Origin of the sequence: Brucella tritici (assembly GCF_008932295.1) — a bacterium.
In the GTDB taxonomy this organism is placed as follows: domain Bacteria; phylum Pseudomonadota; class Alphaproteobacteria; order Rhizobiales; family Rhizobiaceae; genus Brucella; species Brucella tritici.
Window position 1 is genome coordinate 1 of sequence record NZ_WBWA01000007.1, and the last position, 55,756, is coordinate 55,756.

Consider the following 55,756-nt stretch of genomic DNA (forward strand, 5'->3'; position numbering starts at 1 on the left):
TCTACTCAAATCAAACATCGCTGTCAAACTCTTTCAACCAACTCAAGGGACGAACCTGTCTGCCGCTAGCAGCGTCGCCGCCCTCGTTGTGGCGCCATATAGACCCCACAAACCAAAACTGTCAACGCAGTTTCGTAAAAAAGAAGGAATTTTCTTTCCACAGCCAATATGGTCCTTTTTAACCAAATTTCAACTGGGAAAAACTGGCGATTCGAACGGTTGCGACGATTCCATGACAGTTACCGTGACAATTGGATGAACGAGCATGAAGCCTATGCCTTATATTCTGGCCGTCGATGGCGGCGGCACCGGATGCCGGGCGCTGCTTGCCGACCGCAATGGTGGCCCCGCAGGCCGGGGCACGGGCGGCCCCGCCAATATCGGCGCGGACCCGGCAACGGCTCTGGATAATATCATGCGCGCGGCGACGCAGGCTGCGCAAGACGCAGGACTGGATGTCTCTATATTGAATGAGACCTGCGCCGTGCTGGGGCTCGCTGGCGCGAACTCGCTTGTCGACAAGGATCGCGTTGAACAGAGCCTGCCCTTCGGCAAGGTGAAGATCGTTTCCGACGCTGTTACCGCCCTGCAAGGTGCTCTCGGCCCGGATGACGGTGCTATCGTCATTCTGGGCACCGGATCGGTCTTCGTTAAAAGAGAACAGGACGCATTCGAAATTGTCGGCGGGCGCGGCTTCATGCTGAGCGATCATGCGGGCGGCGCGCGGCTTGGCCGGGAACTTCTTGAAGAGACGCTGCTTGCTCTGGACGGCATGGCCGACCGTACGGAACTTGCCGATGCCGTGCTGGCACGGTTCGGCGGTGACATGCGCCAGATCATCACCTTCTCGCGCACGGCGACGGCCGCAGACTACGCCACCTTCGCTCCCATCGTCTTCGACTATGCGCATAAGGGCGATGCGCTCGGCCTTTCGATCCTGCGCCGCGCCTGCTCTTATATTGCCCGTGGTCTGGACCGGCTCGGCATTGAAACGCTTGGCCGGTTCAGTCTGACGGGAGGCCTTGCACCATCCTATGCAGCGCTGCCATTTCTGCCGCATCGGGAACTCTTTCGGCCCGCGCTTGGCGACGCGTTGCAAGGAGCATTGTCGCTTGCATTGTTGGTGAATGGACAGAAATAGCCGCTGGAGTGTCGTACGTCCTTACGGATGCTCCACACTATAGAAGTCACGCATCCTGCATGCTGAAAAGCGATTCCGATTTTCGGGCCGATGCAATAGCGGCAAAAAGACTTGTCGCAGCCGAGTTTACCCCCTAACTTCTTATATACAGGCACTTACGGATATTCGGCCTGATCTTGCGAAACGGTGCCGGTTCACACTGGCGGCGTGTGTGGTGTATTCTTTTCATGCATTTCCGGACGGAAACCGGTTTCCGTTCCCAGAGGAAATGCCCCACAGGGGTGGCATGCTGACTAAAAAAGGCAAATATGGCCTGAAAGCCATGGTGCATCTGGCGGGCGTTACAGATGGACAACTGGTTTCGGCCAGCGAAATCGCCGAAAAGCACCATATACCGCGCAAGTTTCTCGACAATATTTTCACCGAGCTTCGCAATGCCGGATTCGTCCTGAGCCGCAAGGGCAAGGGCGGCGGCTTCTGCCTTGCCCGTCCGGCCAACGAAATCGCCATCGGCAACATCATCCGCGCACTCGACGGCGCACTTGCCCCCATCGCCTGCGCCAGCAAGACAGACTATCGCCCGTGTGACGATTGCGATGAGGACGAATGCGAGGTGCGCCATATGATGCTGGATGTGCGCGAAGCCATCGCCAGCGTTCTGGATCACCGGACGCTCGCCGACAGCAAGGCCATGGATATAGCCTCACTGTCTGAATAGGCCTCAGGCGGCTGCCGACCAGTTCGGGAACGGATCATTCAGCCCCGACCAGCGCTCCGGCACGAAGTCTTCTTCCTCAAGGAGACATTGATCCAGTTCATCGACGAGCGCATCTTCCTGCATCGGATCGACACCGATGAACACAATCTCCTGACGCCGATCACCCCATATTTTATGGAAGTACGGTTCCATGGCGCGCTGCCATTCGGGTTCTGCCGGCCAGTATTGCCTGGGCACGGATGACCACCAGCGCCCTCTTTTTCCGGTGCGCACCAACGCGCCCGCCTGACTGATTTCACCGACAAAATCCGGGCGGGTGGCAAGCCAGAAGAAGCCCTTTGCCCGCACGACGCCCGGCCAGCCCTTATCGATGAAGGACTGGAACCGTTCGGGATCAAAAGGACGCCGCGCGCGATAGACAAAGGAGCGAACGCCATATTCCTCGGTCTCGGGCGTATGCGAGGCAAAGCCATGCAGCTCCTTGTACCAGAGCGGATGCTCATGCGCCTTGTTGAAGTCGAAGAGCTTCGTGTCCAGTATGGCGTCAAGCGTCACTTCGCCGAAATCGACCTCCTCGATGCGGGCATCGGGATTGAGCGAGCGGATGACTTTGTGCGCCAGATCACGCTCCTCTTTTGAAGCGATCGATATCTTGTTCAGCACGACGACATCGGCGAACTCGATCTGTTCAACCAGAAGATCGACAAGCGTGCGCTCGTCATCTTCGCCAAGGGATTCGCCGCGATCGCGCAGAAAATCGCTCGACGCATAGTCCTTCAGCAGATTGGCGGCATCCACAACCGTCACCATCGTATCGAGCCTGGCGACATCTGAAAGACTGTTGCCCTTCTCGTCGCGAAACTCGAACGTGGCGGCAACCGGCAACGGCTCGGCTATGCCGGTCGATTCGATCAGCAGATAATCGAATCGCCCCTGCGCTGCCAGTTGTGAAACCTCTTTCAGGAGATCATCGCGCAATGTGCAGCAGATGCAGCCATTGGTCATTTCAACCAGCTGTTCATCCGTGCGGGAGAGATTGGCGCCGCCCTCACGAACGAGGGCGGCATCTATATTCACTTCACTCATATCATTGACGATCACCGCGACCCGGCGGTTCTCGCGATTATTGAGCACGTGATTGAGCAGTGTCGTCTTCCCGGCCCCGAGAAAACCGGACAAGACCGTAACGGGCAGTCTCTTTCTCATGACTCCGTTCCTCATCAAACTGGGTAGGATCAATCGTGATGGTGGTGATCGAGGTTGAAGGTCAGCGTGGTAAAATAGCTGAGCTTGTCCGCTTCCTTTGAATCAGACAGCGGCCTGGAATAGCCCGCCCCAACGACATTGAGGCCTGCATTGCGGATATTGATTCTGGCGATGCCTTCCGCGTCGGTTTTCACCGGTGCCGCATGGCTGTCATTGACATAATCTGCCGTAACCTCGACGCCTTCGACCGGCTTTCCGTCAAACAGAACCTGCACGGGAAGCTCATTGCCTGCCTGCAATATTGTCGGGTCCATCAACGGAACGATTTCGAAGGGCAAGCCTTGGGCCTCTGGCTTTTTGCGCAGATGATCCAGAATGGCGACAGCAAATTTCTGACTCTGGCTGGACTGTTTTGCGCCCGGCACTTCCGATTTCGGCTTGTTGACCCACTTGCCGTCCGGGCCCTCGGCCCAGAAGCCATTATCGAACGTGCCGCTGACCACGACTGCGTCCTGGGGCACGCCCAGCAGAGCATGATCTTCCTGTCGCCTGATTTCCACGGCGACATCCTTGCCTGTTACATCCTTGGCCGTAGCCGTCTTGAGCTTCTGCGGATCATAGGCCTCGTCGCTTGCGCCGTGACCGTAAACAACAGCCTGTGTTCCGTGTCGCTCGGCAATCCAGATGCCATGCGCACCCGCAACTGCGGGAGCAAGAAAAGTTAAAACGGCACCGGCCTGAAGCGCTTTCACAAAGCTACGCATTCTCTTCTCCTTAATGTTATATCATTACAATTCTGGCGGTGAAAATAGGCGGCCGGAGCCGCCCTTGAGTGTGTGGAAATGAAAGTTTCGATCTGCGTCAATCAGATCGTTTCGAACTCAGCAGTGCCGGACTGCCCGTAAGTTAAAGCAGGGTACAGCCCGGCACATTTGCAGCCGCCTTCTGAATGCGCGGACATTCAGCAAATCGGCAGCAAATCGGCAGCAAAGGGAAGCGGCTGCGGCTGTTATTTCGAAAGACAGCCCTTCAAAGAATCCGCCAGATTGCGGATGAGCTGCGGATAGAGATCCGGACCATCCTTCAATTCTGCCCCCAAAGGATCGAGAACACCGGTCTTGGCATCCGTGCCGTCGATAACGGTTTTCACCAGCTTCGGCTCGAACTGCGGTTCGGAGAACACGCAGGTTGCGCCAAGCGATTTGATCTTCTCGTGAATTTCCTTGATGCGCGCAGCGCCCGGCGCCTTTTCCGGGCTGACCGTGATCGACCCAGCCGCCTTCACACTGAAACGATTTTCGAAATACTGGTAGGCATCATGGAAGACGATAAACGGCTTGTCCTTTACCGGCTCCAGTTCGCTGGCGACGTCCTTGGTCAGCGCATCGAGCTTCTCACCATAATCCTTGGCGTTCTTTTCATATTGCGCTGCATGTTCGGGGTCGCTTTCGCTCAGCGTCCTGGCGATATCCGCCGCCAGAACCTTGCCATTTTGCGGGTCGAGCCAGAAATGCAGATCATATTCACCGTGACCATGGTGATGCTCATGCCCACCTTCCGAAGCTTCGGCGGCATGATCGTGCCCCTTGTCGGCATTGTCGGCATCCTTCTTGTCATTGTGAGCATGGTCATGACCTTCGGCGCCGTGGTCGTGACCTTCATGGCCATGGTCATGCGCTTCGAACGGGCCGCCTTCACGGAACTTCAGCTTGGTCAGGCCATCTGCCTCGCCAAGCGCGACAACCTTTGCGCCATCGCCAAGCGTATCGATGGGCTTGTCGAGGAAGGTTTCCATCGACGGGCCGGCCCAGAAAATCACCTTGGCGTGCTCGATTGCTTCGGCATCGGACGGTTTCAGGCTATAGACATGCTCCGAACCCGCCCCCTGAACGATCAGTTTCGGCTCGCCCACGCCCTGCATGACGGCGGAAACGATGGAATGGAGCGGCTTGATCGATACCACGACGCCGTCGCGTTCTGCGGCAAGTGAGACATTTGCCGTACCAGCCAGAAATGCTGAGGCGAGGAGGAGGGAGCGGAGATGTTTCATAGTCTCTCTCTTGTACGATTGGGGAAGGGCACCATATTCAAGTGATATGTTATTTTATTACGTCAGTTGCGTTATGCTATAACGTCTGCCATAAGGTGAGGCAACCCCCATTTTGGAAAAATCACAGCGGCGGATGATCCGTGTGTGGGACAAGAACATACAGGCAGTGAAAGCCCCGAACAGATGAGCAGGAAGACCGCCCTCCCCGCCGAAAAGGCGCGGGAAACATTGATCGAACTGAAAGATGCCGGCGTCTATCGCGACGGGCGCTGGCTTGTGCGCAATGTCGGCCTTGGTGTCGAGCGCGGGGAAATCGTCACCCTGATCGGTCCGAATGGCGCAGGCAAGAGCACTGCCGCCAAGATGGCGCTGCGCATCCTGAAGCCCGACGAAGGAAGCGTGATCCACGCGCCGGGCCTGCGCATCGGCTATGTGCCGCAAAAGATCAATATCGACCGTACGCTGCCACTTTCGGTCGAGCGCCTGATGACTCTGACGGGGTCTCTCTCACGCCAGGATATTGAGACGGCGCTGGAAGTGGTGGGTATCCCGCATCTTGCAAAGGCGGAGATCGCCAACCTTTCGGGTGGCGAGTTCCAGCGGGCGCTGATGGCGCGGGCACTTGCCCGCAAGCCGGACCTCATGGTGCTGGATGAACCGGTGCAAGGCGTCGATTTCTCCGGCGAAGCGGCGTTGTACGAACTGATTGCGAAACTGCGCGACGATACAGGCTGCGGCGTGCTTTTGATCTCGCATGACCTGCATCTGGTCATGGCGGCGACCGACCGCGTGATCTGCCTCAACGGGCATGTTTGCTGCAGCGGGACGCCGCGCGACGTAACGGCAAGCCCTGAATATATGCGGCTGTTCGGCAGCCGGGCTGTCGGGCCGCTTGCCGTTTATGAGCATCACCACGATCACACGCATCTGCCCGACGGGCGCGTGCTTCATGCCGACGGTTCGGTGACGGAACACTGCCATGCCGATGATGGCCATCATCATGAGCATGGGCATGCACACGGACATGACCACGAACATCATCATCACGAAGGGAGCGCGCCGCGTGCTTGACGATTTCTTCACCCGCGCCATCATCGCCGGTGTCGGACTGGCGCTCACCACCGGTCCGCTCGGCTGCTTCATCGTCTGGCGGCGCATGGCCTATTTCGGCGACACCATGGCCCATTCCGCCCTGCTCGGCGTGGCGCTGGCGCTTGTTTTCGACATCAATCTGATGATTGGCGTCTTCGCGGTTGCGGTGGCCATTTCAGCCATTCTGCTGCTTTTGCAGCGTCGGCATACATTGTCGGCGGATTCGCTCCTCGGCATCCTGTCCCATGCCACGCTGTCGCTTGGCCTCGTCCTCGTCGCCTTCATGACATGGGTGCGTGTTGACCTGCTGTCGTTCCTGTTCGGCGATATTCTTGCCGTCTCGCGAATGGATATCGCCTTCATCTATGGCGGCGGAATATTTGTGCTGGCGATTCTGGCCTGGCTGTGGCGACCTTTTCTTGCCGCCACCGTCAGCGAGGATATTGCGCGCGCCGAAGGCATGAACCCGGCCCTGTCACGCATTGTTTTCATGCTGCTTCTGGCCATCGTCATCGCCATTGCGATGAAGATTGTCGGAATTCTATTGATAACCTCGCTGCTCATCATTCCGGCAGCGACGGCACGCCGCTTTTCCTCCACGCCCGAGCAGATGGCCATTCTGGCCTCATTGATCGGGGCCGCGGGGGTTATCGGCGGGCTTTATGGTTCCATTCATTTCGACACGCCATCCGGCCCTTCCATCGTGGTCGCGGCTCTTGCCATTTTCATTTTGAGCCTGCTACCCCTACATAAGAGGGAACAGGCATCACCGAAACGGATCGCTGGACAATGAGCACGCATCACCATCATCACGCCCCGCAGGACCTGACCCGCAATCAGACACTGGTTTTCGACGTCTTGTCCAAGGCAGAAGGGCCGCTCAGCGCCTATACGATCCTCGACCAGTTGCGAGACGACGGTTTCCGCGCGCCGCTGCAGGTCTATCGCGCACTGGAAAAGCTGCTCGATTACGGGATGATCCATCGCCTCGAAAGCCTCAATGCCTTCGTTGCCTGCGCGCATCCGCAATGCCATCAGCAGGGTCTGGTGGCTTTCGCGATTTGCGAGAAATGCGGTCAGGTGACGGAATTCTCCGACGCGGCCATCGAGAATCTCGTCAGCGCATGGAGCCTTCAGAACGGTTTCAAGTCGCGCAAGACGACACTGGAGCTGCGCGGCCTCTGCGAAGCCTGTGGAGACCATTGAAGCATTTCCAGCAAAAGTGTGAAACGGTTTTGCTGGAAATGCGGAAAAAGATCATACTCAAACTGATACGAACCTGTTCAAGGTAACCATGTCCGAAGGTTCCCGGTTTAAAAAGTAACGCATCCGCAATCGAAACCTGCTAGATTAGTCTAGGGAAACTGCGCATCGTGCGTTCTGAAAATCGCTTCCGATTTTCAGGCTGATGCCGTGGGGAATAGCAGGTAAGATTTCGATATGGCACGGGTTAAGCCATCGCATGAACGTCGCAGGGAAGAGAGACAGCGTACAAGGCTGCGCTCCGGAAAGATTGTGGGCCTCGACGGACGGTTTATCATCGAATGCCAGTTCAGCGATATAGCACCACATGGCGCCAAGCTGAGAACTGTCGAAGTTCCCACGCTGCCCGAACGCTTCTGGTTGTTTGACGATTATTATGGGCGCGCGCTTCTGGCCCGGACTGCCTGGCGCAATGGCCGTGAACTGGGTGTGGAGCTTGTATCTGACCCGGCAGTCGCACCGCTGGACGAAGAGCGCCTCGCCCAGCTTGCAGGAAAATATTATTCGCTGTGACTGACAGGCTCTGCGTTTGCCTGCTTCTCCGGCTCATGTTTGGCCGGTGCCGTCGGTGTCGGCGTGCCACGCATGTTCATGGCACGGATTTCTTCCGCTGAAATATAGTTGAACTGCTCGACCAGAAGATCCTTGATGACCGGCTCGGGGAACCGTGCATTGAGATCGGTGATGATCGAGGCGCGAACATCCTCAAAACTCACCTTCTCGACCTCTTTCGTATCCGAATAGCTGCCATAGAACTTGCGGAAGATTTCATCGCTGATGAAGAATTCGAGCGGCACGGTCAGCTTCTTGCGAATGTTCGAATCGACCGTGTAAACGAGCTGCGTCACCACATAACCGGCGACGCCACCATTCGAGATGATCGGCACGCTCATCACATCCGTCTTGACGTAATCCACGCCCCCAAAATTTTCGGCAAATCCGCCGGTTGCGGCCTGCGCCCCATCCGAAGATGAGGCATTCTGGCGAACCGCCATGAAAAGCGAGCCGAAAGCAACGGCGCAGATCCACAGACCGATGGCAATGATGCGGATCATCTTGCGTGACCGAGCCTCACGCTCTGCATGCTGTAGGTGCCGTCAGCTTCCTGCGTTTCCAGCGCACCGCGAATGAGGTCGGCCAGTTCACCGACAGCACGCAGATGCAGTTGCAGCGCTTCGCAATTCTTCTCGAGCTTCTGCTTCAAACTGTCGAGCAGCGGCTGAAGCCGCTTCATCGTCGCCGGTTCGGCAGCGCTGGCGGCTTTCTTGATCGCCTTGTTGAAATCGTAAAGCCCACGGCTCTTGCGGGAGTTGATTTCCGCCAGATCCGGATTGCCGCCTTCCAGCAGAAGACGCGTTTCCGTATCGATGACATCTTCCAGACGTTGGATTGCCCGCACGACCGGCTTCAATGTGGGGTTCTCGGCCGGTTCCTCTGCCAGCGCCTGACCCGGTTCGCTCGTCATAGCGACGATTTGCGAATCCTCTGGCGGCAGGCTGTTTTCAGAGCTTGTCTCGGTCATTTAGGGGTCCTCAATTATGAAGCATGGCGGACGCTTGTCATAGCGGGCCAATCAGCCGCGCGCGCTGTCCGTATCGCTGTTGTTGTCTAGAGCGGTCCCGGCAGAATAGAGCCCTGGGAACCGCTCTATCTCTTTATTTTTACGCATGTCTTTTTCCCAAAACCGGTTCCCACTTTTGGGAGACATGCTCAAGCTGCTTTTGAATGAGCTTGCGTTCGAAGCCATGCACGATGTCCTTCGATACGCCATTCTGGCTCACACTTTCTCCCAGATTATTGATCACGTCTCCTAACGCTATCGTCGTCGGCGCGTCTGCCCGCCCGTTGCGCGCCGCCTGTTCCTCAAGCAACTTGGCAATGCCGACACCGCCGCCATCCGCCATCTTGTTTGCCATGGCTTCCGCCATCATGGACTTCCAGTATTCACCGGCAATCCCCTTCCCGAAGGTCGCCGTCGTGTCACTGGTGAACATCGACTGCACGAAGGATTGCAGCATGAAGGCCTCAAACTTGCGGTAGGCCGGATTGGCCACATTTTGCGCATCCGGCCGCACGCTGACCCCAGCCGCAAGGCTGTCGGAAAAACTGGCGAAGTTATCCCGCGTCAGCCCATTCCCGGCGGCGGATGCCGCCATTGTGGCTGCCCCGGAGGATGCCACCATGGTCCCGGATACGGACGGCGCTTTCAACCGTTCCGCTGCCATACGATAGGCTTGCGGATCGGCGGCACGCGCCACGTCCATCACCAGATCTGACGGCGGGTTGATCGCCATGCATCTCTTCCTTCTTTTAGAGCGTCGATCTGCTTGCATCAGATCGGCGCTCTAAGGGCTAATTCTGCCGCGCATCTTATCCAAAAACCGCTTCGCACTTTTCGGGATGCGTTCTGATCGTCCTTGCGCGCATCTTATCCAAAAACCGCTTCGCACTTTTCGGGATGCGCTCTGATCGTCCTTGCGCGCATCTTATCCAAAAACCGCTTCGCACTTTTCGGGATGCGCTTTGTTACTTGCACCATAATGGGTCAAACTTGACTGAAACTTGTGCGTGCGTTCAGCCTCGATTTTGCGTTCAATCAGGGCTTTGCGGCCTATTTGTCGTTTTCCGGCTAATAAATTCCTCGATCAGGCTGGAAAGTTCGCGCCGTTCGCGATCATTTTCAGCATCCGTCAGGCGATCTTCCAGCAACTCGACACGTCTTTGTTCCTGCAAAAGTGCTTTGCGTTGTGATTCGAGACGCTGCTCAAGCTGCTGCGATTCGGCGGCGTTATTCCCGAGGCGCTTGATGAGAAGCGACGGATCGATATTAAGCGCATCGCCATCATAGCGGCGATCCTGCATGGCGATCAGCGCCTCTCGCTCTTCATCCAGCGCGCCCTTGCGCGCATTGGCTGCAGCAAGAGCCTGTTCCAGCCGGGCGCTTCCGAGCTTTTGCAGTTCGATGAGCTTCTTGAGATTGCGCGGATTCGTCATAGCTGACCTCAAAACAGCTCGCGAAGCTGCGTCGCAGTTTCGTTGGTGAAGAAACGCAGGAGTTCCGGCAGGATGAAGTAGACCACCAGCAGCCCTCCCCCCAGCACGAATGGCATCGATACGAAGTAAACGGGTATGGTCGGCGTCAGCTTGTTCACCAGACCGATGGCGAAGTTGACGAGAATCGCAAAAACGATGAACGGCGCTGCGATACGCAGCGTTGCCAGAAACGCCGCCGAAAGCGCATCGGTGAAGTCGATCATCGCCGCATCGGGGCGAAACTGCCCGTCAACCGGAATGGCCACATAGGAATTGAGCAGCGCCCGGAAGATTTCCAGATGCATATCGGTAATGAAGAACAGGAACAGAGCGCTGAAAGTGACAATGGTTGCAAGTGTCGCCTGCGGTTCGCTTTCGGTAATGGCATCGGCAGGAGAACCGGAATAGCCGACTGAAACCGCCATGGTGCTGGCCATGAATTGCAGCGCCCAGAAATAGATATGCGCCAGAATGCCGATCACCGCGCCGACGAACATTTCGCTCGCCATCAGGCGGAACAGGGTCCACGGCTGCCCGGCATCGACAACGGTAACGATACGCTGCAACACCAGCGGCAGGACCGCGAATGAACAGGCCAGTGCGATGTAGAGCCGGACCTGCAACGGAATACGCGCGCTTGAAAGCCCCGGCATCAGCATCAGGCACGCGCCGATGCGGCAGAACGCCAGAACGGCGGCCAGGATGATTTCGTTGAGCGGCAGTTGCGCGATCGGCACTCAGGCCCCTTTCATCGTATGAAGCAATAACTACTCCCCTCGCCCTTCGAGACGCCAAGCCTCGACAAGCTCGGCATGGCTCCTCAGGATGAGGGGTGTGGACGCTAGAACTCTTTCCTCATCCTGAGGAAGTGCCCTGAGCGCGGGCAGGGCGTCTCCAACCCTCGCTCCCCTCATCCTGAGGAGGTGTCCTGAGCGGAGCGAAGGGAACCGTCTCGAAGGATCAGAGGATCGACGAACGCTGATCTCCTATGAAATCGCCCCGAGCGATTTCACCTCCACGCCACGCGCGATTTCAACATGGGACAGCACCGGCAGGGTGGCGAACAGCCGCTCGATAATCATGCGAATATACGGTCGCGCTTCCGGTGACGAAACCAGCACGAAACGCTCGCCATTGTCGAAATGCTTGCGAATGACGGTGGAGGCCTCCGTGCCGAACTGTTCCAGCAAGCGTGGGTCGATATCGAACTCGACGATTTCACCCTTGGCGTCACGCTTGAGGCTCTGGTGGAAAACCAGGTCCCAGCGATTGCCGAGGCGCAGAACATTCAGCACGCCATTGTCGGAAAGATCGCCGCAAATCTGCTGCGCCATGCGCATGCGGACATGCTCCACAATCATTTCCGGGCGGCGAACGAGCGGCGCGATTTCCGCAATAGCTTCGAGAATCAGATGCAGGTTGCGGATGGAAATGCGCTCGGCGAGCAGCAGCTTCAGCACCGCCTGCAGGCCCGAATAGGAAATATGCGACGGGCAGATATCTTCCAGCAGCTTGCGATATTCGGAGCCGAGACGGTCCAGCAGAATGCGCATATCCTTGTAGGAAAGAAGCTGGGCCAGATTGTTGCGAACGATTTCGCTCAAATGCGTCAGCAGGACCGAGAGATTATCCACGGTCATATAGCCGTCGCGGCGCAGATCGGACGCGAAGGTTTCCGGTACGGAATAGGCGCGCATGCCGAAGGCCGGTTCGCGCACTTCCTCACCCGGAATGGATGGAATCGGGCGGTCACCCAGCACGACGAGCGTTTCACCGACGCGCAGCTCGTGGCTGGCGACCGCCGTGCCGTGTATCTTGATGCGATAGCTTTTCGGCGGGAGCGCGATGTCATCCGTGACCTTGATTTCGGGGATGACGAATCCGTATTCCTGCGCAAACTTGCGGCGCATCTTGTTGACGCGGTGCGCCAGCTCCTGCTGCGATGCGATCAGGCGGGCGGAAAGCTGCTTGCCGAGGCAAAGCTCGATCTGGTTGGTTTCGAGTGACGCCTTGACGGAATTGCGCTCCTGCTCTTCCGCTTCGCGCTGCTTCTTGCCGGCCTCATTGGCTTCCGCCTCGCGCTGGCGCGCTTGCCGACGGGGCACGGCGATGCCGATGAAAGCCATTGCGCCACCCAGCATGAAGAACGGGAAGGCTGGCAGGCCCGGCATGATGCCGAGGACGAAAAGCAGCATAGCCGCGACCAGAAGCGCCTTCGGGTAGGCGCCAAGCTGGCCGAAAATCGCCTGATCGGCGGAGCCGCGCGTGCCGCCTTTCGACACCAGAAGACCGGCGGCAAGCGACACGATCAGAGCGGGAATCTGCGTGACCAGACCGTCACCGACCGACAGCTTGGTGAAGACGTCGGCGGCGTGCGCGATATCCATGTCGTGGCGCGTAGCGCCGATGATGATGCCGCCGAAAATATTGACAGCGGTGATGATGAGACCAGCAATGGCATCACCACGCACGAATTTGGAAGCACCGTCCATGGAGCCGAAGAAGGAGCTTTCCTCTTCCAGCTCGCGACGGCGGCGCTGCGCTTCCTTTTCATCGATCAGGCCCGACGAAAGATCGGCATCGATGGCCATCTGCTTGCCGGGAATGGCGTCGAGGGTGAAGCGCGCGCCCACTTCCGCGATACGCGTCGCGCCCTTGGTGATGACGAGGAAGTTGACGATGATGAGAATGCAGAAAACGACCAGACCGATGACGAAGTCGCCGCCCATCACGAATTGCGAGAAGCCATGGATCACATGCCCGGCGGCGAGATAGCCTTCATTGCCATGGGTGAGAATCACGCGCGTCGTCGCAATATTGAGCGACAATCGCATCATGGTGGCGATCAGCAGCACCGTCGGAAAGGCGGAAAAGTCGAGCGGGCGCTGAATCCAGAGCGCAACCATCAGGATCAGAACCGAGAAGGCGATCGAAAATGCCAGGCCGATATCCAGCACGACAGCCGGAACAGGCAGGAAGAGCACCGTAAGGATAATGATGATGCCAACCGCCAGACCCATATCGCTGCCGGTCAGAAGTCCGCTTTTCATCAAGGGTTTAGCCGCTGCCTGCTGCACATCCGTCTCCTGTTACGAAGCGGACCTTAGCTTGCGAAGCTTGCGCGAGGCTGCGCGCTAAAACCCCTTCTCGATGCGGGAATAGGCCAGCAGCGTGAAGGAATTGATCTGCGCACCGACGAATGGCGCGGTCAGGGCCAGTACGACGAAAATGACGATGATCTTCGGCACGAAGGTCAGCGTCATTTCCTGAATCTGCGTCAGCGCCTGGAAAAGTGCGATGCCAATGCCTGCAAGCATGGCGGCAAGCACCGCCGGGCCGCTTGCCATAAGCACGGTCCAGATCGCAGAATTGACGATATCTAGCGCGTCGGCTTCGTTCACCGCGTCGGTTCCTAGCTGATCTTGACGCCTGCGCCGATCATCAGCGTCTTGCCGTCTTCCAGTTCGGCCAGCATGCCGTTCGACTGGATGGTAACGGACTTCACGACCCCCGATATGCTGCCATCGGCATTGGTCAGCGTGCGGCCGATCCAGCCTTCGGCCTGTGTCAGAGACGTGTTGGCGATCAGCGTTTCAAGCTTGCTGTTCATCTGAACGGACTGCTCGACATTGGAGAAGGTCGCAAGCTGCGAAACATATTGTGTCGCATCCATCGGCTGCGTCGGGTCCTGATTCTGCATCTGGGTCACCAGAAGCTTCAGGAAGGAATTATAATCGACGCTTGCCTTGTTGGCCGCAGAATTGCTGTTGTTCGTCGTGTTGTTATTCGTCGTATTCGTGCCAACCGGCGATGTCGTGGTCATGGGTTTGCCTCCGCAGATTTCCGGGTTGCAGCCGCGGGCAAAGCCGGGCTTTCATGGCCCATCAGTTCGGCCTCGCGTGGATATTGCGCGCGAATTGTCTTGAGCGCCTCGAAGACACGCCCGTTATGAACCAGCTCGTCGACCAGCTTCAGCGCGTTCAGGATTTCCGCATCCTTGAACGTCGAGAACATGCCCTTCAGCATCTGCGCGAAAGTGGTGTGGGCCTGCTCTCGCATGGCCGGTTCGATCAGCATCACCTGCGCCGCGAAATAAAGCTGGCGCAGTGGCGTCGTCGTGTCCTCCGGCTGGAGAACATGATTTTCCAGAAGAAAGGTCGCATCGTTCAGAAGTTCGAGCGAAACCTTGCGATCGGCTCTCAGTACTGCACCATTGATAAAGATTCTTTCACCCGCGCGCAGCGAAAGGCGAATGGCCGGCTTTCCGTTTGGGGTCATTTCAAAGCCCATCCCGGATCGACTGTGTGATCTCGATCAGCGTGGCGTAATCGTTGCTTTCGCCCTGGCGGATGCGTTCGATTTCCTTCAGCACGAAAATACCGACGGAAATGATCGCGGCCTTCAGTTCCTTCGGCAGCACATTTTCCTCGGAGCCCAGATCGTCGATGATCGTGGTCCAGAGCTTTGTCGTGAAATAGGTCGCGTCAATCGCCTCGCGCGAGCCGCTGCCATTTTCCTTCGCCGCCTCGAGCATTGCGATGGAACGGTCGAACAATGCCCGTTCCCGTTCCTTGGCGCTCGCCATATCGTCATTCATGACATCTTCGTAGCGCATCTGATACATGGTTTCTCCGTCTATCAGTTCGGACGGGCTCGCATCATGCTGCGTCCGTCCTCATTTCATCTCAACTATCTGAGATAGTTGAGCAGGCTCATATTCTGCAGCTGGACCGTCAGCGAATAGGACGTTTCGATCTGCGTCTTCAACGCGTTGACACGCGTCGCCGCTTCATAAGGATCGACTTCCTCGAGATTGAGCACGGACTGGTTCAAGATCTTTTGCTGCGCCGCGATGCGTGTCGTCGCCGCCCCGGTGCGCGACTGGGCGAGACCGAGCGTCGTCTGCTCCGAGGTCGTTTCGGTGATCGCCGTCGTCGTCGTCTGCATGGCCTGATGCGTCAGGGCTTCGAAAGCCGAGTTGTTGAGGCCGATGGTTGCGAATTCGGCCACCATGACCGCCGACATGATCGTCTTGCGGAAACCGTCCGCATTGGCGGAAATCGATGTATCGGCAGTTTCGGTCGGCGAGATGCGGCTCTTGATGACCGTGTCCGATGCATCCGACCAGTTTGCGGCCCAGTTGGCATCGTTGAACTCGTCGGCGAAATCGCCCTCCAGAAAGGCTTTCATCTCGTCGCCGGTGATGTTCGCCACCTGCGGATCGTCGATGGCAAAGCCGAAATGCGTCTGAAACGCCTGGCGCACAGCCGTCTGTGCTGCGCTGCCTTCGGTATAGTCGGCAACCGGCTTCACATCGGTGTTTACACCGGCAAAGATATATTCGCCATTATAGCTGGTGTTGAGCAGGCCGGTGACGGAGTTGAGAATAGACTTTGCCGACTTTGCAATCGTGGCAGCACTTTCGGCGGTATTGTTGGCGCCCGTCAGGTCGCCCAGAAAGTTCTGCGTGTTCTCGATGATCGTACCGGCAGCGGTCTGCGTCGCATTCATGCGCTGCTGCACCAGCTTGTTCATGTCTGTGAGCACGCTCAGGCGATCATATTCCTTGCGCAACGATACGGTCTGGCCGGACTTGGAGCCGAGCGACAGGCCGACATCGAACACGGTTCCCGTGGTCGCTTCCTGCTGCGCCTTCAACATTTCGGCCTTGTTCTTCGCCACAAGGGCTCGCAGGGCTGACGTTGCGCCATAGGTGGAAATCGATTGCGCTTTCATTGGCCTCACACCGCGTTGAGAAGATCATCGAGCATAGCGCTGATCGTGGTCAGCACCCGGCTCGATGCCTGATAGGAATGTTCAAGATCGAGAAGCAGCGCCATTTCGGTATCCATATCGACACCGTTGGCGTTGGAGAGGGCTGCATCTGCCTGGCTGGCAATCGTCGCATTATAGGAGAATTCGCTGTTGGCCTTCTGGCGCTTGCCTTCAAGCCAACTGATCGACGATGAGCTATAGTCCGTCAGGCTGGAATTTGTCGCCAGACCCGCCACCGAATTGAAAGTCATCGGTTCGGAAAACGCTTCATTAAGCGCGCGCAGGCGATCGCTGAAACCAGCCGCACCTTCGGTATTGTATTTGTAGTCAGGCCCGTTGGCTCCGCCATCACGCAGAAGAAGCGAACTGCCGCCTTCAGACGTAACGAAGGCCGAAGATACCTTGATGGTGCCTGCAATGCCTGCCGAGATGCCCGCGCCTGGAACATCCGGCGACCCGGCCCAACTGAACAGACCCGTCTTGTCTGCGCCAACGCCGGTCTGGTCGCTTTCGGCAAACATCGTCACCAGATTGCGCGCAATTTCGTCAAGCTGCATCTGGTATTGCGGGGCGATCTGGTCGCGCAACTGCAGCAAGCCGCTCAGGCGACCCGTTCCATAAGGCTGGTCGAATGTCTCGTGGTTGAGCGGAACGCCATCCACCAGCACCGCCTTGCCTGCAATGCCCGGCGCCAGCACGGTCGATTGCTCGAAGCTCACCTTGCGCGCCGTCGTCTCGAACAGCGTCACTCCGTTTTCAGCAAAAATGACCATGTCATTGTCGCCGCGCATCATGGTGGTGATGCCGATCTCGCCGGAAAGCTGCTTCAGGATCGAGTCGCGCTGATCCATATAGTCGGAGACATCGCGATTGGCCCGCGTGCCACCGACGATCTCCTGATTGACCTTTTCGAACTTGGCGAGAAGATCATTGATGTTGGCGACGGAATCCGCGATTTCGCGGTCCGCATCATTGCGCAGGGACTGGACCTGCTTGGTTCCGGCATTGAGCGCATTGGCAAGCGATTGCGCCGTGGATACGACACTGTCGCCGAGCGCGCTGTTGGAAGGCGATGCGGCATAAGTCTGAAGCGCATCGCGCAGATCGCCGATCAGGGCCGACGGCGAGCCGGAATAATTATCCGCCGAATAAAGCGACGAAAGGCGGTCAAGCCCGCCTGCGAGAATGGAAGAGGAAGAGGCCGTACTGTTCGACTGGATGAACTTGTTGAACAAGGCTTCATCCGCCGACCGGCTGATGCCCACGTAAAGGGAACCATAAGGCCCCGATACGAGAGAAGCCGTGCGCCGGGAATAATCCGGATCGTTGGCGCCCGCAATATTGCGAGAGACAACGGAGGTCTGCTTGGACGTTGCCGCAAGCGAACTTTTGGCCGTCAGAAGAGCAGAACTAAGCGACATCTTACCCCATCCTACAAGTGCAGTCCCGAAGGGCGCGAAACGGTTTCGCGTCCGGAAATGCGGCTAAAACAAACACCTGGAAAGCCCCTGATAATTCCGCTGATATCGGAACTGCCCCGTGTGCGGACCGTGTCTGTTGCCTGAACGGTCCGTATTCTCAATGCGCCAGAGCATTTCCTGTTTTGACTGAAACATCGGAAATACTCTATCTATTTGTTTTTACGCATGTCTTTACCCCGAAACCGATTCCCACTTTCGGGAGACATGCGCTAGTGGTCTGATTCCGGGAAAGGCTTTTCACCCTCTCCCGGAACAGTCCAACTTATCTCTTCAGATTGACCAGCACGTCCATCAGTTCGGAACCGGTCTGGAAGACTTTTGAATTGGCCGTATAACTGCGCTGCGCCTCGATCATGTCGGTCAGTTCCTGCGCAATATCGGCGTTGGATTCCTCCAATGTGCCCGACATGACCTTGCCCATGCCGTCGCTTTGCGGGAAACCAAGGCGGACATCGCCCGATTCCGCGCTTGGCAGAAACACGTTGCCGCTCACGACCGTCATGCGATCCGGGCTCGCGACATTGGCGAGCGGAATGCGCGCCAGAACTTTCTGCGTGCCGTTTTCGTAGATGGCGACGACCGATCCGTCATTGGCCACATCCACGCCCTTGACCGAAGATGGCGCCTGACCGTTAATCTGAGCCTGCGAGATCGTATAGTCACCGGCGCGCTGCGTCGATGCACCCAGATTGAGGTTGAGGTTCTGACCGCCATAAGGTCCAAGATCGACCGCAATGCCACCGGCAGACGTCATGTCGCCCGTTGTCGGATCGAATGTGAGCGTCGTCGGGCCACCGACCACTGCATCGTCGGCAGCATTCTTGACCGTGACGCTCCATTCATCCGCGCCGGTCTTGGTGAAATAGACGTCCAGCGTGATCTTCTCGCCCTTGTCATTATAGGAGATCAGCGACGTCTTGTGATTGAATTCGCCCGCCGCCGGGATCTGATCGGTAGACGGCAAATTGACCGTGAAATTGCCGGACGTGCTGGCCTCCGGCGGAAGTGCTGCGCTGTTGACATTGATGATGTTCAATCCGGCCATTGTCAGCGCGCCAGCCGGATCGTTCGGGCCTGCGCCCAGCAGATAATAGCCGGCTGAATTGACCAGGTTGCCGTTCTTGTCGGGAACGAAGGAACCGGCGCGGGTCAGGAAGGTCGAGCCATCCGCTCCCTGCACCACAAAATAGCCGTTGCCGTCGATGGCAAGGTCGGTCGTGGAGGAGGTGGAACGGATGCCGCCCTGATCGGAAATGCCGTAGCGCACATTGGTCAGAACGCTGCCGGAATTATATTGTCCGCCAGTGCTGGGCAGAACGAGCGACGAAAACTGGGTTTCCGCGCGCTTGTAACCGACGGTGCTTGCATTCGCGATGTTGTCAGCGACCGCCGACAGGCGGTTTGCCTGCGCGTTCATTCCCTAAACACCGGTCCGCATCATACCGTAGAGGCTCATTGGCAGCTCCTGATTAGTTGTAGCAACCAGCTCTAAGTCTGAAACTTTCAAGCTGGAATTCGTAAAACCGAGCGGTGGAATCGGCGCGGCGACCCACTCATCCGCGATAAAGCTAAAGGACCACGCTTGCGTGAAACTGTAGCCTCGGGATTTTCTACGCTTTTACTGGGGGACCGACGCGATTCCGGAAATTCGTAAAAAGGCTCGAAATCGCGATACTGGGGAATGCGGAAGATGCAGCTATATCACTCGATATTGATGCAGTAGCCGAGGAAGCGCTTGGAATCGATCGGATCGAAACCCATCTGCTCACGCAGCTTCTTGCGCAACTTGCTGATATGGCTTTCAACGACGTTCTCTTCGACTTCACTGTCGAAAATGCCGTAGATCGCGCTGAAAATCTGCGCCTTGTTGAGGCGGCGACCGCGATTGGCGATCAAATATTCCAGAATGCGGCGCTCGCGGCGCGGCAGCGGAAAATCGATACCGTTGATCTGCGGGTCGCGGCCATCGGAGAAAACACGGATCGGGCCAAGCTCGGTGCCGCTGTCGTTGGAAGCGGCGGACGCGCCTGCGCGGCGGCGGATCGCATTGATGCGCGCAAGGATTTCACGCACATGCACCGGCTTGCGGACAACATCGTCAACTCCGGATTGAAACAGCTCAAGCGTATGTTCCAGTGACGGGCGGTCGTTGACGGCGATCACAGGCGCCTTGCAGCGTTCACGAATCCGGGCCGGAAGCCGATGCTGATCCGCACATTCGCCAATCAGGAAGGCCTCGACAGCCATGATATCCTGCTGCGGAACGCTCTCCACCCATTCATCGAAATCGGTAGGGGTAAAACCCGTTGTCGTGATGCCCTCGCGACCGAACCAGGAAGAGTACCCTTCAGTCACTAAATCTCTGTCGTCTACGACAACAATCATCGGCCCGCCTTCCGAATCAATATGTTAGCCCAAGCAAGATAGAAATAACTGGCGGAAGGAATCAGCAACAATGGCAATATATTGCCCGCAATATATTGGGAGGTAAATTAGCACATTATAATTTATGAGGAATCGCGCTGATTGCAAAGCGCCTACTTCTTTAGACGTAAGAACCTTAACCGGATGTTAACGGCTCACAAACTTTTACGATTCTTTACAAGGGCTTAAAAATCCACCCGCTAATTTAGTGCATATTAGGCACACCAATCAGAGGTTGAGTGCTATTCAGTCGGGTGCACCTGACGATCTGTTACAACCTGTAAAATTTTAATGGATTGCTGTTCAGCCGAAGCAGAAGCTTCGCGCCTGCGTCGTCCAGTTTCCGAAGCCGGAGGCGACCATATTCGTCATCACGCGACAGACGTAACGCTTCTGGGCGGGGTCGTTATTCGGGCCTGCGTGATAGCGCGCGACAGCCATCGTCCAGTTGCCCTCGCGCTGCCGAAGCTGCTTTAGAAAACGAGCCGCATAATCGACATTCAGGCTTGGCATCAGCATCGCGGCGACCGACGGAAATTCCTTGCCGTGATAGTGGTAATTGATCTGCATACAACCGAGGTCGATCAGTTTCGCACCTTCGGCCCGCACCTCGTCGAAACGTCTCACCGCTGCCATCTGCGACGGCATGAATTCGGCACGGCCTTCAATGTTCATCGCATAGGGTTGCAAGGAATTCTTGCGGCCGGTTTCCGTGAGGCCGACAGCATAGAGGATGCCGAGCGGAACATCGTAGCGGGCAGATGCCCGGTGCATTTCACGTTCGCAGATGTTTTCGGCGCGGGCCGGGTTGCTATCAGACAACCAGGCCGCGGTTGCGACCATCATTGCGAGAAGTGCCGTTCCCGCTGTCCTGAGCGGCTTGCATGTCCGAACGCTCGTGTCCTGCCTGACCGGATTCGCCATTCTGCCTGCCCTCACCGCCCATAAAACCAGCCTGCGCCTGGGCGCCGTTTCGCCCGTCGAAGCCTTGCTGCATGTTGAAAGCCTGCTGCTGGCCCGGTTGCTGGCCCGCATTCTGCGATGCCTGCGCCTGCTGCACGGCACCCGCCGCGTTGCGGTCGGCGACGGTCACCGAAATTTTCGCATCGTCTGCAATACCTGCCGCCTTCAGGGCTTTCTCGATCATCGAGCGGTCGGCAGCGAGCGCTTCCGCCCCATGGGTCTTTTCAGCGACGAGATGCACCTCGACACCTTCCGACCCCACGCGAATGCGGGCCGTCACGGCGCCAAGTTCCACCGGATCAAGCCTGATCTGCAAGGTCTTGACCGTGCCGAAGCTGCGCTCGGAAACCACCTGAATGTCTGCAATCCGGGCCGCCGCCTGCGATGGCGTGGTGGCTGCCTTGATGTCCGCAGGCGCATTGCCCTTTGTGGTTGGCTGCTGCTGGATATCGGTTCTGTCAGGCATCTGACCCGACTGCTGCTGCGCCTGTCCCTTATCTGCTTTCAGAAGGCTGGCGAGATCGTCCCCGGAACTTTCGGCCTGACTATCGCCGATAGCCTTCGGTGCATCCTGATGGATTGCCTGATCCGGTTTGGCGCTGGCCGATGGGGTTGCCGCCGTCTTCGAAGACACCGGTTCAAGCGCGCGTTTCTTCTGATCAGCCTGTAGATCGGCTTGTAGCTCGCCCCCCTGCCCTTCGACCTGTTTCGGGTCGATGTCTTTGATTAAGGCAGAAAGCGGATCCGAGGCATTTGTGTCGTTTTTCGCAGTATTCGGCGTGGAAAAGCCGCGATTTGCCCCTTTCAAATCAGGCGAAGAAGCGTCCAAAGAAAGGAGATTTTGTGGCAGGGCAAACAGGGCGACCGGCTTTGAACCTTCCTCATCCTTCGCATCTGCCTCATCCGAACCCGCATTGGCTTCGCTGTCATCCTTCTTCTCGACCTTGCCCTGCGGCCTTTCGAGAAGTGAACTGAACAATTTTGCCGGATCAGCATTATCCTGTCCCTCGCCCTCGGTTTTAGCCTGGGAAGGACCCGAATTCCGGGCGAGCGAAGCAAGGCGGCTGGTGGAGTTCAGCAAAATATCAATGCTCATTGAACGGTCTTTCCTAGCAAGGCATCGATCTCGGCAAGCTTGCGCCGCGCATCTTCCATCGTTTTCTGCAAGTCGTCTTCCGGCTGGTTCTTGACCGGCTTCATGCTGATTGCCACCGGGGTCGGCTCAGGCTTTACGGCCTCATGCGCCTGCGAATCCGCCACGGCCATCGAAGGCACATCCCGTTCGGTGAGGGCCGGTTTTGCAGGCGGCAAAGCATCTGGAGTGCGCGTAACCACCGTGCCCACCGCTTCGGCGGCCTTCAGCAATTTCCGGTCACGCTCCTGCAATTTGTCGGGCGAAATCTGCGACAGCTCACGCAGCGCGCTACCCGCCGAATCCGAAGCCACATCGCTTGCAGCCGCATAAAGATTGGCGCGGGTTGGGTCGGCTTTCAGTCTGTCGGCAAGCTTTTTCGCCTCGGATGACATGAACCGCGCCCGTTCCGTCTGACCATCGACGAGCGCGCCGCGCGCGATTTGCAGATAAAGCGAATATTGCATCACCGGATCAGCCGATCCGATCAGTTTTGCCAGTTCCGCATTGCCGATACGGTCGTTGAGCTTCACCGCAGCATCGACAAATTGCGCCATGAAATCACGCATATAGGGCGAACGCGGAAAGCGCTGGAGATAGTTTCGTGACAGGAGTCTGATCTTGTCGGCATCGCCAAGCTTGGCTGCAATCGGCATCGAACGACGGATCGCCGCTTCCTCAAACAAGGTGCCCGGCGCTTCAAGCCGCACCTGATCGAGCCGCGTCAAGGCCGTCGCCGGATCGAAGGCGGTCATCTGGCTGGCGGTTACGAGCACGATGGATGCCTTCAGCTCCGCCGGAACATCGGCTGACAGCGGAACCGAGAAAAGCTTCACCACTTCAATTGTCTGGCCGGAAGCATAGGCCAATGCGCCCTTGACCAGTTCCGGCGGCACCGCATCCGTCTTGAGGTCGGCAAGAACCTTGCGCACCGCTTCCGGATTACCGCCGTTGAAGAGATAGATGATCGCCGCATAGACATTTTCCGGATTGTTCCAGACGTCATTCGACGCTCGGCCCATATCCGCACTGACAAAGCCCAGAAGCTTGTTCAGCATCACCACCGCTTCCGGCTTTCCGGCAACAACCTGATCCTGCAACATGCGCAGCGAACGCACGAGCTTGTAGGGTTCCAGCACTGGCAGCGTACGGGTCTCGGCCAATGCCTGCATTTGCGCAATGGCTGGATAAGCCGCTCCCACCAGGGAGAAGCCTGCAACACATGCCAGCAAGGAGCGCATGGCGAGCTGCTTCCCGGATTGCCTCATGGAGCGGACTTCAGGAAAATATCGATGCGGCGGTTCTCAGCCGCATTCGGATCGTTGGTGTTCTTGGGCTGGCGGTCGGCATAGCCTTCCACACGCAGCACACGCTTTTCATCGAGCCCGCCGCGTACCAGCATATAATAAGCCATCTGCGCGCGCGCCGAAGACAGACGCCAGTTGTCATAGGTCGCGCTCTTGAATGGGCGTGCATCCGTATGTCCGCTGATGATGACTTCGCCCGGCTGGCGCGCAATCACCTGCGCTATACGCTCCAGCATCTGCACCACGCGGGCATCCGGCTTGGCCGATCCGATGGTGAACATGCCATAATCGATCTTGTCGGTGAGCTGGATCATCACGCCGCCATCGACCGGAACGACCGTCACATCGGGCATTGGCTCGGCCTTCTTCGCCTCAGCGCCTTCTTTCGCGGCTTCGCCCTCAGCCGCCTTTTTCAGGTCGGCAATCAACTGTTCCTGCGTCTCTGCGGGTTTTGCAGCCTCTTCCGGCTTCGCCTGGGCTGCTTCCGGCGTGGGTGGCGTGGCAGGCGCAGCATCGGGCGGCGTCAAATCATTGACGGCCTTGCTGGACCAGTAATCCGGGCTGAACGGATCGCGATAGGCTTCGCCGCCTTCGGCACCGGTAGCAGGGCCGGATTGCGACGTGCCACCATCGCCCTTGGCGGACTGGTTCTGCAACACACCGGTTTCGTGGGCCAGTTCCGACAGGACCGCATAGGGTTCGCGGAAAAGCTGGCGCTCTTCCTGGTCGCTTGGCAGAGAAACAGTCGTGTCGTTGATGACCTTGGTGCTGTTTTCGATCTGCTGGTCGCTTTCATAGCGAACCTTGCCGTCTTTCTTCTCGACATCCTGCACGCCCTTGGGGCTTGAATGCCGGTCCATCAGTTTGACGGGATTGAAATAGCTGGCAACCGCTGCCTTGGTTTCCTCATTCGCGGCATTGATGAGCCACATGACGAGGAAGAAGGCCATCATTGCAGTCATGAAGTCAGCATAGGCGATCTTCCACACACCACCATGATGGCTGTCATGGTCGTCATGTCCACCCCGGCGAACAATGATGATCTCACGTTTGGTTTCGGGATCGATGCTCATTGAACCGCAGCCTTCAATTCTTCAAGAAGCGGCGCGATGCGTGTTTCAAGCATCCGGTCGCCAAAGGAAAAGGAAAGTTCGTCCGCACCGGTTTCTGAAAACCGGCAACCATGCGGCAACAGGGCCGCATGATCGCGAAGCGGTGCAACCAAACGCGCTGGGCCGGAGATTTCCGGTGCTTCGCCATCAAGCGCCAGCGCCGCAATGCGCCGCGCAAATTCCGCGACCGCCTCACGCTCCATCTTTTCCGCCAGCAAAGGCATCAGGATTTCGGCAATCTGGCCGGAATAATTTCGCTCAAGCGCGGTCAGTGCTTCGGTCAGACTACCCGCCAAGAGCAAAGCCTGCTCACGCGAAAATGCAGCACGCAAGGTCTCGATCTCGGTCTCGTGTTCGCGAACAAGCCGTGCCCTCTCGGCCTCGTAAAGCGCCTGTGCTTCCCTGTGGCCGTCCTCGCGCCCTGCTTCGAATGCCAGGCGCTTTTCTTCCTCGATGGCGATAATGGCGGCGACTTCGGCCTGCTCGGTAGCGGCGGCTTTTTCAGCCGAGACGGGGCGCTTCGCTCCATCGCCGCCCGCCTGTGGCGGGGGCGTTTCTTTCAGCGGCTTCGGCGGCGCAGGCGCGGCAATGATCTCGACCGCCTCATCCTCGATATGATGGGTCGAAAAATCGGGCAGATAACGGCTGAGGGAAAGCGCGCTCATCGTCAGGCCGCCTCAAGCTCCGGCATAGCCGAAGCCTTTACGGCCGATTCCCTCAATGGTTGGGCTTCGCGGCTCGCGGCGGTTTCGTGAATCCACTGCTTGAGAATGGAGGCGACGCGCTCCTCATCCATGTCGATCATCTGTTCCAGACGCAATTTGGCAGGCATGCGCATGCGCTGGCGAAGATCGCTGAGGCTGGTCTTCATCTGGTCAGCATAGGCTTCCGGTCCACCGATAACGGCCTGCACGCCTTCACCAGCCGCCTGACCGCCGACGAAATTCGGCATCGCCACTTCGCTCGTCTCGCGGACTGCTACTTCCGTGCCGGTTGGCTTGGCATTCTGGTCACGCAGCAGCGGACGCAGGCCAAACCAGATCAGGAGACCGACGGCGGCAAGAATGGCGAGCGCATTGACATAGGAACCGCTCTGGCGAAGCACCGTATCGGTCCATGGCGTGGAGACCGGCTCCATATCGGCACCGGCAGGATCCAGGAAGTTCACCGCCGTCACATTGATGACGTCACCGCGATCGGCATTGAGACCGGCAGCGGTTGCAACGAGATCACGGATCTTGGTGATCTGCTGATCGACAAAATTAGCTGGCGGCGGCGTGGTTCCCGCGGTTTCCAGAAGCCGCGCCTGATCGATGACCACGGCAATGGACAGCCGTTTGACGGCATAGCCGTCGCTGACAGTGGAAACCGTCTTGCTGTTCATTTCGTAATTGGTCAGTTCCTCGCGGCGGTCGGTCTTTTCCGTCGAGCTTTCGCCATTGCGGTTCTGGATTTCTTCCTGCGGAATGTTCTGTTCGACGCCGGTTGCATTGTCGTTGCGATTGTTGCGGGAATCGCCGCTTTCACGGACGACACGCACGGAACGCTCGACGCGGGATTCAGGATCGTAGGTCGTCTCGTTGATCTGGCGGCGGTCCGTATCGAGTACGGCCTGAACGCTCGTCTGGAAATGGCCAATGCCGAGATAAGGCGCCAGTGCCTTGCGAATGCTGTCATCCACATTGCCCGCAACCTGTTGCTCCAGAGAAGCGGTCATGAGGGCTGCGCCATTGGCGGCTTCGCCAGCCGATGCCAGCAGGCGGCCGTTGGTGTCGAGAACAGTGACGGCAGAAGCATCGAGAGATGGAACGGCGGCGGCGACCAACTGGCGGATGGATTGGGCGGATTCGGCAGCAAAGCCGCCTTCGGCGCGGATGACGACCGAAGCCGATGGCTTCTGATCACCGCGACGGAACGAACCTTTTTCGGCCAGGACAATATGAACGCGGGCAGCTTTCACGCCACGAATGGCCTGGATGGTACGGGCAATTTCGCCTTCCAATGCGCGCACGCGGGTGATTTCCTGCATGAACGAAGTGAGGCCCAGCGAACCCATATTGTCGAACAGCTCGTAACCGGCATTGTTCGAGGTCGGCAGGCCCTTTTCGGCCAGATACATCCGGGCATTTTCAGCCTTGCCGATGGGCACGAGGATGGACGAACCATCTGCCTTTACGTCGAAGGGAATGCCTGCTTCACCGAGCGCAAGACCCATGCGGTTCACGTCGTCGCGCGAAAGGCCGACATAGAGCGTCTCATAGGATGGGCGGCTCAGATAGATGCTCGTATAGAGGATCGCGCCCATGAGAGCCGCGCCCACAAGTCCGAGCGCGATGAGTTTTCGCGCGCCGAGTTTGCCGAGCGTACCCTTGAGCTGTTCGATCAATTGCTGGAAATTCTGCTGCATCCACACCACCGCCATAATGATGGATGCAAACTAGCCCGCGAAGCTTGCGCGAAAGTGGCGGCTGATGAAGCAAGTGCTTCTGTAAGCTGGAAATGAGCGCAAAGAATTGGGGCGCGGAATAAATCCCGCGCCCCGTTTTCCGCCCAAAAACATCCGATCCGATCAGGTCGGTTCGGATGCGAACCCCTGATTTACCTGAGAACTCGCGAGCGCCGGCAACCCGGCGCCCTTGCTGCTTACTCAGATTAGCCGCGGAACAGCGACAGGATCGACTGGTTCGACGAGTTGGCGATCGACAGAGCCTGAACGCCGAGTTGCTGCTGAACCTGCAGAGCCGACAGACGTGCCGATTCCTTGTTCATGTCAGCGTCAACGAGCGTACCAACGCCCTTCTCGATGGAGTCCTGAAGACCCGACAGGAAGCTCTTCTGGCTGTCGATCTGCGACTTGGCCGCACCAAGCGCTGCTGCGCCGGTAGCGAGAGAAGCGAGAGCGGTTTCAACCTTATCCAGCAGACCGCCAGCGTCGGTGATAGCTGCATCAGTCGTGGCGCCAGTGAAGAAAGTCGCATCAACGATGTCCGTGACCATTGCAGTCGTGTCGGTATCGGCTTTTGCGACCGTGATCTTGTCGATCGTTACGGCAGCGCCCGTACGATTATACGAAGCAACAACTTCGAGATCATTTGCAGGCGACTTCAGCAGGTTCGAACCAGCATAGTTTGCATTGTCGATTGCCGAATTGATATTGGCCTGGATCGACTTGATTTCGGTTGCGATCTTGGCCTTGTCTTCAGCGCTCGCACCGATAGCTGAAACCAGCTTGGTCTTGATCGCGTCAACAGATTCACGAACCTTGTTGATTGCGGAATAAGCCGTGTCAACCTTGCCAGCGCCGAGGCCGAGAGCGTCCTGAACAGCCGAGTTGGCCTTGTTGTCGGACTTCATCGACGTAGCGATGGACCAGTACGAAGCATTGTCCGAAGCTTCGCCAATACGAAGGCCGGTCGAGATGCGGTTCTGGGTCGATTCCAGCGACTTGTTGGTCGAAGAAAGCGTCTGGAGAGCGGTCAGAGCCGACGAATTTGTAAGAATGCTAGCCATAGTTTTTTGCCCCTTGGGAAAAACAATCTGAGGGACAGGCCGGATTTTTAGATTACCGGCATGGTGGAGCGGCATCATGCCTGTTACCGCGTAACGCGCGGAAACCCACCATGAGCCGACAGTTAGAGCTCAAACATTAAATAAAGGCTAATTTATTCGGTCGAAATTTAATGGATTCGCAGATTCTCACTCGGAATTCTGGCTTGCGCGATCCGAAGCGTACCAAAATGGGTCAGGAGAAGGATCGTATGAGGCTTCCGACCAGAATATTCCAGCCGTCGATCAGCACGAAGAACAGAATCTTGAATGGCAGCGAGATCACAGTCGGCGGCAGCATCATCATGCCCATGGACATGGTGAGCGTTGCCACAACGAGATCGATCACCAGAAAGGGCAGCACGATCAGGAAGCCGATTTCAAAGCCGCGCCGCAGTTCCGAAATCATGAAGGCTGGAACCAGCACGCGGAAATCAACGACGCCGTCATCGCCGGTGCGGAACGACGGATCGGCGAGATCTTCAAAGAGCCGCAGGTCCTTGTCGCGCACCTGCCCCATCATGAATTCACGGAAAGGCTGCGATATTTCACCGAATGCAGCTTCCTGCGTGATTTCATTGCGCATCAAAGGCTGCACGCCATTGTTCCAGGCCCGGTCGAAGGCGGGCGCCATGACATAGAAGGTCATGAACAGGGCAAGCGAGATCATCACCATGCTGGCAGGCGCGGTCTGGAGACCCAGCCCTGAACGCAGCAGCGAAAAGGCGATGGCAAAGCGCGTGAAGCTCGTCACCATGATGAGCAGGCCCGGCGCAATGGAAAGCACCGTCAAAAGCCCGAACAATTGCACGATCTGCCCGCTCGCAGCACCGCTGCCCGCAGGCAGAAGATTGTCGAGCGTCAGCGTCTGTTGCGCCAGTTGCGCTTGTGCTGAAACGGTAAGAGCGAGCGTCAGGATGAGGCCGAGGCCAAGGAGTTTTTTCATTCTACGACCAGTGCCGAAATAAAGACCCGGTCGACCGCGCCTTCCGAACGCAGGCGCGCGCGTTCTTCCAAATCGGAGCGGAGATAGGCAAGCCCCGCTGCGCCCTGCAATTGCATGAGATTGACGCTGCGCAGGAAGCTCATGAAATCATCGCCGACGCTTGCCGCCACCGCAGCCGGAATTTCATGGCCCGGCTTTGCCACCAGCGAGGCTTCAAGACGTACCCATGTGTTCTGCGGAATACCGAGATTGGTGATGATCGGCTGCAAGGGCACGACAGTACCGATGGAGCGCGATTCGAAATCGCCCTGCTTCGGCTTGTCTTCCTTGCCGGAGTGTTTGGCCGATGCGAGCTGATCGGCGGAAATCATGCCGCCCATGTACCAGCCGCCACCGCCAGCGATGACGGTCAGGACCGCGACAGCCGCCAGCAGCCCCGTCAGGGAGCCTTTCGCCTTGCCGTCTTTTTCCGTTGCCGTCGTGTCACTCATGTGCGGCGTACCTTAAAAGGGAGAAACCTGATCGAGAATCTGCTGGCCGTAAGGCGGCTGCTGAATCTCGCTGAGACGTCCGCGTCCGCCATAGGAAATGCGGGCTTCGGCGATCTTGTCGTAGGAAATCGTGTTGTTGCCGGAAATATCGCGCGGGCGCACGACACCGGCGACATTGAGCACGCGCAGCTCGTTATTGACGCGCACTTCCTGCGACCCGCGAATAATCATGTTTCCGTTGGGCAGAGTATCGGTGACGATGGCCGCGACCTGCAGGCGGATATCTTCACTGCGCTCGATGGTGCCCTTGCCCTTCGATTTGCTGTCGGAATGGGTGTTGACCGAAGCATCCATGTCGCCGCCAGCGCCAGCACCCGTGCTGCTGCTCGTGGCGAACGAGCCGCCAGCGCCGTAAATGCCCTTTGACACCCGCTCGCGATCCGTCTTGTTATCCAGATTGGCGCGGTCGTTGATGGAAATGATAACCGTCAGGACATCGCCCGGCGTGGCCGCACGCGGGTCCTTGAAGAAATTGGTCGAACGCTGGTCCCAGAGCGAATAGGTCGCCTTGCTCGGGCGCGCCGGATAGCCGTTGAACTGCGGATTGTTCTGCATGCCAAGATGCGCCGCGACCGGGGACAGATCGGGCGCCCGACCGATTTCCTCCGGCTTGGTGGCACAGCCGGCCAGAAGAACGAGTGCTGCTGCAAGGGTCGCTTTGTTCATGCTGTTTTTCATTGAACCGTATTCCCGGACTGTGCCGCGGCGCGCTGATCCTTCACAGCCTGCGGCGCGGTCGTCGTGCGCTGCGAGCCGACGATGACGCGCGCCAGTTTGGCCGCCTTTTCCGGCGGCATTTCATTGAGGATGATGCTGGATACGCGCGGATTGAGCTTGAGGATCAGGGCTGCCGCCGCTTCGTCGCCGATGAGCGTCATCTGTGCTGCCGCTGCTTCCGGCTTCATTTTTGAAATGATGTCGACCAGCGAATCCTGTGCCTTGCTCACGAACTCGTCGCGGCGCTTCAGCCACATTTCATATTCCCGGCGCTTTTCCTCAAGCGCGCGCATCCGTTCCTCGACATCGGTCTTCAGATCGGTCAATTGTCTGGCCTGCAGCGCATAGCGGGCATCCGCCGCCTGATCGTCGATATTGCCGCAGAACTTGCGGATCTCATCAAGGTTGCCGAGCGGCGGCGGAGAGGCAAGCTGCTGTGCTGCCGATGCTTCGACAGGCGCAGGAGCAGGCTGCTGCGCGAAAGCCGGAGCAGAGGCAGCCAGAAGCAGCGCCACTGCCGAACCATACCGGATCATTTTATGAGCCATCATCATTGCACCACCAGTTCCGCATGAAGTGCGCCGGATGTCTTGATAGCCTGCAATATTGCGATGATGCCGGTTGGCTTCACGCCGATCTGGTTCAGGCCCTTCACCAGATTTTCAAGATTTGCGCCGGTCAGAATGCCGATCTTGGCGTTCTGCTGGTTGACGGCGATATCGGTGTTCGGTTCGACAGCCGTTACACCGTCGCTGAACGGCTCCGGCTGAACCACCATCGGCGTTTCCGTCACACGAACCGTCAGGCTGCCATGGCTGATCGCCACTTTGGAGATACGCACCTTCTCGCCGATGACGACGGTTCCTGTCCGCTCATCAACCACCACACGCGCCACTTCGTCGGTCGTGATCGGCAGACCTTCAAGTTCTGCAAGAAAGCGCGCGGCAGGCACGTTTTTCGGACGCGACAGGCGGATCGTCTTGGCATCGCGCGCAATGGCGACACCGCGACCGTAACGGCGCTTGGCAAAGACGTTGATCGTATCGGCAGCGCGCACGGCAGTGGTGAAATCGGGATCGCGCAGCTCGACGATCATTTCGGTTTCCTTGCCGAAATTGCCCGCCACTTCGCGCTCGACCAGCGCACCATTGGGGATACGACCGGAAGTCGGCACACCCTGCGTCACGCTTGCGGCTTCACCTTCCGCCGCAAAGCCGGACACGATCATGTTGCCCTGTGCAACGGCATAAATCTGGTTGTCGGCACCCATGAGCTGGGTCATGACCAGTGTGCCTCCCTGCAGCGACGTCGCATCGCCGAGCGACGACACAGTCACATCGATGCGCGAACCGGCACCGGCAAAGGCGGGCAGGTTCGCTGTCACGATGACCGCAGCGGTGTTTTTAGAGCGGGTGGAGTTGCGCGGAGCGCTGATGCCGAGATTGTCCAGCATGGCGCGCATGGACTGTTCGGTGAACGGAGAATTGCGCAGGCTGTCACCGGTGCCCTTGAGGCCGATGACAAGACCATAGCCCACAAGCTGGTTTTCACGCACGCCCTGAATGGTGGCGATATCCTTCAGGCGCGCAACCGCGCTGCCCCGACCAAGTTCGGCATAGGCCATTTTCGACGGATCGCCGCCCGAGCCAAGCCAATCGGCATCAGCATCCACTGCTGAACCGAATTCCCGCGCATTCTTCGACGACTCATCCGCAAATCCTGCAACAGGCTGGAAAACGAGCGCCAGGACGGCGAACAACGTGGCGATCTGGGCGGCGCAAGTTTTTCTCACTGCATCCCCACCTGAATACGACCATTGGCCAGCACCGTGCCGGACACGATGATGCCGCTGTCGACGTTACGAACCTTGATGAAATCGCCAGCCGCACCGGATTCGAGCGGCGTCCCCATGGCGGTTATGGTCAGCGTGCCAGCGGTAAAGACCAGCGGTGCTGGAACGCCGCGTGTAACCAGAGACGGCTCGCCCAATGCGGAAACGAGGATCGGCTTGCCAGGCAGCAGCGTCTTGCGCGCTACCTTGCCTGCCGCCTGATCCGCCGACAGAACATATTGGTTCGCCGCTGGCGCGTTGATAAAGAACTGTTTTTCCAGCAACGCCGTATCGCTCACGATCTGGCCGGGATAGACGGTAGCCGAAGGCACGACAAAAGCGATGCGGTCCGCAGCACCGGCGCCAGCCATTGCGGCAAGCAGGAAGCCACCGGCAAGAACCGGAGCATTTCCAGCAAAAGTGCGAAGCGGTTTTGCGCAGGATAATGCGCAAAAGAAAACAGCTCCTGTCTTTTGAAAGATCGCCTTCACACAGCCCATCACCATCACCGTCAGCGCAAGTTCTTCGACACGGTTGCCGCCATTTCGTCGGCAGCCTGAATAACCTTGGAATTCATTTCATAGGCACGCTGCGCCGTGATGAGATCGGTGATTTCCTTCACCGGATCGACATTCGACGCTTCGAGATAGCCCTGCTTGATCGAGCCGTAGCCCGGATCGCCCGGAACACCGACCAGCGGGCCACCGGATGCTTCCGTCTCGCGGTAGAGATTGCCGCCGAGCGGCTCCAGACCCGCTTCATTGGTGAAGTTGGCGAGGGTCAACTGGCCGAGATCGACCTGATTGACCTGATCCTGCAGCTTGGCGAAAACCTGTCCGGTATCGGTGACCGTCACTTCAACGGCGTCAGGCGGAATGGTGATCGCCGGTTCGACCGGATTGCCGTCGAGTGTCACAAGCTGGCCATCGGCATTCTTGTTGAACGCGCCAGCGCGCGCATAAAGCGTCTCGCCGGTCGGACTCTGAATCTGAAACCAGCCCTTGCCGGTCAAAGCCAGATCGAATGGATTGCCGGTCTGGTTGAAACTGCCCTGCATATGGAGATTGCGCACCGCTGCCGTCTGCACGCCAAGGCCAACCAGAGCGCCTTCCGGCACGATGGACTGGTTAGCCTGATTGGGCACGCCTGCCGTACGCTCGGACTGATAAAGAAGATCGGAAAATTCCGCACGCGCGCGCTTGAAGCCCGTTGTGTTGATATTGGCGATGTTGTTGGCAATCACTTCCAGATTGAGCTGCTGGGCGTTCATGCCGGTGGCGGCGATCGTCAGGGCTTTCATGGCTTATTTATCCTTGGCTACCGCAAATCAGATGGGCATACGGCTGATTTCGAGATAGGCCTGCACGATCTTGTCGCGGATCGCGATGGCCGTCTGAAGCGACTGTTCGGCTTCCATGACGGAACCGACCACATCGCGCACCGGCGCATCGCCCTTGATGCCCTGAATGGATGTCGCTTCAGCCGCCTGCAGCTTCTGGCCGACGGAATCCGTCATCTGCGACAGAACTTCGCCGAATGAGGCACCGGGAGCCGCCGGAACAGCCTGCGGCGCGGAAGCGGAACCCACGCCCTTTTCGGCTACGGTTTCCGAGAGGCGCGACAGGGCATTGCGCGCCGAAATGCTCATGATCGAGTCGTACATTATGTGCTCCTCAAGAGATCGATGGTCATGGAGATCAGCTCACGGGCTTGTTTCACGACCTGCAAATTGGCTTCATAGGAACGATTGGCTTCACGCATGTCCGCCATTTCGACGACCATGTTGACGTTTGGATAGCGGACATAGCCGCGCTCATCCGCTGCGGGATGGCTCGGCTCGTATTGTTCGATAAAGGCCGATGTGTCCTTGCCGACTTCGGCAATGCGAACTTCGGCTGCACCGGTGCCCTGTTCCAGCTCGGTACGGAAGGACACCGTCTTGCGGCGATAGGGATCGGCATCGGCAGTCTTGGCGGTGGACTGCGCATTGGCGATATTCTCGGAAACGATGCGCAGACGCGTCGATTGGGCCGAAAGGCCCGACGCTGCGATCTTCAATGTGCTTTGCAAGGCATCGGAAGACATAATTACCCCTTCGCGACCGAAAGCATCATGCGATGAAACGCTTTGACGATGCTTGTGTTGAGCGAATATTCGCGGGCGATTTCACCAGCCTTCATCATTTCCTGTTCGACATCGACCGTATTGCCGGAATGGGTCTGCTCGGTGATGTCATCCGGGCGCAGGCGCGCACCGGAGATCCCGTCCGCCTCGGCTTCCAGATGCAGGGGGCTGGTGGCAGCCATGGTGAGCTGCGTCTTGTCCAGCACATCCGCGAAGGGCTGCACGTCCCGCGCCCGGAAATCCGGCGTGTTCGCGTTGGCAACATTGCCCGCAACGGTGGCCTGTCTCACCGACAACCACTGCGCCTGCCTTGCAGCCAGATCGAAAAGATGAATGGAGCTCATGGAGTTTCCCGCCTTTACAGTTGGTTAACTTAAAGGCCGGAACTTGCGTCAAGCTTGCGGGGAATAGGGGAATAGGGGAATAGGGGAATAGGGGAATAGGGGAATAGGAAAAGATCAAACCATAAGCTTCAGGAGTGCAAGCGGAAAATGAGTTTGGAAAGGGCAAGCGGATCAGATAAAATCTCGACCTGATTTACTCCCTTACTCCCTTACTCCCTTACTCCCTTACTCCCTTACTCCCTTACTCCCTTACCTCCGCATCTCAATCACATCGCCCGACGATGTCGTAAGCTGCCAGGTGCCAGCACCGCGACCGATCGAAACAAGGTGACTGCCATCCGGCAGCAGCGAGCCTTTTTCGACAAACCAGTAGCCCGACGTATCCTCGATCATTGCCATGCCGCCGACGACTTCGCGCAGTGCGAAAACCGGCTTCGGAAACGCCTGCCCTTCCCCGCCGCCGTCGCCACCAGTGCCCATGCCGGTTCCCGGAAGCCCCTTGCCGTTCGACATGACGGAACCCGTCATCGTGTTGTCCACGTCAGCATTCGGCGCGACCTGTTCGGACGGGCGGAAGGACGGGAAACGGCGCACGGTTTTCTGTTCCGAGCGGTCCAGCGGATCGATGATCTTGCGTTCGGCCTTCTCGGGCGAGCCCAGATCGACGCGCTGAAGATAGGTGACGAAAGGCAGCATAGCACTTCCGGCAGCGAGCGTGATGGCCGCGATCTTCAGGTAGCGATCCACCTTGCTTTGCGGCTTCTTCATGCCTTCCTGTCGCGCAGCGGCCTCGACCTCCGCCGCCAGGTCTGCAAGGAGTTTCTCTTCCTTTGTCTTGCGAAAGCCCGTCATCATGCGTGTTGCGCCTGTCTGTCGCCGCGCAATGCCGCGGCAAGGTCGTTATAGGGATCGTCCGATAGGCCGGTTTCCGGCGATTGCTGCAAGGCGTCGTAAATGCGCGGCACGAGATCGACCGCCTGATCCAGAAGCCCGTCATGGCCTTTCTGGTACGCCCCGATGGCCCGCAGGTCGCGCGTTTCCTCGAAACGGGCAACCATGCCCCGCAATTGGCTGACCAGCTTGCGTTGTTCCGGCGTCCAGTTGTGTTTCGCAAGGCGCGAAACCGAGCCGGGAATATCGACCGCCGGAAAGCGCCCCTGTGCTGCAATCGCGCGGTCGAGCACGATGTGGCCGTCCAGCGTGCCGCGGATCGTGTCGGAAACCGGATCATTGTGATCGTCGCCATCCACCAGCACCGAATAAATGCCGGTGATGCTGCCGCCTGCTTCCGTAATACCGGGTCCGGCACGCTCCAATAGGCGCGGCAACTGGCTGAAGACGCTTGGCGGATAGCCGCGCGAAACCGGCGGCTCCTCGGCGGCAATCCCCACTTCGCGCGCGGCATGGGCAAAGCGCGTGACGGAATCGACGATCAGCAGGACATTCTGGCCGAGATCACGGAAATATTCGGCAATGGCCGTTGCGGTATTGGGTGCGAGGCGGCGCATCATCGGGCTTTCATCGCCCGTTGCAACCACGGTTATGGTCTTGTCGAGATGCCCCGCCATGGTCTCTTCCAGCATCTCGCGCACTTCGCGTCCGCGCTCGCCAGTCAAAGCCAGCACCACCGTGTCGAAATCTGCCGCGCGTGTCATCATGGCAAGAAGGGTCGATTTACCGACGCCCGATCCTGCAAAGATGCCGATACGCTGGCCAAAGCAAAGCGGCGTGAAAATATCGATGATATTGACGCCTGTACGCAAGCCACGATCCACCCGCCCGCGGCGCAAGGCAGCCGGTGCAAGGCTCTCGGATGCCATTGGCCGGGTGCCGGGCTGCAATGCGCCCTTTCCGTCAACTGCCTGCCCAAGCGCATTGATGACACGCCCGCGCCATTCCGGTGCCGGGCGAATACGCAGCGGCCCTTCCTCGAAAACCGCAGCGCCAAGCGAGGGAATGATGCGGTCATCGAAGGGCTTCACCAGCACCTGCGTGTCAGCCACCCGGATGATTTCGGCAAGGCTCTGGCCGCCTTGCGCGTGGATCGCCACTGCATCGCCCAAACGCGCATCGCGCGAAAGCCCGCGCACGGCAATCGCCGAACGCGACACGTCGCTCACCGTTCCGCCGATACCGGTCAACGGCTTTGGCGCCACCGATTGCTGACGGGCAAAAGCGGCCAGACGGGAGAGCGGCAGATCAGGCGTCATCCGTTTCTGGAGCCCAGGGTCTTGATGGCTTCAGAGACGGTGCTTTCCTGCTGCGACAAGAGATTGTTGACCTGCTCGAAGGCGCGGCTCACACTGATGAGGCGGGTCATCTCCGTCATGGCATCAACATTCGATCCCTCGATCATGCCCTGTACGACGCCAACGCTGTTGTCGTCAGCCACCGGCTGCGCAGGCTTGTTCGGGATAACGCCGGATGTGCCTGCATAGGTCAGGTCCGCATCCGCCGGAATGGTGTAAAGACCGATGGCGCCAATCTGCGCGCCGTTCTGATAGATCGCGCCATCGCTCGAAATCTTCGGCGCGCCGCCACCTGGATTGAGCACGATGGGCGCACCGCCGACATCGAGAACCGGATGGCCCGTGATGGAAACGAGATCACCTGTCGGCAGCATGTTCATGCGCCCGTCGCGGGTGTAAATCTGTCCCTGCGGCGTCGAGACCGACATCCAGACATCGCCCTTGACAGCAACATCCAGCGGATTGTCGGTCTTGATCATAGGGCCTGCTTCGGTACGGATGAAGCTCTTGCCCGCTGTGGCAAAACTCACATCGTCGCTGGCCTTGTTTGAAACGATGGTATCGAACTTGGTGCCTTCTCCACGGAAGCCGACGGTTGAGACATTGGCGACGTTATGAGCGATGGCATCCATCCGCCGTTCCAGCGTGATGAGCGACGAAAGCCCGACATAGATCGAATTGCTTTGCATTGCCTAACGCCCGCCCGGCTTGAAATTCTGCAAGGTGCTGAGAATATCCATCGAGATGCCGACGGACGAGGTTCCGCCCAGAAGCAGGGACGCAATTGACGCCGGGCTGCTCGCCGTTGGATTGTTCATCTCATACATGGCGGTAAAGCGCGAAATGAGCTTCGACACGTAATCGGGATCAGACATCTTGGTGAAGTCGATCTTGTCCTCGATCATCTTCGCCTGCTTGTCGATATCGGCATTGGATATACTGGATGGCCAGCCGAAGGTCGTCTGGATCATCGACACCAGCGCCTTGTCGCCAAGGATTTCGTAGGCATTGGTGATAGTCGGCGCCTTGCGCGCAAAATAAAGCGCCAGCCGCACACCTTCATTCTGGCTTCCGGCTTCCGTTTCCAGCGTCTGACGAAGATATTTGTCCACGACGCCTTGTTGGGCCGCCGTGCTCTCGGTCGCCTCCGCGCCCTTGCCAGCGAAATCGAAGACGGTCGCAAATTCCTTGTAGCGCTTGTCGGTCAGCTTGTTCGCCATGGCATCGTCGCTTGTGATGCCTTCGGTCAAAATCTTGCGGACAAACGCCTTGGCGAAGGCCATGTCTTCCAGGCCAAACGCCTTCATTGCGTAATTATAAAGGCGGCTATCGGCCATGAAATCATCGATGGATTTCACCTTGCCGATATTCTCCTTGTAGTAGGCGGTTTCCCGCTCCACCAATGGTTCCTTCGAAACACGCTGCAACGACCGCGTCATATCCGCCGCGATCAGGCGATAACTCGTCATCGTATCGACCATGCGCATGACCCCCTTCCGGTATTTCGATCCTTTATGAAAGACCAAGCTTGTCCGAAGCTGATTTTATTTGCGCGCTACAGACAAGGTTCGCGCAAGCCGCGGCACTTAGGTTCCAGACAAACAGAATGTACGCGGGAGTCTCGAGCATTGGGCATTATAGTCGGTCTTGTCATCACACTGGGCTGTATGCTGGGCGGCTTTATCGCCATGGGCGGACATGTCAGCGTGCTCATCCAGCCCTGGGAATTCGTCATCATTCTGGGTGCCGCACTCGGGACCTTCTTCATCGCCAACCCTTTCTCGCTCGTGAAAGACACCGGCCGCGCCTGCATGGAAGCATTCAGCAACGCGGTTCCCAAGCAGCGTGACTATCTCGATGTTCTGGGCGTGCTCTACAGCCTGATGCGCGAGCTGCGCGCCAAATCGCGCAACGAAGTGGAAGTGCACATCGACAATCCGAAGGAATCGTCGATCTTTCAGGCCTATCCGAGCGTATTGAAGAAAGAGGACCTCACCAATTTCATCTGCGATTATTGCCGTCTCATCATCGTCGGCAATGTGCGCTCGCACGAAATCGAGGCGCTGATGGATGAGGAAATCCACACCATCGCCCGCGACAAGCTCAAGCCCTACCACGCAATGGTCAGCATTTCCGAAGCCCTGCCCGCACTCGGCATCGTTGCCGCCGTGCTGGGCGTCATCAAGGCCATGGGCGCACTCGACCAGTCGCCGGAAGTGTTGGGCCACCTGATCGGCGCCGCCCTTGTCGGCACCTTTGCCGGTATCTTCTTCTCTTATGGCGTTGTCGGCCCGATCGCAGCCAAGATCAAATCGACCCGCGAAAAGAACAATCGCCTCTACATCGTCGTGAAGCAGACGCTCCTCGCCTATATGAACGGTTCCCTGCCGCAGATCGCCGTGGAATATGGCCGCAAGACCATCTCGGCCTATGATCGCCCGACCATCGATGTGGTCGAGCAGGAAACCATGGCGAGCGCGCCGACCCAGCAGGCAGCGTAAGATGACCACCCCCGAAACTGCCACATTGGGGCAAAACCGCAAAAATGATGTTCTGGCCGAGAACCTGCTGCGGGCAGCGGGCCTTTCAGGCGACGACCTGAAATCGCTTGCCCATGTGTTCAAGGATGCCTCGACCCATTTCTGTGACCGGCTGAAACATGGCTGCGCTGCCGCATTCGACGTTGAAGCAGGTCAGGTGGAAAGCACCGACGATGCTGCCTTTGCCGACATTCTCGACAAGGCCGCGATCATCGCACCTCTGAAGGCTGAGCGTTGGGGCAGCACACTTTATCTCACCGCCGATGCGACGCTCGTTTTTTCCGTGATCGAAGCCATGTATGGCGCCCAAGGTAATATGGGCAATGTCGGCTCTGTCGATGAGGACCGTCCTTTCGGCATGCTGGAACAAAAGATTTCCGCCCTTCTTGCCGGTCATCTCGCCAGTTCGCTCGATCAGGTCTTTGCCGGAAGCGGACAGGCGAGCAGGCAGGCGCTTTTTGCCGCCGGTGAATGCACCGACACAGCCGAATTCGACCGTGGGAATTTCGAGCGCTCGCGCCTTTTCGCCTGCCGCATCGATGTTACGGCCGCGGGCAAAACCGGGCAGGTTCATCTGCTGCTGCCGCGCAGCACGCACAAGCCGATGCAGGATGCCGTGGCAGCCTTTTTGCGCCGTCCGATGAACCAGACCGATCCGAGCTGGGCGAAGAAGATGCGGCAGGAAGTCAGCCGTGCGCGCATCGAACTCGAAGCTTTCATCCAGCAGGGATCGATGACGCTGGACGCGTTGTCGATGCTCGAAATCGGTCAGGTTCTGAAATTGCCCGCCGATGCCATGGAACAGGTACGCCTGCGCGCCGGCGATCAGCAGCTTTTCAAGTGCACGCTTGGCAAATCGGGCATTCATTTCACAGTCAAGGTCGGCGACCCGGTCAATCAGGAAGAGGATTTCATCGATGAGCTTGTTGCTGGCTAACGTGCTTTCCACATTGATGGCTCTTGCCTCGCTTGCCGCGCTCATCGTGGTTGGCCGCAAGGCCAACGAGACGATCAAGCTTGGCAAGGTGCTGGCGCTGCGCGTTGCAGCCGCCTCCAACGGTTTGGAGCGCGCCGTCAAGGCAATCCAGAGCGAACGCACCGAGCTTGGCACTGCTTTGGCGGACGAAAACAACAAGCTTGAAGCCCGTCTTGCCGAAACGCAGCGCGTGCGCCGCGAAATGGAAGAGGCCATCGAAGAACTGAACAGGCTGCGCAAGGCGCTGACCCGCGATATCCGCCATGCGCGCAACGTCGCCGACAGCACGCCACGAGTACAAGAAAAAATCGCGACCGCCACCGAACAATCGCTCCCGAAGGAAAAGAACGCGCTGCCGGTTTTCGTGCGTCGCGCGGTTCGTAAAGCTACCGTCGAACTTGCGGGGCAGGCATGAGCGCTGACAACAAGGACAAGAACATGCAGCAGGAACTGGACGAAGCCATTGAGGAACTGCGCGAAGAAAAGCCGCGCAACACGCAGAAGGGTCCATCCAAGCCAAATCTCGAACTCATCATGGGCATTCCCGTGGATGTTCAGGTTGTTCTTGGCGGCACGACCATGCCGGTTGCCAATCTGATGAAGCTCGGTCGCGGTGCCGTTATCACCCTCGACAAGCAGATCGGTGATCCGGTCGATATCGTGGTCAATGGCCGCGTCATCGCCCGTGGCGAAGTTATCGTCCTTGAAGACGATTCCTCGCGTTTCGGTGTCAGCCTCACCGAAATCATCGGCAAGTAACGGACGTGACCATGGCCGACCATGAACAGCAAGCCCTCGCGGAAGATATTGAAGGTAGCGCTACCGGCCTCGTCGATACGCTGACCGGCCCGCAAAAGGCTGCGGCGATCCTCGTTGCAATCGGACGGCCTGCCGCTGCCCGTCTTCTGAAGCATTTCAATGCCGAGGACCTGCGCAAGCTTGCCGGTCATGCCCGCACGCTGGAACCGATTTCACCGCTTGATTTCGAACAGCTCGTCAAGCAGTTCGAGGATTCCTTTGCCGAAGGCGCGCCGGTTTCAGAAGCCGCCCAGCGCTTTGAAGGCCTGTTGCGCGAAGCACTGCCGCAGGAAGAAGTCGATGCGGTTCTCGAAGACCGCGTGCAGCCACAGCTCGTTCAGGAATCGGTCTGGGTGCAGCTTGGACGCCTGCCAGTAGAAAGCCTGCAAGCATATCTGACGGATCAGCATCCGCAGATCATCGCCTATATCGTGTCGAAGCTGCCTTCCGACCTTGCAGCCCGGCTGTTCGTCGTCCTGCCGCCGCAACTGCGCAATGCCGTCGTGCAGCGCTCACTCCATATTGGCAACGTGGCGCCAGCGGCTGCGGAACTTCTCGAAGACGTGCTGCGGCGCGATCTTCTTGGCCGCAGCGATTCCGGACCGGTCAAGGCTCATCACGGCCAGATCGCCAACATCTTCAACCAGCTCGACAGAAGCGAGATGGAAGAACTGATGGCGAGCCTCGAAGACCTCAACCGTGACGATCTCAACCGCATCAAGGCCAAGCTCTTCACCTTTGAAGACATCGAGCGCCTGTCGCAGCGCGCGCGCCTGCTGCTCTTCGATGAAGTGCAGACGGAACAGATCGCCACCGCGTTGCGCGGAGCCGATGCAAGACTTCAGGAACTTGTTCTCTCGTCGCTCTCGACCCGTGGCCGCCGCATGGTGGAAACCGAGCTTGGCGCCGAGCAGGGCAACATAACCGCGCAGAACATTGCCGATGCGCGCCGCACGATAGCCCGTATCGCCATCGATCTTTCCGAACGCGGCATCATCACCCTCGACGCTGGCGAAGCTTCGTCCTGATTGCGGTGACCCATGGCAGATGATGCTGACAAGGAAAGCAAAACAGAAGAAGCCACCGAGCAGAAGATCCGCGACGCCTTGGAAAAGGGCAATATGCCCTTCTCCCGCGAAACGCCGATCCTCGCCGGTATTGCTTCCTTTCTGATTATCGCAGTCTTTGTCGCTGGACCTGCCACCACGAAGCTGGCTGTCTTCCTGCGCGAGCTGATCGACCGTCCCGAAGACTGGCTCCTCAACAGCGCGGAAGATGCAAGCCGCCTGTTTGGCGTGCTGGCGCTGGCAGTCGGTGCAGCCTTGGTGCCGGTGTTCATCATCATCCCGCTTGCCGGTATTGCAGCCTCCGCATTCCAGAATGCGCCGCGTTTCGTTGGCGAACGCATCCGCCCGCAGGCGTCCCGCATATCTCCGCTCAAGGGCTGGCAGCGGATTTTCGGGCGCGCCGGTCAGGTCGAGTTTCTCAAATCTCTCGCCAAATTTCTGGCTGCGAGCGTCATCGTGTTTATTGTTTTCTTCAACGGCAACAGTCTTTTCACCGACGCGGTCGCTTCCGATCCAAGTGCCTTGCCGGAATTTCTGCGTGAGAACATGGTGCGCCTGCTCGTCGCCAATGTTCTGGCCATTACCGCAATTGCGGCTTTCGATCTTGCATGGTCGCGCATTCACTGGCGGCAGGAACTGCGCATGACGCGACAGGAAGTGAAAGACGAACTGAAGCAGTCGGAAGGCGACCCGCTGGTCAAATCGCGTTTGCGTTCGCTTGGCCGCGACCGTGCGCGCCGCCGCATGATCAACACCGTTCCGACGGCAACGCTGATCGTCGCAAATCCGACTCATTTTTCCGTAGCACTGCGTTACAAGCCCGATCAGGATGCCGCTCCGATTGTCGTCGCAAAAGGACAGGATCTCATAGCATTGAAGATCAGAGAAATAGCAGCACAGCACTCCATCCCGATCTTCGAGGACGTTCCGCTGGCGCGCGCGCTCTATAAACAGGTCAATGTCGACCAGATGATCGCGCCGGAATTCTACAAGGCGGTGGCCGAGCTTATCCGGGTCATCAATACGCGGCATGCGATACATTGATGGATGGCCATGATATTTATATATTTCAGAACAGTGACAGCCTGTTCCCCCAGATCGGCGGTGAGACCATGAAGAGCCTGCAATTCTCGAACGAACGCGAGGCGATCATTGCCCGGAACCTGTGCGAGGTCGCAACCGATCTTCGTCTGGTCGATCCAGCGGATTACATTGCCTTCATACGCTGCGAGCTTTTCGCCAATATTGCCGATATCGTCAGTTCGGCGACTGAGCTTTATTTCTTCCCCGGCACGCTGGAACTCGGCCATGGCGGCGAATATCTCTGCGACTGGCAGTCAGCACCCGCCATCGTGCTCGACATGGAGTTTCGCAATCAGGGCGTCTATGCCTATTTCCGCCTGACGCTGACCGACAAGACTGCCGGTGTGGAGCTGAACCATATCGCGTTTGAGGACGCGGACGAAGATCCTGCGAAGAATACGGCGAGGCTCGCCAATGCTTTCGACGCCGCACGCCTGCCGCTTCGAAAGCGGGCTTGAACAAAAACACCGGATGCATGAAGCACCCGGTGTTGCTTTCATCTCATATCGCTGTCGCAACTACACCAGATGGTGAACCTCCGGCATTTCGATAATGCCGAGCGACAGCGCCGTTGCCACCGCCGAAGTACGGTTGGAACAATTGAGCTTGATCTTCGCGTTCTGGAGATAGGTCACGACGGTCCAGCGCGCGATGCTAAGAATTTCCGCGATCTCTCCATCCGTCTTGCCACTTGCAGCCCAGCGCAGGCAATCAACCTCACGCGGGGTCAGAAGGCTTGCAACCGTCGCGACATCCTTGCAGCCACACAAGGCCGAATGAATGATCCCCGACAGGCTCAGCAGTCGCGGGCGAAGCTTGGCCACAAACTGTTCGCGATCCTCATCGGGGCTGATCTCGAAGCTGAACAGGGAACAGCCGACCGCACCTTTCTGGCTGCGGGCAGAAACCGCAATGAAAATATTGCCAAGCCCGTGCTTCTCCGCATCCTGCAGCAGTTCAGCAATAGACGGGCACTGATTGGCATCTTCCTGAAGATCACGCACGATGCCGCTCGCATCGTTTTGAAAATAAGGCGCGTCTTCCTGAAAGATCGGATCGATAACAAAATAGTTCCTGGCGGAATAACGCGCAGCCCAGTTGGTGGGTACTGTCATCACAACCGTAAGATCGGAGGAGTTGGTCTTTGCACAATCGCCCATACGTCCCCGATAGGTGTGCAGGATATGACGGCAGCCGATTTCGTCGCGAATTCGCGTCAAGAGAGCCAGCGTATCGCTTTGGAAGGCCGTTCCAAAGAAGGTCTTTTTGAAATTCGGAAAATGAATGAGATCGAGTGTCATTTCTATAATATCCTTGGTACTCAAGCTCAATCGCTACCGGTTACTGTATTTGAAATATCAGCGAATCGCAGCCAAAGAGCTTTTCAATCATTTATAAGTGACATAAAAAATGGGGTCTCTGACAACCCGCAACTAATAGAGTGCAAACCATTACACACAAGAACAGTGCGTAAATTAAGACCCTCACGCGAAATTTATAGGCTGAGTGAAAAATAAACCTATCTGAAGCGATTTTTAAAAATCAGCTGTTCTCTTTTTGAACACTTCGCTGATCCCGACCGTAAGCACGGTAGAAAAACTCGATCGCCAGTTCGACATTCTTACGAATCGTTTCCGCTGACGGCGGCTCGGGCAATACGCCGAACAAGCGGGGCCTATAGAGGCCTGAAAGAAACAGGTCGGAAAGCTGATAGGCCATCTTTTCAGGATCGAAAGGCTCCAGTTCCCCCCTCTCGATCATATCCTTGAGATATTCAGCCATCAGGACGAGACTGCGCTTCGGGCCACGCTCATAGAAACGTGCCGCAAGTTCCGGCTTGCGCTCGCTGACGCCCAGAACGATACGCTGCGCGCGCACTGCCGTCGGCGACGTTATCAGCGTCACCAGCGCCACGCCAAAATCGGTCAATTGCTGGCGTGAGTTGAAACCCTTGTCGAGTTTGTCGATCAGTTCACGAAACATTGTATCGCGATAATGCTCGCATAATGCGACGAACAGATCTTCCTTGCTGTTGAAGTAAACGTAGATCGTTCCCTTCGACACGCCAGCCTCGCGCGTGATGTCGTTCATGCTGGCTGCATCGAAACCCATGCGCAGGAACACATCCTGAGCGCCTTCAAGGATTTGGCGGCGTTTCGCGGGGTCCTGACCAGCCCCGAGCCGTGTGCGACCGCATTCCGTATCGGAGCAGGACGATTTTCTATCACCGGGTCGGCCGACACCTTTTTCATCATGCCGGTTCCGGTCATGCATCATCGTATCTGTCGTTCCTTTGGCGTTGCGAGCGGGCTTCATTCTTCGAGACTCTTAACTTTTTTCGAACCAAGCGGTTCGATATGCTCTTGATATGCGCATCTTATTGATCTATGTCAACATCGAACCGAGCGGTTCAATCCTAAGGATGTGCAGAAAGTTTCCCTATGTCCGCCCCGAAGTCCGTTGATAAGGCCGATATTCATCCGTTCCCCAACGCCAAGAACTTCGCCTCGGCAACCCAGCCGGCGACGAGTGAGGCGCCTCTGAACGAGAGATCGCAGCCCCATACCGTACCGAACCCGCAGGAAGCCGCGCCCAAGGAAACCGGTGAAACCGCCAAGGGCGGCAAGAAGAAGGGCTTCGGCAAACGTGTCCTGCTTCCCGGCATTCTGGTGGTCGCTGTCGCTGGCGGCCTCTGGTACGCCTATGACTGGTGGACGGTCGGGCGTTTCATGGTTTCGACCGACGACGCTTATGTGCAGGGCGACATCGCGTCCATCGCACCCAAAGTTACCGGCTATGTCGAAAACATCCCGGTGGTTGCCAACCAGAAGGTCAAGGCTGGAGATGTGATCTTCCAGCTCGATGCAGGCGATTACCAGATCGCGCTCGATGAAGCCGAAGCCAAGCTCGCGACACAGAAGCAGACCCTCATCCGCATCAAGGCTGAGACGGATGCCGCGCAGGCCGTGCTCCAGCAGGCCAACGCAGACAAGCAGGCCGCAACCGCTGTCCTGACCAACGCGCAGAACACGATTGCGCGTGTACAGAAGCTGCATGAAACGCGTTTTGTCGCGCAGGCCGATCTCGATACCGCCCAGTCCTCTCTGGATCAGGCACGCGCCAAGGTCGCTGGTGGCGATGCGCAGATCGCTTCTGCCAAGGCCAATATCGAAGTGCTCAACGCTCAATATAGCGAAGCCGAAAGCACAATGAAATCGCTGGAACTAGCCCGCGATAAAGCCGCACGCGATCTTTCCTTCACGACGCTGCGCGCGCCGTTTGACGGTGTCATCGGCAATCTTGCAGGCAAGAAGGGCGATCTCGTTTCGCCCGGCCAGAAGATCGCGGCCCTTGTTCCGGTCAATGAGCTTTATATCGATGCGAACTTCAAGGAAACGCAGCTCGCAAAGATCAAAACCGGTGAAACCGCGCATATCTATGTCGACGCTATCGATGGCACGAAGTTCGACGGCAAGGTCGCGTCCATCGCGCCTGCCTCGGGCGCGGTGTTCTCGCTTCTGCCGCCTGAAAATGCGACCGGCAACTTCACCAAGATCGTACAGCGCGTTCCTGTTCGCATCATGATTCCGAAGGAAGCGCTGGAATCCGGCAAGATTCGCGCGGGCCTGAGTGTCGTGGTCGATATCGATACGCGCACTGCGCCTGACGAAAAGGCCAACTGATCGAACCTGCGGGTTGACTTGAAATAACAGATGGCGGCGCGGCGAAACGGGTTTCGCGCCGCCTTTCTCTTCCATTCCGGAGTGCGCCGTCATGGCCGCAGACACGACAATGGGGCCAATGGCCCCCGCAGATGACCGCATAGACCCGAAGAAGGCCATCGGCTTTCTGGCCATGGTGTTCGGCATGTTCATGGCGATCCTGGATATCCAGATCGTCTCGGCATCGCTGGCCGAAATCCAGGCGGGTCTCAGCGCCAGTTCTGACGAAATCTCGTGGGTGCAGACATCCTATCTGATCGCGGAAGTCATCATGATTCCGCTCTCGGGCTTCCTGGGGCGCCTGTTGTCGACGCGCGTGCTCTTCACTTTCTCTGCGGCGGGCTTCACCCTTGCCAGCATGCTCTGTGCGACCGCGACGAACATCGAGCAGATGATCGTCTACCGCGCCATTCAGGGCTTCATCGGCGGCGGCATGATCCCGAGCGTGTTTGCAGCGGCCTTCACCATCTTCCCGCCTTCCAAGCGTTCGATCGTCTCGCCGATGATTGGCCTTGTGGCAACGCTTGCCCCAACAATCGGCCCGACGGTCGGTGGCTATCTCAGCCACGCCTTCTCATGGCACTGGCTGTTTCTGGTCAATGTCGGCCCCGGCATCCTCGTCACCATCGCCGCATGGAACCTGATCGACTTCGACGAAGGTGACAGCTCGCTCCTGAGCAAGTTCGACTGGTGGGGCCTCGTCGGCATGGCGGCATTCCTCGGCTCGATGGAATATGTTCTGGAAGAAGGCCCGCGTAACGACTGGCTGCAGGATGATGCGATCTTCTTCCTCTCCATCGTTATGACTGTCGGCGGCATCGTCTTTTTCTACCGCGCGTTCAAGGCGGAACAGCCCATCGTGGATTTGCGTGCCTTCAAGAACGTCAACTTTGCCTTCGGCTCGCTGTTTTCCTTCGTGATGGGCGTCGGCCTTTACGGCCTCACCTATCTTTATCCGCTCTATCTGAGCAGCGTTCGCGGCTATGATGCCCTGATGATCGGCGAGGCGCTTTTCGTCAGCGGTCTTGCCATGTTCTTCACCGCGCCGGTGGCGGGTTTCCTATCCAACAGGATGGACCCGCGCCTCATGATGATGATCGGCTTCCTCGGCTTTGCGGCAGGCACATGGATGGTGACTGGCCTTACCGCAGACTGGGATTTCTACGAACTGCTGCTGCCGCAAATTCTGCGTGGCTGTTCGCTGATGCTTTGTATGGTGCCGATCAACAATCTGGCGCTCGGCACGCTGCCACCAGCCTTGCTGAAAAACGCATCCGGCCTGTTCAACCTGACCCGTAATCTGGGCGGTGCTGTCGGCCTTGCCGTCATCAACACGATCCTGACCCGCCGTGGCGACATGCATTACGAGCGCCTGGCCGAGCATGTCCGCTGGGGCAATGCTGAAGCGGAAAACATGGTCGCCAATCTGACGGCCAAGTACAATGCCGCCGGTATGGACGGCGCAACAATCGCCATCGCCAAGCTTTCCGGCATGGTGCGCCAGCAAGCCACCCTGCTCTCCTTCATCGACGTGTTCTTCATCCTCACGATGATGTTCTGTTCGCTTGCTGTCTGCGCCATCATGCTGCGCAAGCCAAAACAGGTTGCCGGGGGCGGTGGGGGGCACTAAGCCCTCCGCCTTCCAACTTCATACGAAACCCGTGAAGGTTCACTCATCTTTCGGAAATTTTCGTTTATCCTCAATATCCGGCATTGATGCCGCGCTGGGACAAACCCTTGTCGCGCAGGGAAAAGCCTCCCGCAGAATTATGACAGTGACGAATTTGCTGTCACATTTCCTGTCATAAAAATGCTGTTCCCGCAAACGGATGAATTGCTAAGTCCCTGAAAACGTGTTTCACTTTCCACCGCTGACAGTTTGTGACAAGCCACAAACTGTCATCCAACCGTCATGTAGGGCGGGTATCGGGAATGCGCGAGCACCGGAATCGACCGGGGGCGTTCGCCGGACCTTAAACAGGGGAGTCAAACAATGCTTGCTTACACAGCGCGTCTGCTGTCGCTTTCGACGGCAATCGCCGTTGCCGGGGTTTCCATCGCCGCTGCCGAACCGTCAGCCGAACTGATCGCCGCAGCCAAGGCAGAAGGCGAACTGACCACCATCGCACTCCCGCATGACTGGTGCGGCTATGGCGAAATCATCCAGAGCTTCAAGGACAAGTATGGCCTCAAGGTCAACGAACTGAACCCGGACGCCGGTTCGGGCGATGAAGTCGAAGCCATCAAGGCCAACAAGGACAACAAGGGCCCACAGGCTCCTGACGTCATCGACGTCGGCTTTGCGTTCGGCGCTTCGGCCAAGAAAGATGGCCTCATCCAGCCTTACAAGGTCGCGACCTGGGACGAAATTCCGGACAGCGCCAAGGATGCCGAAGGCTACTGGTACGGCGATTATTACGGTGTTCTCGCATTCGAAGTGAACAAGGACATCGTCAAGGACGCCCCTCAGGACTGGGAAGACCTCCTCAAGAGCGACTACGCAAACTCCGTTGCGCTTGCAGGTGACCCGCGCGTTTCCGCACAGGCCATCCTCGGCGTTCATGCCGCCGGTATCGCCCGCGGCGCAGAGCCGGGTGAAGCTGCCGGCAAGAAGGGCCTTGAATTCTACAAGGAACTGAATGCCAACGGCAATTTCGTTCCGGTCATCGGCAAGGCCGCCTCGCTGGCACAGGGCTCGACCCCGATTGTCATCCGCTGGGACTACAACGCGCTCGCCGACCGCGACACGCTCAAGGGCAATCCGGAAGTCGAAACCATCATTCCGAAGTCCGGCGTTATCGCTGGTGTCTATGTTCAGGCAATCAGCGCCTACGCACCGCATCCCAATGCTGCGAAGCTGTGGATGGAACATATCTATTCGGATGAAGGCCAGCTCGGCTATCTGAAGGGCTACTGCCACCCGATCCGCTTCAATGCAATGGCGAAGGCTGGCAAGATCCCGCAGGAACTGCTCGACAAGCTGCCACCGGCAGAAGCCTATGAAAAGGCTATCTTCCCGACCCTGGAACAGATCGAGGCCGCACAGACCACGATCACCAAGGAATGGGACAGTGTCGTGGGCGCAAACGTTCAGTAAGCGCATCTGCCGCATCGAACGGATATCGCGTCGGTTTTCAAGCCCGGCGCGATATCGAAGCGGCTTCGCATCCCGGTGAGAAGAGGTCTTCATTACCGGCAAATGCGTCAGGACAAATCGGCGGCACAGGCTCTTGCGGTTCCTTCAACGGCAATCGCTCAAGTGCAAGTTCCATGATTCCGTTCTGGCAGGCATCCCTCTGAAGAAAGAGCGCATGAGTTCAGTAGCCGAAACAACAGCCCCCACCAGCGGAGCGCGCAAGCGCCAGCTTCCGTTGTCATGGCTTGGCGTGACACCGTTTTTCATCTTCGCCATTTTGTTTCTGATCTGGCCGACGATGTATCTCATCATCGGTGCATTTCAGGACCCGGCCGGAAACTTCACGCTCCAGAACATCCACGACCTGTTCCAGCCGCAAATCATAAGCGCCTACTGGATATCGATCAAGGTCAGCCTCGCATCGGCCATAGGCGGCGCGATTATCGGCTTCTTTCTGGCCTGGGCGGTCGTTCTCGGCAACCTGCCATCCTGGCTGCGTCCGACGGTATTGACCTTTTCCGGCGTGGCGTCGAACTTCGCGGGCGTACCGCTTGCTTTCGCCTTTCTGGCGACTCTCGGACGGACCGGCTTTGTCACGATCCTGCTCAGGGAGTGGTTCGGTTTCAATCTTTATTCGACAGGTTTCAACCTGCTCTCCTTCTTCGGCCTGACGCTGACCTATCTGTTCTTCCAGATACCGCTGATGGTGCTGATCCTGACGCCAGCGCTCGACGGCCTGAAAAAGGAATGGCGGGAAGCCTCATCCATTCTGGGTGCGACCACCGCGCAATATTGGCGCATGGTGGCCTTCCCGATCCTGTGGCCGAGCCTGCTCGGCACGACGCTTCTGCTGTTCGCCAATGCCTTCGGGGCGATTGCAACGGCCTACGCATTGACGGGCTCCTCGCTCAATATCGTGCCGATCCTGCTCTATGCCCAGATCCGCGGCGACGTTCTGCATAACCAGAACCTCGGCTACGCGCTGGCACTTGGCATGATTGTCATTACGGGTGTTTCCAACCTCATCTATATCTGGCTGCGCATTCGCGCCGAGAGGTGGCAACGATGAAAAAGAAAGGCATAAACCTCCAGAAGATCGGGGCCTGGATCGCCTTCCTGATTGGCGCGATCTACTTCCTCGTCCCGCTGATCGGCACGTTCGAATTCTCGCTGCGCATGCGGCGCGGCGAATATTCCTTCGATGCCTATCGGGTCGTGTTCTCCGATCCGAATTTCCAGGCCACCTTCGGCTATTCGATCCTGCTTGGCCTGCTGACCATCGTTTTCGGTGTGCTGCTGGTGGTGCCCACCGCCTATTGGGTGCGCCTGCGCCTGCCGCAATTGCGCCCGGTGATGGAATTCATCACGCTGTTGCCACTGGTCATTCCGGCCATCGTCATCGTGTTCGGTTACCTGCGCATCTATAATTCGTCATCGTGGCTGCCATTCACGGCGTCGACGCGGGCAACAGACGTGCTTTTGATGTTCGGCTATATGACGCTGTCGCTGCCCTATATGTACCGTGCTGTTGATACGGCGATGCGCACCATCGACGTCAATACGCTGACGGAAGCCGCGCAAAGTCTCGGCGCGGGCTGGGGCCGTATCATGTTCAAGGTGATCTTCCCGAACGTGATTTCCGGCGTGATGAGCGGTGCCTTCATCACATTCGCCATCGTCATCGGCGAATTCACGCTGGCCTCGCTTCTGAACCGTCCGGCCTTCGGCCCTTACCTGCAGTTGGTCGGCGCAAACCGCGCCTACGAACCGTCAGCGCTGGCAATCATTTCGTTCGGCATCACGTGGCTCAGCATCATCATGCTGCAGCTCGTCTCGCGCCTCAATAAATTCAAGACAACCGCCGGGTAACATTCATGGCTTTTCTCAATATCAAAAACCTGAAAAAGAGCTTCGGCGCCAATACCGTCGTCCACGATTTCAACCTCGCCGTGGAAAAGGGCGAATTCGTCTCCTTTCTCGGTCCATCGGGCTGCGGAAAGACAACCGTTCTGCGCATGATCGCCGGTTTCGAGATGCCCGACAGTGGCGCCATCGAAATCAATGGCAAGGATGTCGTCGATCTGAAGCCGAACCAGCGCAATATCGGCATGGTGTTTCAGGCCTATGCGCTGTTTCCCAATATGACGGTGGCGCAGAACGTGTCATTCGGCCTGCGCGTTGCCGGAAAGCCGAAAGCGGAAATCGACGCCACCGTAAAGGAGATGCTCGGCCTCATCCGCCTCGACCATCTGGCGGATCGTTATCCCTATCAGATGTCCGGCGGTCAGCAGCAGCGCGTGGCACTGGCCCGCGCGCTTGCCACCAAGCCGCAGGTTCTTCTGCTCGACGAGCCGCTATCGGCGCTGGATGCGAAAATCCGCATATCCTTGCGCGAAGAAATCCGCGCCATCCAGCAGAAGCTTGGCATTACCACCGTCTTCGTCACCCACGATCAGGAGGAAGCGCTGTCGATTTCCGACCGCATCGTGGTCATGCATGAAGGCCGCGCCGACCAGATCGGCTCGCCCTTCGACATCTATAACCGTCCTGCCTCGCGCTTCGTGGCATCCTTCGTCGGCACGCTCAACATGCTGGAAGCCTCAGTCAGCGAACCCGGCAAGAACAGCATCGATCTCGACGGCCGCACGATCACCGTGCAGGAAAAGCTTGACCATCATCCGAAGGGCAAGCCGTTGACGCTGGCCTTGCGCCCGGAAGCTGTCAGCCTCGAAGCTCGCAAGAGCCACGATACCTCGCTGGACGCGACCATCGAGGACGTGCACTTTCTCGGCTCTGTCATCCGCACGCGTGTGGCGCTTGGCAAGAACCGCCTGTCATTCGACACGTTCAACGACCCGACCCAGCCTCCGCCGCAGCGCGGCGACAAGGTGACAGTGCATTTCGCCTCGCATGATCTGCTCGTGCTGGCAGATTAGAGCGCATCCCGAAAAGTGTGAAACGGTTTTCGGAAAAGATGCGCGTAAAAACAAATGATTAGAGCGCCGATCTGATCCAATCAGATCGAAACGAGCTCTAAAATAAAAAAGCCGCCCGATGGGCGGCTTTTTTGTTTGTCACCTGCGCGACGGGCTGATGAGATTTCGGTTCATGACGTGCCGAAAATGGTGGCTTTCGAGAACCGGAGCGCAGCGTATATAAGTGCGTGAACCGGATTGCAGAAAGACGCCATTTGCAGACGGGGCAGGGACCGAAAGATCAGCCCCAGGGGCCGTGGAAATCGCCATCCTTGTCGATACGCTTGAAGCCGTGCGAACCGAAGAAATCGCGCTGGCCCTGAATGAGATTGGCTGTGCCGAGCGCCTGCGTAAAGCTGTCGAAATAGCTGAGCGCTGTGCCGAGCGCTGGCAGAGGCAGGCCAGCGAGCGCCGCCTTGGCGACGATCTGGCGAAGGCCCTTGGAAGCCTTGCTCATGCGTTCGACAAAAGCGGGGGCCAAAAGCAGGTTGCGGCTTTCGCTGTCTTCAAAAGCATGAGCGATATCGTCCAGAAGCTGCGAACGAATGATGCAGCCCGCGCGCCAGATGCGCGCCGTTTCGGCAAGCGGAATATTCCAGCCATGCTCCTGCGAAGCGGCTTCCATCACCGCAAAGCCCTGGGCATAGGCAGCAATCTTGCCAGCAAGCAGACCCTGCTCCAGATCGGCAAGGAATTTTGCCTGATCGGAAATGTCGAGGCTGCGCGAACCCGGCTTATAGGCTTTCGCGGCAAGCTCACGCGTGGCCTTCAGCGAGGAAAGCGAACGGGCGGCAACTGCGGCTTCGATTGCCGTTGCCGGAACGCCAAGCATCTGGGCTTCAATGGCTGCCCAGCGGCCCGTGCCCTTCTGACCAGCTTCGTCGAGAATCACATCGACCATTGCCTTGCCGGTTTCCGGGTCGGTCGCCTTCAGCACCTTGGCGGTGATTTCGATCAGATAGGAGTTGAGCGGGCCTTCGTTCCACTTCTCGAACACATCGCCGATGGCCGGAGCCGAAAGTCCGAGGCCGTCGCGCAGGATGCCGTAGATTTCGGCGATCATCTGCATATCGGCATATTCGATGCCATTGTGGATCGTCTTGACGAAATGACCGGCGCCATCCGGGCCGACCAGTGCACAGCAAGGCTCGTCCTTGTACTTGGCGGCAGCGGCAAGCAGGATCGGCGCGATGCGCTCATAGGCTTCCTCGGTGCCACCGACCATCATCGACGGGCCATGGCGTGCACCTTCCGCACCGCCGGAAACGCCCATGCCAACAAAGGTTGGGTCGTTGGGGCCAAGCGCCTTCAGACGGCGCACCGTATCGCGGTAATCGGAATTACCGGCGTCGATCATGATATCTCCCTTCTCAAGATAAGCCTTGAGACGGGTGGTCTCGGTATCGACGGGAGCGCCTGCCTTGATGAGGAAGATGATGGGGCGCGGCTTGCGGATATTGGCAGCCAGATCCTCGAAAGTGGGGCAAGGGATGATCTTGTCGCGCAGCGGGCCAGCCTTTTCGATAAAGGCTTTGAGCACAGGCTCATCACGGTCATAGACGGCTACCGTGTAGCCTTTCTCGGCTATGTTCAGCGCCAGGTTGGAGCCCATGACGCCAAGGCCGACCATTCCGATATCTGCTTTTTCCATTTTGTGCCCTTCAGAAATGCAACCGACCGGCCGTCGTCTAGACACATGCAGAACATCGAACGCCGACAAGCCGAACCGATAAGAATAGGCTGCAAGCCGGATTTCGGCAGCAGCGCATGTCAATCTGTATCCTATTGTGGGATGATCTAGGGCATATGACGCAAAGTTGATAGACCTCCCATGACGAAAATCACCGGTTTTGCCCGTGCAAGCGCTGCGTTAAATCGGTTAGCTCACGTCAAAAGCCGGTATTTTGCGCTTTTCAGACCCGTTCCAGCTTGCGATGCGGCAGCGGCGGCAATTCGACAATTATCGCGTCATCCGCCTTCACCATACCGCCTGCAAGAACGACGGTCATGATGCCGGACTTGCGAACAAGCTCGCCATCGGGCGTGCGATCCAGCACAGCGTCGAGAAGCCCGGTCTGGAAATTCTCTATCTGTGAGCAAGGGTTGCGCAGGCCCGTTGTTTCCAGAACGACCTCGTCGCCAATGCGGATCAAAGCGCCCTGCGGCAGCCCCAGAAGATCGACGCCGCGCGTGGTGACGTTCTCGCCAAGATCAGCGGGGGCGATATCAAAACCCTTTTCCGCGAGCTCGTCGAAAAGCTCGGCATGAATAAGATGCACCTGCCGCAGATTGGGTTGCGTCGGGTCGGCCCGCACGCGCGAACGGTGCTTCACCGTCACGCCTTGATGCGCGTCGCCTTCGACACCAAGCCCTGTGACGATGCGGATTTCCGGCACGACCTGCTTTGAAAAACGATGCTCGCCATCCCGCGCCACAGCCACGACAAATCCACGT

Annotated in this window: 61 protein-coding genes and 1 pseudogene (1 of these 62 cut by a window edge); 20 read left to right on the top strand and 42 right to left on the bottom strand. The window is 57.9% G+C overall.

Annotated features, from left to right (window positions below):
* The 3 genes from F9K91_RS26165 to F9K91_RS09260 form a co-directional block, all read left to right on the top strand.
* On the top strand, positions 1–259 hold a 259-nt coding region (locus F9K91_RS26165; RefSeq protein ID WP_208852686.1), incomplete at its 5' end, for a hypothetical protein.
* 15 nt (positions 260–274) lie between these two features.
* Positions 275–1,141 carry a glucosamine kinase nucleotide-binding domain-containing protein gene (locus tag F9K91_RS09255; protein WP_151556757.1) on the top strand — a complete coding sequence of 289 codons (867 nt, stop codon included), beginning with the start codon at positions 275–277 and terminating at the stop codon, positions 1,139–1,141.
* A 286-nt stretch (positions 1,142–1,427) separates the two neighbouring features.
* Positions 1,428–1,859: an RrF2 family transcriptional regulator gene (locus F9K91_RS09260; RefSeq protein ID WP_061347683.1), complete on the top strand. Its 432-nt coding sequence runs from the start codon at positions 1,428–1,430 to the stop codon at positions 1,857–1,859.
* Positions 1,860–1,862: 3 nt separating this feature from the next.
* Here F9K91_RS09260 and zigA read toward each other — a convergent pair whose 3' ends face one another.
* The 3 genes from zigA to znuA form a co-directional block, all read right to left on the bottom strand.
* A complete protein-coding gene (gene zigA, locus F9K91_RS09265) occupies positions 1,863–3,065 on the bottom strand; it encodes a zinc metallochaperone GTPase ZigA (RefSeq protein ID WP_151677667.1) in 1,203 nt (400 codons plus the stop codon).
* A gap of 29 nt (positions 3,066–3,094) precedes the next feature.
* Positions 3,095–3,829, bottom strand: coding sequence for a DUF4198 domain-containing protein (locus tag F9K91_RS09270; RefSeq protein ID WP_151651860.1), 735 nt, complete (start codon positions 3,827–3,829; stop codon positions 3,095–3,097).
* Between the two features lie 245 nt (positions 3,830–4,074).
* Entirely contained in the window at positions 4,075–5,115 is a 1,041-nt protein-coding gene (gene znuA, locus F9K91_RS09275; protein ID WP_151651861.1) for a zinc ABC transporter substrate-binding protein ZnuA, read from the bottom strand.
* 183 nt (positions 5,116–5,298) lie between these two features.
* Between znuA and F9K91_RS09280 the strand changes: the two genes are divergently transcribed.
* The 4 genes from F9K91_RS09280 (at position 5,299) to F9K91_RS09295 (ending at position 7,983) form a co-directional block, all read left to right on the top strand.
* Positions 5,299–6,186 carry an ATP-binding cassette domain-containing protein gene (locus tag F9K91_RS09280; RefSeq protein WP_151677668.1) on the top strand — a complete coding sequence of 296 codons (888 nt, stop codon included), beginning with the start codon at positions 5,299–5,301 and terminating at the stop codon, positions 6,184–6,186.
* Positions 6,140–7,000, top strand: a complete 861-nt coding sequence (gene znuB, locus F9K91_RS09285) for a zinc ABC transporter permease subunit ZnuB (protein ID WP_151645294.1) — start codon at positions 6,140–6,142, stop codon at positions 6,998–7,000. Before F9K91_RS09280 ends, znuB begins: the two co-directional genes overlap by 47 nt.
* Positions 6,997–7,413 carry a Fur family transcriptional regulator gene (locus tag F9K91_RS09290; protein WP_061347679.1) on the top strand — a complete coding sequence of 139 codons (417 nt, stop codon included), beginning with the start codon at positions 6,997–6,999 and terminating at the stop codon, positions 7,411–7,413. The genes znuB and F9K91_RS09290 overlap by 4 nt, the downstream gene beginning before the upstream one ends.
* A 234-nt stretch (positions 7,414–7,647) precedes the next feature.
* Complete coding sequence (locus F9K91_RS09295; RefSeq protein ID WP_151556681.1) at positions 7,648–7,983, top strand: PilZ domain-containing protein; 336 nt, start codon at positions 7,648–7,650, stop codon at positions 7,981–7,983.
* Here F9K91_RS09295 and F9K91_RS09300 read toward each other — a convergent pair.
* The 35 genes and pseudogenes from F9K91_RS09300 to F9K91_RS09475 all read right to left on the bottom strand — a co-directional run bounded on the left by F9K91_RS09300 (position 7,971) and on the right by F9K91_RS09475 (position 38,486).
* Positions 7,971–8,525: a hypothetical protein gene (locus F9K91_RS09300; protein ID WP_151556682.1), complete on the bottom strand. Its 555-nt coding sequence runs from the start codon at positions 8,523–8,525 to the stop codon at positions 7,971–7,973. The two genes, F9K91_RS09295 and F9K91_RS09300, sit on opposite strands and share 13 nt — an antisense overlap.
* On the bottom strand, positions 8,522–8,992 hold the full coding sequence (locus F9K91_RS09305) for a flagellar protein FlgN (RefSeq protein WP_151556683.1): 471 nt from the start codon (positions 8,990–8,992) through the stop codon (positions 8,522–8,524). The genes F9K91_RS09300 and F9K91_RS09305 overlap by 4 nt, the downstream gene beginning before the upstream one ends.
* A 139-nt stretch (positions 8,993–9,131) precedes the next feature.
* Positions 9,132–9,764, bottom strand: coding sequence for a rod-binding protein (locus F9K91_RS09310; RefSeq protein ID WP_151651863.1), 633 nt, complete (start codon positions 9,762–9,764; stop codon positions 9,132–9,134).
* Between the two features lie 298 nt (positions 9,765–10,062).
* The gene (locus tag F9K91_RS09315; protein ID WP_151677669.1) at positions 10,063–10,464 is read right to left on the bottom strand and encodes a hypothetical protein; all 402 of its coding nucleotides are present in this window, start codon (positions 10,462–10,464) and stop codon (positions 10,063–10,065) included.
* Between the two features lie 8 nt (positions 10,465–10,472).
* Positions 10,473–11,240 carry a flagellar biosynthetic protein FliR gene (gene fliR, locus F9K91_RS09320; RefSeq protein ID WP_151651865.1) on the bottom strand — a complete coding sequence of 256 codons (768 nt, stop codon included), beginning with the start codon at positions 11,238–11,240 and terminating at the stop codon, positions 10,473–10,475.
* A 249-nt stretch (positions 11,241–11,489) separates the two neighbouring features.
* The gene (gene flhA / locus F9K91_RS09325) at positions 11,490–13,553 is read right to left on the bottom strand and encodes a flagellar biosynthesis protein FlhA (RefSeq protein WP_192799291.1); all 2,064 of its coding nucleotides are present in this window, start codon (positions 13,551–13,553) and stop codon (positions 11,490–11,492) included.
* Positions 13,554–13,637: 84 nt separating this feature from the next.
* On the bottom strand, positions 13,638–13,904 hold the full coding sequence (gene fliQ, locus F9K91_RS09330) for a flagellar biosynthesis protein FliQ (RefSeq protein ID WP_006469393.1): 267 nt from the start codon (positions 13,902–13,904) through the stop codon (positions 13,638–13,640).
* Between the two features lie 11 nt (positions 13,905–13,915).
* Positions 13,916–14,326, bottom strand: a complete 411-nt coding sequence (gene flgD, locus F9K91_RS09335; RefSeq protein WP_151556688.1) for a flagellar hook assembly protein FlgD — start codon at positions 14,324–14,326, stop codon at positions 13,916–13,918.
* A complete protein-coding gene (flbT, locus tag F9K91_RS09340; protein WP_151556689.1) occupies positions 14,323–14,781 on the bottom strand; it encodes a flagellar biosynthesis repressor FlbT in 459 nt (152 codons plus the stop codon). Before flbT ends, flgD begins: the two co-directional genes overlap by 4 nt.
* Position 14,782: 1 nt before the next feature.
* Positions 14,783–15,127: a flagellar biosynthesis regulator FlaF gene (flaF, locus tag F9K91_RS09345; protein ID WP_061347671.1), complete on the bottom strand. Its 345-nt coding sequence runs from the start codon at positions 15,125–15,127 to the stop codon at positions 14,783–14,785.
* Between the two features lie 65 nt (positions 15,128–15,192).
* On the bottom strand, positions 15,193–16,239 hold the full coding sequence (locus tag F9K91_RS09350; RefSeq protein WP_151556690.1) for a flagellar hook-associated family protein: 1,047 nt from the start codon (positions 16,237–16,239) through the stop codon (positions 15,193–15,195).
* Positions 16,240–16,244: 5 nt separating this feature from the next.
* Complete coding sequence (gene flgK, locus F9K91_RS09355; protein WP_151677670.1) at positions 16,245–17,699, bottom strand: flagellar hook-associated protein FlgK; 1,455 nt, start codon at positions 17,697–17,699, stop codon at positions 16,245–16,247.
* 322 nt (positions 17,700–18,021) lie between these two features.
* A complete protein-coding gene (locus F9K91_RS09360) occupies positions 18,022–19,176 on the bottom strand; it encodes a flagellar hook protein FlgE (protein ID WP_151677671.1) in 1,155 nt (384 codons plus the stop codon).
* 284 nt (positions 19,177–19,460) lie between these two features.
* Positions 19,461–20,144 (bottom strand): flagellar transcriptional regulator FtcR, encoded by a 684-nt coding sequence (gene ftcR / locus F9K91_RS09365; RefSeq protein WP_061347667.1) that lies wholly within the window; start codon positions 20,142–20,144, stop codon positions 19,461–19,463.
* Positions 20,145–20,486: 342 nt separating this feature from the next.
* On the bottom strand, positions 20,487–21,029 hold the full coding sequence (locus F9K91_RS09370) for a transglycosylase SLT domain-containing protein (protein ID WP_151556692.1): 543 nt from the start codon (positions 21,027–21,029) through the stop codon (positions 20,487–20,489).
* Positions 20,998–22,242, bottom strand: coding sequence for a flagellar hook-length control protein FliK (gene fliK, locus F9K91_RS09375; RefSeq protein WP_151677672.1), 1,245 nt, complete (start codon positions 22,240–22,242; stop codon positions 20,998–21,000). The genes F9K91_RS09370 and fliK overlap by 32 nt, the downstream gene beginning before the upstream one ends.
* Before the next feature lie 59 nt (positions 22,243–22,301).
* Positions 22,302–23,546, bottom strand: a pseudogene (locus F9K91_RS09380) (chemotaxis protein); the annotation flags it as partial.
* A complete protein-coding gene (locus tag F9K91_RS09385; protein WP_151677674.1) occupies positions 23,543–24,658 on the bottom strand; it encodes a flagellar motor protein MotB in 1,116 nt (371 codons plus the stop codon). The gene F9K91_RS09385 and the pseudogene F9K91_RS09380, both read right to left, overlap by 4 nt.
* The gene (locus tag F9K91_RS09390; RefSeq protein ID WP_151677675.1) at positions 24,655–25,362 is read right to left on the bottom strand and encodes a hypothetical protein; all 708 of its coding nucleotides are present in this window, start codon (positions 25,360–25,362) and stop codon (positions 24,655–24,657) included. The genes F9K91_RS09385 and F9K91_RS09390 overlap by 4 nt, the downstream gene beginning before the upstream one ends.
* Positions 25,363–25,364: 2 nt before the next feature.
* The gene (gene fliF, locus F9K91_RS09395; RefSeq protein WP_151556699.1) at positions 25,365–27,119 is read right to left on the bottom strand and encodes a flagellar basal-body MS-ring/collar protein FliF; all 1,755 of its coding nucleotides are present in this window, start codon (positions 27,117–27,119) and stop codon (positions 25,365–25,367) included.
* Positions 27,120–27,349: 230 nt separating this feature from the next.
* A complete protein-coding gene (locus F9K91_RS09405; protein ID WP_151556701.1) occupies positions 27,350–28,207 on the bottom strand; it encodes a flagellin N-terminal helical domain-containing protein in 858 nt (285 codons plus the stop codon).
* Between the two features lie 232 nt (positions 28,208–28,439).
* Positions 28,440–29,189: a flagellar type III secretion system pore protein FliP gene (gene fliP / locus F9K91_RS09410; RefSeq protein ID WP_151651873.1), complete on the bottom strand. Its 750-nt coding sequence runs from the start codon at positions 29,187–29,189 to the stop codon at positions 28,440–28,442.
* On the bottom strand, positions 29,186–29,680 hold the full coding sequence (locus F9K91_RS09415; protein ID WP_061347658.1) for a flagellar basal body-associated FliL family protein: 495 nt from the start codon (positions 29,678–29,680) through the stop codon (positions 29,186–29,188). The genes fliP and F9K91_RS09415 overlap by 4 nt, the downstream gene beginning before the upstream one ends.
* A 12-nt stretch (positions 29,681–29,692) precedes the next feature.
* Positions 29,693–30,418, bottom strand: a complete 726-nt coding sequence (gene flgH / locus F9K91_RS09420) for a flagellar basal body L-ring protein FlgH (RefSeq protein WP_151556705.1) — start codon at positions 30,416–30,418, stop codon at positions 29,693–29,695.
* Positions 30,415–31,011, bottom strand: a complete 597-nt coding sequence (locus F9K91_RS09425) for a MotE family protein (RefSeq protein ID WP_151651874.1) — start codon at positions 31,009–31,011, stop codon at positions 30,415–30,417. The genes flgH and F9K91_RS09425 overlap by 4 nt, the downstream gene beginning before the upstream one ends.
* Positions 31,008–32,249 (bottom strand): flagellar basal body P-ring protein FlgI, encoded by a 1,242-nt coding sequence (locus F9K91_RS09430; RefSeq protein WP_012093512.1) that lies wholly within the window; start codon positions 32,247–32,249, stop codon positions 31,008–31,010. Before F9K91_RS09430 ends, F9K91_RS09425 begins: the two co-directional genes overlap by 4 nt.
* A complete protein-coding gene (flgA, locus tag F9K91_RS09435) occupies positions 32,246–32,659 on the bottom strand; it encodes a flagellar basal body P-ring formation chaperone FlgA (RefSeq protein ID WP_235912852.1) in 414 nt (137 codons plus the stop codon). Before flgA ends, F9K91_RS09430 begins: the two co-directional genes overlap by 4 nt.
* Positions 32,660–32,799: 140 nt before the next feature.
* Complete coding sequence (gene flgG / locus F9K91_RS09440) at positions 32,800–33,588, bottom strand: flagellar basal-body rod protein FlgG (RefSeq protein WP_012093514.1); 789 nt, start codon at positions 33,586–33,588, stop codon at positions 32,800–32,802.
* Positions 33,589–33,615: 27 nt separating this feature from the next.
* Entirely contained in the window at positions 33,616–33,951 is a 336-nt protein-coding gene (locus tag F9K91_RS09445) for a flagellar hook-basal body complex protein FliE (RefSeq protein WP_151677677.1), read from the bottom strand.
* On the bottom strand, positions 33,951–34,373 hold the full coding sequence (gene flgC / locus F9K91_RS09450) for a flagellar basal body rod protein FlgC (protein WP_061347653.1): 423 nt from the start codon (positions 34,371–34,373) through the stop codon (positions 33,951–33,953). The genes F9K91_RS09445 and flgC overlap by 1 nt, the downstream gene beginning before the upstream one ends.
* Before the next feature lie 2 nt (positions 34,374–34,375).
* A complete protein-coding gene (gene flgB / locus F9K91_RS09455; RefSeq protein WP_151556711.1) occupies positions 34,376–34,756 on the bottom strand; it encodes a flagellar basal body rod protein FlgB in 381 nt (126 codons plus the stop codon).
* Between the two features lie 249 nt (positions 34,757–35,005).
* Positions 35,006–35,611 (bottom strand): hypothetical protein, encoded by a 606-nt coding sequence (locus tag F9K91_RS09460; protein ID WP_151677678.1) that lies wholly within the window; start codon positions 35,609–35,611, stop codon positions 35,006–35,008.
* Positions 35,608–36,966, bottom strand: coding sequence for a flagellar protein export ATPase FliI (gene fliI, locus F9K91_RS09465; RefSeq protein ID WP_151677679.1), 1,359 nt, complete (start codon positions 36,964–36,966; stop codon positions 35,608–35,610). The genes F9K91_RS09460 and fliI overlap by 4 nt, the downstream gene beginning before the upstream one ends.
* Positions 36,963–37,694, bottom strand: coding sequence for a flagellar basal-body rod protein FlgF (gene flgF, locus F9K91_RS09470; protein WP_061347649.1), 732 nt, complete (start codon positions 37,692–37,694; stop codon positions 36,963–36,965). The genes fliI and flgF overlap by 4 nt, the downstream gene beginning before the upstream one ends.
* Before the next feature lie 3 nt (positions 37,695–37,697).
* On the bottom strand, positions 37,698–38,486 hold the full coding sequence (locus tag F9K91_RS09475; RefSeq protein ID WP_151556761.1) for a DUF1217 domain-containing protein: 789 nt from the start codon (positions 38,484–38,486) through the stop codon (positions 37,698–37,700).
* A 147-nt stretch (positions 38,487–38,633) separates the two neighbouring features.
* Here F9K91_RS09475 and motA point away from each other — a divergent pair, with 147 nt between their 5' ends.
* The 7 genes from motA to F9K91_RS09510 all read left to right on the top strand — a co-directional run bounded on the left by motA (position 38,634) and on the right by F9K91_RS09510 (position 43,927).
* Positions 38,634–39,506, top strand: coding sequence for a flagellar motor stator protein MotA (gene motA / locus F9K91_RS09480; protein ID WP_061347648.1), 873 nt, complete (start codon positions 38,634–38,636; stop codon positions 39,504–39,506).
* Between the two features lies 1 nt (position 39,507).
* Entirely contained in the window at positions 39,508–40,482 is a 975-nt protein-coding gene (locus F9K91_RS09485) for a FliM/FliN family flagellar motor switch protein (protein ID WP_151651876.1), read from the top strand.
* Positions 40,463–40,936, top strand: coding sequence for a BAB2_0123 family type IV secretion system effector (locus tag F9K91_RS09490; protein ID WP_151651877.1), 474 nt, complete (start codon positions 40,463–40,465; stop codon positions 40,934–40,936). The genes F9K91_RS09485 and F9K91_RS09490 overlap by 20 nt, the downstream gene beginning before the upstream one ends.
* A complete protein-coding gene (gene fliN / locus F9K91_RS09495) occupies positions 40,933–41,280 on the top strand; it encodes a flagellar motor switch protein FliN (RefSeq protein WP_151651878.1) in 348 nt (115 codons plus the stop codon). Before F9K91_RS09490 ends, fliN begins: the two co-directional genes overlap by 4 nt.
* Before the next feature lie 11 nt (positions 41,281–41,291).
* Positions 41,292–42,347: a flagellar motor switch protein FliG gene (locus F9K91_RS09500; RefSeq protein ID WP_061347644.1), complete on the top strand. Its 1,056-nt coding sequence runs from the start codon at positions 41,292–41,294 to the stop codon at positions 42,345–42,347.
* A 12-nt stretch (positions 42,348–42,359) separates the two neighbouring features.
* Positions 42,360–43,430: a flagellar biosynthesis protein FlhB gene (gene flhB / locus F9K91_RS09505; protein WP_151677680.1), complete on the top strand. Its 1,071-nt coding sequence runs from the start codon at positions 42,360–42,362 to the stop codon at positions 43,428–43,430.
* A gap of 68 nt (positions 43,431–43,498) precedes the next feature.
* Positions 43,499–43,927 carry a hypothetical protein gene (locus tag F9K91_RS09510; protein ID WP_151556763.1) on the top strand — a complete coding sequence of 143 codons (429 nt, stop codon included), beginning with the start codon at positions 43,499–43,501 and terminating at the stop codon, positions 43,925–43,927.
* Between the two features lie 60 nt (positions 43,928–43,987).
* Here F9K91_RS09510 and F9K91_RS09515 read toward each other — a convergent pair whose 3' ends face one another.
* Entirely contained in the window at positions 43,988–44,770 is a 783-nt protein-coding gene (locus tag F9K91_RS09515; RefSeq protein ID WP_151556719.1) for a helix-turn-helix transcriptional regulator, read from the bottom strand.
* A 241-nt stretch (positions 44,771–45,011) separates the two neighbouring features.
* Positions 45,012–45,743, bottom strand: a complete 732-nt coding sequence (locus F9K91_RS09520; RefSeq protein ID WP_412842156.1) for a TetR/AcrR family transcriptional regulator — start codon at positions 45,741–45,743, stop codon at positions 45,012–45,014.
* A 167-nt stretch (positions 45,744–45,910) separates the two neighbouring features.
* Between F9K91_RS09520 and F9K91_RS09525 the strand changes: the two genes are divergently transcribed.
* From F9K91_RS09525 to F9K91_RS09550, 6 genes are all read left to right on the top strand, one after another.
* Positions 45,911–47,152, top strand: a complete 1,242-nt coding sequence (locus tag F9K91_RS09525; protein ID WP_061347640.1) for an HlyD family secretion protein — start codon at positions 45,911–45,913, stop codon at positions 47,150–47,152.
* 91 nt (positions 47,153–47,243) lie between these two features.
* Positions 47,244–48,821, top strand: a complete 1,578-nt coding sequence (locus F9K91_RS09530; RefSeq protein ID WP_151556723.1) for a DHA2 family efflux MFS transporter permease subunit — start codon at positions 47,244–47,246, stop codon at positions 48,819–48,821.
* A 363-nt stretch (positions 48,822–49,184) separates the two neighbouring features.
* Positions 49,185–50,288 (top strand): ABC transporter substrate-binding protein, encoded by a 1,104-nt coding sequence (locus tag F9K91_RS09535; RefSeq protein ID WP_061347638.1) that lies wholly within the window; start codon positions 49,185–49,187, stop codon positions 50,286–50,288.
* 214 nt (positions 50,289–50,502) lie between these two features.
* A complete protein-coding gene (locus F9K91_RS09540; protein WP_151651920.1) occupies positions 50,503–51,396 on the top strand; it encodes an ABC transporter permease in 894 nt (297 codons plus the stop codon).
* Positions 51,393–52,196: an ABC transporter permease gene (locus tag F9K91_RS09545; protein ID WP_061347637.1), complete on the top strand. Its 804-nt coding sequence runs from the start codon at positions 51,393–51,395 to the stop codon at positions 52,194–52,196. The genes F9K91_RS09540 and F9K91_RS09545 overlap by 4 nt, the downstream gene beginning before the upstream one ends.
* Before the next feature lie 5 nt (positions 52,197–52,201).
* On the top strand, positions 52,202–53,263 hold the full coding sequence (locus F9K91_RS09550; protein WP_061347636.1) for an ABC transporter ATP-binding protein: 1,062 nt from the start codon (positions 52,202–52,204) through the stop codon (positions 53,261–53,263).
* 280 nt (positions 53,264–53,543) lie between these two features.
* Here the strand turns inward: F9K91_RS09550 and gndA are convergent, their stop codons facing one another.
* Positions 53,544–54,953, bottom strand: a complete 1,410-nt coding sequence (gndA, locus tag F9K91_RS09555; RefSeq protein WP_151677682.1) for an NADP-dependent phosphogluconate dehydrogenase — start codon at positions 54,951–54,953, stop codon at positions 53,544–53,546.
* Between the two features lie 262 nt (positions 54,954–55,215).
* Positions 55,216–55,756, bottom strand: partial view of an MOSC domain-containing protein gene (locus F9K91_RS09560; RefSeq protein ID WP_151556727.1) — the 3' portion only. 2 nt of this gene lie beyond the right edge of the window; the window shows 541 of its 543 coding nt (coding positions 3–543); its start codon straddles the right edge of the window (only 1 of its three bases is visible, at position 55,756); the stop codon is at positions 55,216–55,218.

Coding starts and splice junctions, on each gene's coding strand:
- F9K91_RS09255 (WP_151556757.1), top strand. CDS start 275: ATGCCTTATATTCTGGCCGTCGATGGCGGCGGCACCGGATGCCGGGCG.
- F9K91_RS09260 (WP_061347683.1), top strand. CDS start 1,428: ATGCTGACTAAAAAAGGCAAATATGGCCTGAAAGCCATGGTGCATCTG.
- zigA (WP_151677667.1), bottom strand. CDS start 3,065: ATGAGAAAGAGACTGCCCGTTACGGTCTTGTCCGGTTTTCTCGGGGCC.
- F9K91_RS09270 (WP_151651860.1), bottom strand. CDS start 3,829: ATGCGTAGCTTTGTGAAAGCGCTTCAGGCCGGTGCCGTTTTAACTTTT.
- znuA (WP_151651861.1), bottom strand. CDS start 5,115: ATGAAACATCTCCGCTCCCTCCTCCTCGCCTCAGCATTTCTGGCTGGT.
- F9K91_RS09280 (WP_151677668.1), top strand. CDS start 5,299: ATGAGCAGGAAGACCGCCCTCCCCGCCGAAAAGGCGCGGGAAACATTG.
- znuB (WP_151645294.1), top strand. CDS start 6,140: ATGACCACGAACATCATCATCACGAAGGGAGCGCGCCGCGTGCTTGAC.
- F9K91_RS09290 (WP_061347679.1), top strand. CDS start 6,997: ATGAGCACGCATCACCATCATCACGCCCCGCAGGACCTGACCCGCAAT.
- F9K91_RS09295 (WP_151556681.1), top strand. CDS start 7,648: ATGGCACGGGTTAAGCCATCGCATGAACGTCGCAGGGAAGAGAGACAG.
- F9K91_RS09300 (WP_151556682.1), bottom strand. CDS start 8,525: ATGATCCGCATCATTGCCATCGGTCTGTGGATCTGCGCCGTTGCTTTC.
- F9K91_RS09305 (WP_151556683.1), bottom strand. CDS start 8,992: ATGACCGAGACAAGCTCTGAAAACAGCCTGCCGCCAGAGGATTCGCAA.
- F9K91_RS09310 (WP_151651863.1), bottom strand. CDS start 9,764: ATGGCGATCAACCCGCCGTCAGATCTGGTGATGGACGTGGCGCGTGCC.
- F9K91_RS09315 (WP_151677669.1), bottom strand. CDS start 10,464: ATGACGAATCCGCGCAATCTCAAGAAGCTCATCGAACTGCAAAAGCTC.
- flhA (WP_192799291.1), bottom strand. CDS start 13,553: ATGAAAAGCGGACTTCTGACCGGCAGCGATATGGGTCTGGCGGTTGGC.
- flgD (WP_151556688.1), bottom strand. CDS start 14,326: ATGACCACGACATCGCCGGTTGGCACGAATACGACGAATAACAACACG.
- flbT (WP_151556689.1), bottom strand. CDS start 14,781: ATGACCCCAAACGGAAAGCCGGCCATTCGCCTTTCGCTGCGCGCGGGT.
- flaF (WP_061347671.1), bottom strand. CDS start 15,127: ATGTATCAGATGCGCTACGAAGATGTCATGAATGACGATATGGCGAGC.
- F9K91_RS09350 (WP_151556690.1), bottom strand. CDS start 16,239: ATGAAAGCGCAATCGATTTCCACCTATGGCGCAACGTCAGCCCTGCGA.
- flgK (WP_151677670.1), bottom strand. CDS start 17,699: ATGTCGCTTAGTTCTGCTCTTCTGACGGCCAAAAGTTCGCTTGCGGCA.
- F9K91_RS09360 (WP_151677671.1), bottom strand. CDS start 19,176: ATGAACGCGCAGGCAAACCGCCTGTCGGCGGTCGCTGACAACATCGCG.
- ftcR (WP_061347667.1), bottom strand. CDS start 20,144: ATGATTGTTGTCGTAGACGACAGAGATTTAGTGACTGAAGGGTACTCT.
- F9K91_RS09370 (WP_151556692.1), bottom strand. CDS start 21,029: ATGATGGTCGCAACCGCGGCCTGGTTGTCTGATAGCAACCCGGCCCGC.
- fliK (WP_151677672.1), bottom strand. CDS start 22,242: ATGAGCATTGATATTTTGCTGAACTCCACCAGCCGCCTTGCTTCGCTC.
- F9K91_RS09385 (WP_151677674.1), bottom strand. CDS start 24,658: ATGAGCATCGATCCCGAAACCAAACGTGAGATCATCATTGTTCGCCGG.
- F9K91_RS09390 (WP_151677675.1), bottom strand. CDS start 25,362: ATGAGCGCGCTTTCCCTCAGCCGTTATCTGCCCGATTTTTCGACCCAT.
- fliF (WP_151556699.1), bottom strand. CDS start 27,119: ATGGCGGTGGTGTGGATGCAGCAGAATTTCCAGCAATTGATCGAACAG.
- F9K91_RS09405 (WP_151556701.1), bottom strand. CDS start 28,207: ATGGCTAGCATTCTTACAAATTCGTCGGCTCTGACCGCTCTCCAGACG.
- fliP (WP_151651873.1), bottom strand. CDS start 29,189: ATGAAAAAACTCCTTGGCCTCGGCCTCATCCTGACGCTCGCTCTTACC.
- F9K91_RS09415 (WP_061347658.1), bottom strand. CDS start 29,680: ATGAGTGACACGACGGCAACGGAAAAAGACGGCAAGGCGAAAGGCTCC.
- flgH (WP_151556705.1), bottom strand. CDS start 30,418: ATGAAAAACAGCATGAACAAAGCGACCCTTGCAGCAGCACTCGTTCTT.
- F9K91_RS09425 (WP_151651874.1), bottom strand. CDS start 31,011: ATGATGATGGCTCATAAAATGATCCGGTATGGTTCGGCAGTGGCGCTG.
- flgA (WP_235912852.1), bottom strand. CDS start 32,659: ATGGCTGGCGCCGGTGCTGCGGACCGCATCGCTTTTGTCGTGCCTTCG.
- flgG (WP_012093514.1), bottom strand. CDS start 33,588: ATGAAAGCCCTGACGATCGCCGCCACCGGCATGAACGCCCAGCAGCTC.
- F9K91_RS09445 (WP_151677677.1), bottom strand. CDS start 33,951: ATGTACGACTCGATCATGAGCATTTCGGCGCGCAATGCCCTGTCGCGC.
- flgC (WP_061347653.1), bottom strand. CDS start 34,373: ATGTCTTCCGATGCCTTGCAAAGCACATTGAAGATCGCAGCGTCGGGC.
- flgB (WP_151556711.1), bottom strand. CDS start 34,756: ATGAGCTCCATTCATCTTTTCGATCTGGCTGCAAGGCAGGCGCAGTGG.
- F9K91_RS09460 (WP_151677678.1), bottom strand. CDS start 35,611: ATGATGACGGGCTTTCGCAAGACAAAGGAAGAGAAACTCCTTGCAGAC.
- fliI (WP_151677679.1), bottom strand. CDS start 36,966: ATGACGCCTGATCTGCCGCTCTCCCGTCTGGCCGCTTTTGCCCGTCAG.
- flgF (WP_061347649.1), bottom strand. CDS start 37,694: ATGCAAAGCAATTCGATCTATGTCGGGCTTTCGTCGCTCATCACGCTG.
- F9K91_RS09475 (WP_151556761.1), bottom strand. CDS start 38,486: ATGGTCGATACGATGACGAGTTATCGCCTGATCGCGGCGGATATGACG.
- F9K91_RS09485 (WP_151651876.1), top strand. CDS start 39,508: ATGACCACCCCCGAAACTGCCACATTGGGGCAAAACCGCAAAAATGAT.
- F9K91_RS09490 (WP_151651877.1), top strand. CDS start 40,463: ATGAGCTTGTTGCTGGCTAACGTGCTTTCCACATTGATGGCTCTTGCC.
- fliN (WP_151651878.1), top strand. CDS start 40,933: ATGAGCGCTGACAACAAGGACAAGAACATGCAGCAGGAACTGGACGAA.
- F9K91_RS09500 (WP_061347644.1), top strand. CDS start 41,292: ATGGCCGACCATGAACAGCAAGCCCTCGCGGAAGATATTGAAGGTAGC.
- flhB (WP_151677680.1), top strand. CDS start 42,360: ATGGCAGATGATGCTGACAAGGAAAGCAAAACAGAAGAAGCCACCGAG.
- F9K91_RS09510 (WP_151556763.1), top strand. CDS start 43,499: ATGAAGAGCCTGCAATTCTCGAACGAACGCGAGGCGATCATTGCCCGG.
- F9K91_RS09515 (WP_151556719.1), bottom strand. CDS start 44,770: ATGACACTCGATCTCATTCATTTTCCGAATTTCAAAAAGACCTTCTTT.
- F9K91_RS09520 (WP_412842156.1), bottom strand. CDS start 45,743: ATGCATGACCGGAACCGGCATGATGAAAAAGGTGTCGGCCGACCCGGT.
- F9K91_RS09525 (WP_061347640.1), top strand. CDS start 45,911: ATGTCCGCCCCGAAGTCCGTTGATAAGGCCGATATTCATCCGTTCCCC.
- F9K91_RS09530 (WP_151556723.1), top strand. CDS start 47,244: ATGGCCGCAGACACGACAATGGGGCCAATGGCCCCCGCAGATGACCGC.
- F9K91_RS09535 (WP_061347638.1), top strand. CDS start 49,185: ATGCTTGCTTACACAGCGCGTCTGCTGTCGCTTTCGACGGCAATCGCC.
- F9K91_RS09540 (WP_151651920.1), top strand. CDS start 50,503: ATGAGTTCAGTAGCCGAAACAACAGCCCCCACCAGCGGAGCGCGCAAG.
- F9K91_RS09545 (WP_061347637.1), top strand. CDS start 51,393: ATGAAAAAGAAAGGCATAAACCTCCAGAAGATCGGGGCCTGGATCGCC.
- F9K91_RS09550 (WP_061347636.1), top strand. CDS start 52,202: ATGGCTTTTCTCAATATCAAAAACCTGAAAAAGAGCTTCGGCGCCAAT.
- gndA (WP_151677682.1), bottom strand. CDS start 54,953: ATGGAAAAAGCAGATATCGGAATGGTCGGCCTTGGCGTCATGGGCTCC.